Source organism: Massilia sp. Root335, assembly GCF_001425685.1.
GTDB lineage: Bacteria > Pseudomonadota > Gammaproteobacteria > Burkholderiales > Burkholderiaceae_D > Telluria > Telluria luteola.
The window spans coordinates 12339-68281 of the sequence record NZ_LMCY01000033.1 but is presented as its reverse complement, the minus strand read 5'-3'; the positions used below and the strand labels follow the sequence as shown (position 1 = coordinate 68281).

Below are 55943 nucleotides of genomic sequence, written 5' to 3'. Positions count from 1 at the left end.
ATCACCTGCAACGCGGTGGCGCCGGGACCCGTCGCCACCGAACTGTTCCTGGACGGGAAGTCCGACGAGCAGATCCGCCAGGCCGCCATGATGTCGCCGCTGGGACGCCTGGGCGAGCCGGACGACATCGCCGGCGTCGTGGCCTTCCTGGCCGGTCCGGACGGCGGCTGGGTCAACGGCCAGGTCCTGCGCGCCAACGGCGGCATCGCGTAAGGCGACCGGCCTGCGCGCGCACCGTATAATGCCGGCCGGGAGGTGGCACGCATGGCGACGCAGATGGACCGGTTCCAGGAGATGCAGATTTTCGTGCGCATCGTGGAGCGCCGCAGCTTCACGCAGGCTGCCGAGGATCTCCTGATCCCGCGCGCCACCGCCACCAACGCCATCAAGCGGCTGGAAAACCGGCTCGGCACGCGGCTGCTGGAACGCACCACGCGCGCCGTCGCGCCCACGCAGGACGGCGCCGCGTACTACGAACGCTGCGTGCGCCTGCTGGCCGACCTCGACGAGGCGGAGGATGCGTTCCGCGGCAGCGAGCCCGCCGGCCTGTTGCGCGTGAACCTGCAGCCGACGCTGGCGCGCTACTTCGTGTTTCCCGCGCTGCCCGCGTTCCTCGCCCGCTATCCGCGCATCCAGCTGCACGTGGGCGAGGACGACCGCCTCGTCGACCTCGTGCGCGAAGGCGTCGACTGCGTGCTGCGCGCGGGCCAGCTGCACGATTCGTCGATGGTGGCGCGGCGCGCGGCCGACCTGGAACAGGTGACGGTGGCCAGTCCCGCCTACCTGGACCGCCTGGGCGTGCCCGCGGCGCTGGCCGACCTCGCGCGCCACCAGGCGGTCCATTACGTGTCGACGGCGACGGGCCGGCCGTATCCGCTGGAATTCATGACGGACACGGGACTGAAACTGGCGACGCCGCCCGGCGTCGTCTCGGTCACGGGCACGGAAGCCTATACGGCGGCGGCCCTCGCGGGCCTGGGGCTCGTGCAGGTGCCGCGCTACCGCGTCGCCGAACAGCTGGCGGCGGGGCAGCTCGTCGAGGTGCTCGCGGACGTGCCGCCGCCGACGATCCCCGTCTCCGTGCTGTACCCGCAGGCGCGCCAGTTGTCGGCCCGCGTGCGCGTGTTCGCGGACTGGCTCGTGCAGCGGTTCAGGACGGCTTGACCTTCCCGGCGGCAACGCCGCGCCAAGCTCGTGCCTCCAGTTTGCCGACCGTGGCAGAATGTGTCTGAACCGACCCGAACAAGACATGCCATGCAGACCCCATCCATCCCGCTCGACGAAGCGCGCCGGCTGACGGCGCTGCACGCCACCCGCCTCCTCCACAGCGCGCCGGAAGACGCCTTCGACCGCATCACCCGCATGGCCAGCCGGCTCCTCGACATGCCGATCGCGCTCGTGTCGCTGGTCGACAAGGAAGACCAATGGTTCAAGTCGCGCTGCGGCATCGACATGACAGGCACGCGGCGCGAGATCTCGTTCTGCGGCCATGCGATCCTCGACCACGAACCGCTGATCGTCCCGGACGCGACGAAGGACGCGCGCTTCGCCGACAATCCGATGGTCGTGAACCCGCCGCACATCCGGTTTTACGCGGGCGTGCAACTGTACTCGATCGACCGGATGCCGCTGGGGACCCTGTGCGTCCTCGACCGCGTGCCGCGCACGCTCACCGAGGAACAACTCGACATCCTGCGCGACCTGGCGCGCATGACGGAACAGCTGATCCACTTCCGCCAGCTGGCCGCGGCCGCGCAGTCGCTGCGCTCGCACGTCTACGTCGACAACGCGAATCCCGAACTGGCGGCGGCCGCCGGCCAGGTCGAGTTCCTGCTCACGCACGACATGCTGACGGGCCTCGCGAACCGCCAGGTGCTCGTGAAGACCATCGCCGACAACCTCGATAAATGGAAGCACGACGGCGGCCACACGCTCATCGCGACGGTCAACGTCGACAAGTTCAAGCGCCTCAACGAGCTGCTGGGCCACCACGCGGGCGACAAGGCCCTCGTCGCAATCACGTGGAGCCTGCAGAACCTGCTGCGGCCGGGCGACCTGCTGGCGCGCGCGGGCAGCGACGAATTCGTCCTGCTGCTGCCCGGCCTGGGCGACGACAGCGTGGCGCGCGACCGCCTGCGCCAGTTGCTGCAGTCCGTCACGCGGGAATTCAAGACGGCCGGCGGCGCGATCCCGCTCACGTGCAGCATCGGCTACGCCATCTTCCCGGAAGACGGCGCCGACGGCGACGTCCTGCTCAACAACGCGACGATGGCCGTGCGCCGCGCCAAGGCGCTGGGCGGCGGCCAGATCCAGCGCTATTCGGAAGAACTGAGCCAGGCGCTGCAGCGCAAGCTCACGCTGGAAAACCAGCTGCGCCATGCCATCGAACGCAACGAGCTGTCGCTGAACTACCAGCCCAAGACCGACCTGCGCACGGGCGCCGTGGCCGGCCTCGAAGTGCTCGTGCGCTGGAAGCATCCGGAGCACGGCGCGATCTCGCCGGCCGAATTCATCCCGATCGCCGAGGAATCCGGCCTCGTCGTGCCGATCGGCGAATGGGTGCTGCGCGCGGCCGTGGCCCAGCGCCGCGCCTGGAGCGACGCCGGCGTGCCGGACGTGCCGGTGGCCGTCAACCTGTCGGGCAAACAGTTCCTCGGCACGGACGTCGTGGCGCTCGTCGGCACGGTCCTGCGCGAATCCGGCCTGCCCCCGCGCCTGCTCGAACTGGAACTCACGGAAAGCATCTCGATGGACGACCCGGGCCGCACCGCGGACCTGATGCGCCAGTTGCGCGAACTCGGCACCACACTCAGCATCGACGATTTCGGCACCGGCTATTCGAGCCTCAGCTACCTCAAGCGCCTGCCCGTCGACAAGCTCAAGGTCGACCGCTCCTTCGTCCTCGACGTGCACCAGAGCGCCGAATCGCTGGCGATGGTGAAGGCGATCATCGCCATGGCGCACACGCTGCACCTGGACGTCATCGCCGAGGGCGTCGAGACGGACGGCCAGCTGGCCGCGCTGCGCAGCGCGGGCTGCGACCAGATCCAAGGCGACTATTTCAGCAAGCCGCTCGACGCCGACGCCTGCGCCGCGTACCTGCGGCGGCACGGGGCGGCGGCCGCATCCCACGGTGCGGAAACGGCGCCGGCGGCCGCCGCGGCCAAATAAGCGCGGAACGCTATCGTTTTTATATCGTAAAATGGCTGTGCGGCCCGTAGATATGCCGGGACGCAACACCAATTCCGGCAAATTTCGTCAAAATCGATGGCCGGAATTGTGGAATCCCACGCAAAGCCTTACAATCGTGACACGGAACGTTGCCAAATTTCATGAGCACATCCGTTGCCAGCGGGTCCGTCGCTCCCGGCCGCACGGACCGCATTCGATTACTGCATACCGACCCATAAGCATGCGTTACACGAGTAACCATAAGGCCGAAACGCGCCAGCGCATCATCGGCGAAGCCGCGCGCCGCTTCCGCAAGGACGGCATCGAGGGCACCGGCCTGGTGCCGCTCATGAAGGCGCTCGGCCTGACCCACGGCGGCTTTTACGCCCACTTCGAATCCAAGGACGCGCTCGTGCAGGCCTCGCTGGAAGCCGCAGCCGAGCAGACGCTCGAACGCTGGCAGGCGCCGCCGGCCGCCGACCCGCCGGCGCGCGCCGTCATCGACCACTACCTGTCCGCACAACACCGCGACGAACCGGGCGAAGGCTGTCCGCTGCCCACGCTGGCCGCGGAACTGGGCCTGCGCGGCCAGCCCAGCGCCACCGCCGACGCGATGGTGGCGCGCATGACGGCATTGCTGGCCGACTGCAACCTCGCGGCCGCTCCCGGCGACGAAGGCCTCGTTGCGCTCGCCGCGATGGTCGGCGCCCTCACGCTGGCGCGCGCCGTGTCCGACCGCGCCGCCTCGGACAACATTCTCGCGGCCGTGCGCGCCGCGCTGCAACCCGCGCCGCGCGAGGACTGAGCCGCCGGCCGGCGTCAGCGATCCACCATCGCCAGCGCCTTCGCCGTGTAGCGCGCGCCGGCCACGCCGATCTGCGTCAGCGCCCCGTCCAGGCGGCGCAGGTCGTCCGCGTCGAGCCGGACGTCGGCCGCGGCCAGGTTCTGTTCGAGGTAGGTGCGGCGCTTCGTGCCGGGAATCGGGACGATGTCGTCGCCCTGCGCCAGCAGCCAGGCCAGCGCCACCTGCCCCGGCAGGGCGCCGTGCGCTGCGGCGATGTCCTTCACCAGGTCGGCGATGGCCTGGTTGCGGTCGAAATTCTCGCCCTGCAGGCGCGGATCGTTCTGGGCGCGGAAATCGTCCGCCGGATAGTCCTCGGCGCGCTTGGCCGTGCCGGTCAGGAAGCCGCGGCCGAGAGGGCTGAACGGCACGAAGCCGATGCCCAGTTCGCGCAGCACGGGCAGCACGTCGGCCTCGATGTTGCGTTCCCAGATCGAATACTCGCTCTGCAGCGCCGTCACCGGTTGCACGGCGTGGGCACGGCGGATCGTCGCGGCGCCCGCCTCGGACAGGCCGAAGTGCAGCACCTTGCCTTCCTGGATCAGGTCCTTGACGGTGCCCGCCACGTCCTCGATCGGCACGTTCGGATCGACGCGGTGCTGGTACAGCAGGTCGATGCGGTCCGTGCGCAGGCGCTTCAACGAGGCCTCGACCACGTCGCGGATGTGTTCCGGGCGGCTGTCGGCGCCGGCGAAATGGCCCTTGCCGATGACGAAGCCGAACTTGGTCGCGATCTGCACGTCGTCGCGGCGGCCTGCCAGCGCGCGGCCCAGCAATTCCTCGTTGGTGAACGGGCCGTACACTTCCGCGGTGTCGAAGAAGGTGCAGCCGAGGTCGAGGGCACGGTGGATCGTCGCGATCGATTCCGCGTCGTCGGGGGTGCCGTAGGCATGGCTCATGCCCATGCAGCCCAGGCCGATGGCGGAGACTTCCAGTCCCTGGGTTCCGAGTCGTCGTTTGGTCAGCATGTCGTTGTCCTTTCGTGGTGGGTGCCGCCGGCGGCGGCCTGTCGACAATGTAGGCCCTGCGCCTTGCAAAGAAAACACCAATAATCGCATAATCGTTTTCCAAAAATGGAAGACGAGAGCGAACGCGTGGACTGGAACGACCTGAAATACTTTCTCGAAGTAGCGCGCGGCGGCAGCCTGACGCGCGCGGCGGACGTGCTGCGCGTGAGCCAGTCGACCGTCAGCCGCCGCATCACCGAACTGGAAACGCGCCTCGCCACGCGGCTGTTCGCGCGCCACCAGACGGGCTACCACCTGACGGACGAGGGCCGCGAACTGCTCGGGCGCGCGCAGGCCGTCGAAGACAATATGCTGGCGTTCGAACGCGGCGCGTCCGGCCTGAGTCCCGCCGTGTCGGGGCTCGTGCGCCTGGCCACGACCGAGAACCTGGCGACCGACCTCGTGATCCCCGCCCTGCCCCGCCTCGTCGCGCGCCATCCGCAGCTGCGCCTGGAGATCGTCACGACGACGGCCACCGTGGAACTGGGCCGGCGCGACGCCGACCTCGCGCTGCGCGTCGTGCGCCCGACCCACGGCAACCTCAAGGCGCGCCGCCTGGGCGAGATGAGCCACGGCGTGTACGGCCACCGCGACTACCTCGCGCGCCACCCGGCGCAGGGGGGCGATCCGCTGGCCGGCCGCGCCGTCATCACGTGGGACGAAGCGCATGCGCACCTGCCGGCCGCGCAATGGCTGGCGCAGCGCGCGCCCGATGCGCACGTGGTGCTGACGGCGTCGACCCTGCGCGCGCAGATCGCGGCCGTGCGCGCGGGCCTCGGCCTCGCGGTGCTGCCCGACTTCCTCGCGACGGGAACGGATCTCGTGCGCGTGCTGGCGCCCGACCAGGTATTCAGCGACGGGGTGTGGCTCGTGATCCATGCGGACCTGGCCGCGTCGAGCCGCGTGCGCGCCGTCGCCGATTTTCTCGCCGAGGCGGTGGCCGGCGCGGACGCGGCGCTGTCCGGCCGGCGCGCCGGCCAGCCACGGGACGAGCGGGCTTCGTGTTAACATCGGGCGATGGAAAGACGAAGCGACTACAAGACCGCCTTGATGATCGAGGCCACGATCCACGAGGCCCAGGACCAGAACCGCTCGCCCGCGCGCGCGCTGGCCGCGCTGGGCGTGCCGTTCGAAATCGCGATGCGGGTGCTCACGCGGCCGGACGAGCGGCGCCATGCGGTGCCGCCGCCCCGCAGCGCCGACGCCCAGGGCTGAGCGCTGGGCTCAGTTCAGGGCTCGGTTCAGGGATAGCGCACCGGCCGTCCCGGCAGGTCGGGGAGCGGAATGAATTCGTTCTCGCCCGGCACGTGCGGGAAGCGCTGGGCTTTCCAGTCTTCCTTCGCCTGCTCGATGCGGTCGGCCGAACTGGACACGAAATTCCACGTCAGGTAGCGCGGGCCGTCCATCGGCTCTCCCCCCAGCAGCATCACGCGCGCGCCCCGGTTTGCCGTCGCCGCCAGCGTGACGACGGCGCCGGGCTTCAGCACGAGCAGCTGGCCCTGTTCGAAGCGGCCGTCGCGGCCCAGGTCGAGCGTGCCGTCGACCACGTACAGCGCCTGCTCCGGATATTCGGCCGGCAGCGTCAGCCGCGCGCCCGGCTGCAGCGCCAGGTCGACGTAGAACAGCGGCGATTGCACCGGCACCGGCGACGTCTTGCCGAAATAGCTGCCCGCGATGATGCGCGCGGTGGCGCCGTCGCCGTCGAGGATCGGCAGGTCGCCCGCGCCCGTGTGCGAAAAGGCCGGATCGCATTCTTCCTGCGCCTGCGGCAGCGCCACCCAGCACTGCAGGCCGAACAGGTTGGAGCCGGCGGCGCGCACGTCCGGACCGGTGCGCTCGGAGTGGACGATGCCCTTCCCGGCCGTCATCCAGTTCACTTCGCCCGGCTTGATGTCCTGCACGGTGCCGAGGCTGTCGCGGTGGCGGATCTGGCCGTCCAGCAGGTACGTGACGGTGGCCAGGCCGATGTGCGGATGCGGGCGCACGTCGATCCCTTCGCCGGCGTGGAACACGTGCGGTCCCATCTGGTCGAGGAAGACGAACGGGCCGACCATGCGCCGGTCCTTGTGCGGCAGCGCGCGCCGCACTTCGAAGCCGCCGCCCAGGTCGTGCGTGCGCGGGACGACGATGGTTTCCACGCCGCTCTCATTATTCCCTTGGTCGAACGTGCTCATGTCAGATGGCCTCCGTGGTGATCTGGATGGTGCCCGACAAGGTCTTGTGCACCGGGCATTTGTTGGCGATGTCGGTGAGCCGGGCCTTGGTGTCGTCGTCCAGCGCGCCGATGTATTCGATGGTGCGGTGCAGGCCGTAGGCCGCGCCTTCCTGGCCATGCCGGATCGAGACCTTGACCTCGTCCAGCGCATAGCCCTTGCGCTTCGCGTACAGGCTCACGGTGAGCGTCGTGCACGCCGCCAGCGCGGCCGCCAGGATGTCGTGCGGTTCCGGGCCGCTGTCCTCGCCGCCGAATTCCGGCTTCACGTCCGTCAGGATGCGGTGCGGTCCGATCTCGATCACCTGCTGCAGCGGTCCCGTACCGCGATGCGTCGTCACTTCCATGGCCTGTTCTCCTCGTCTCATGCGTTTGCGTGGATGTCCGCCGCCCGTATGCACAGGTTGCGGACTGATTGTACCGGGTTCACGCCGCGCCCCTGGCGGCACGGCGTGGCGCGGTCGTGTTTGACTTCGAAATACGTGCCGGGTTCAGGCCGGCAGGTCGAACAGCAGCACTTCGGCATCCTGCGCGTCCGCCAGCGCGACGACCGCTTCCCCGCCGATCTCGACGGCGTCGCCGGCGCCGAGCACGCAGCCGTTCACCGTCACGCTGCCCCGCGCCACCTGCACGTATGCCTGGCGGCCCGGCAGCAGCGCATGGTCGGCGCGGTCGCCGCCGTCCAGGATCGTCGCGAAGATGGCGGCGTCCTGGCGCAGCGAGACGGAGCCGTCGCGGCCGTCGTTCGACGCGATCAGGCGCAGCCGGCCGCGCTTCGAATCCGCATCGAAGTGCTTCTCTTCGTAGCCCGGCGCGCCGTCGGTCTCGGACGGGATCACCCAGATCTGCAGGAAGTGCACGGGCGCCGTCGCCGAGTGGTTGTACTCGCTGTGGGTGACGCCCGTGCCGGCGCTCATGCGCTGCACGTCGCCGTAGCGCAGGACGGAACCGTTGCCCATGCTGTCCTTGTGCTCCAGCGCGCCGTCCAGCACATAGGAGATGATCTCCATGTTCTTGTGGCTGTGCGGGTCGAAGCCGCGGCCGGGGGCCACGCGGTCCTCGTTGATCACCCGCAGCGGCCCGACGTTCATGTGCGCCGGGTCGTGGTAGTGGCCGAACGAGAAGGTGTGCTGCGAGCGCAGCCAGCCGAAACTGGCGACACCGCGATCCGCGCTTTTACGTACTTTCAGCATGATGTTCTCCCTGTGATTGTCAAGTCCTGCGTTCGAACGGTTCGAACACACTGCGCTTCGCGGGCTCTGCCGTCTCGCCGGCTTGCCGTCGAAAGCGCGTTTCCATGGAAAGCATTATGGTCGTTGCGGGGCGGGATGGAAAACGAGTTGTTTCATGGTCTATGATCGATTTTTTCGATAATAACGGACCGTGCGCGGACGCTACACTGTGTCGAAAGGTCAAAAACAGGAGACAGGCATGGAGCAGGCCAGCTACGTCCACGGAGCGCACCCGGTCCCCCTCATCGGCGACACGATCGGCGCGCACCTCGACCGCGTCGCCGCACGCTTCCCCGGGCGCGACGCCCTCGTCGTGCCGCACCAGGGCGTGCGCTGGGGCTGGCGCGAGCTGCGCGAGCGGGCCGACCGCCTCGCGGCCGGCCTGCTGGGCCTGGGCCTCGATCCCGGCGACCGCGTGGGCATCTGGTCGCAGAACCGCGCGGAATGGGTGCTCACGCAGTTCGCGACCGCGAAGGCCGGCCTCGTCATGGTCAACATCAACCCGGCCTACCGGCGCGCCGAACTGGAATACGCGCTGGCGAAGGTCGGCTGCCGCGCGCTGATCCTGGCGCCCGGCTTCAAGTCCAGCGACTACCTCGGCATGCTGCGCGACCTCGTGCCGGAACTGGACGCGCATGCGCCCCATCCTGCGCCCGGCGACCTGCGCGCCGCGCGCCTGCCCGAGCTGCGCCACGTGATCCGCCTGGGGCCAGGCTCGACCCCGGGCATGCTGGACTTCGACACGGTGGCGCAAGGCGCCGGCCCGGCCGACTTCGCGCGCCTGGCGGACGTCGCGCGCACGCTGCAGTTCGACGATCCCGTCAACATCCAGTTCACGTCCGGCACGACGGGCGCGCCGAAAGGGGCCACGCTCACGCACCACAACATCCTCAACAACGGCTTCTTCATCGGCGAGGCCATGCGCCTGACGGAGCGCGACCGCCTGTGCATCCCCGTCCCGCTGTACCACTGCTTCGGCATGGTGCTGGGGAACCTGGCGTGCATGACGCACGGCGCGGCGATGGTCTATCCGGGCGAAGGCTTCGACGCGGGCGCGGTGCTGGCCACCGTGCAGGCCGAGCGCTGCACGGCGCTGCACGGCGTGCCGACGATGTTCATCGCGCTGCTCGACCATCCGGAGTTCGCGTCGTTCGACCTGGCGAGCCTGCGCACGGGCATCATGGCCGGCTCGCCCTGCCCGGCGGAAGTGATGCAGCGCGTGATGCGCCAGATGCACATGGCCGAGATCACGATCGCCTACGGCATGACGGAGACGTCGCCCGTGAGCTTCCAGACCGCGGTCGACGATCCGCCCGCGTGCCGCGTGGGCACGGTCGGGCGCATCCATCCGCACCTGGAAGTCAAGATCGTCGACGCCGACGGGCGCATCGTGCCGCGCGGCGCAACGGGCGAGCTGCTCACGCGCGGCTATTCGGTCATGCTCGGCTACTGGGACGACGACGCGCACACGCGCGAAGCGATCGACCCGGCCGGCTGGATGCACACCGGCGACCTGGCGACGCTGGACGCCGACGGCTATTGCCGCATCGTGGGGCGCGCAAAGGACATGGTGATCCGCGGCGGCGAAAATATCTATCCGCGCGAGGTCGAGGAGTTCCTGTACCGCCATCCGAAGGTGCTGGACGTGCAGTGCGTCGGCGTGCCCGACCCGAAGTATGGCGAGGAGCTGTGCGCCTGCATCGTGCTGCGGCCGGGCGAGCAGGCGGACGCGGACGAGATCCGCGCCTTTTGCCAGGGGCAGATCGCGCACTACAAGATCCCGCGCTACGTGCGCTTCGTGGACGGGTTTCCGATGACGGTGACGGGGAAGATCCAGAAGTTCGTGCTGCGCCGGCAGGCAGCGGACGAACTCGGGCTGGGGGAGCGCGCATGAAGTGTCTCGTCGTCGTCGCCCACCCCGTCCATGACAGCTTGTGCCGCGCGCTGGCGCAGCACGCCATCTCCACGCTGACCGCCCACGGCCACGACGTGATCGTCGAAGACCTGTACGGCGCGGGCTTCGCGCCGGCGTTGACCGCGACGGAACGCGGGTCGTATTACGGGCCCGCGTTCGACGGCAGGGCCACGGCGCCGCACGTGGACAACCTGCTTGCCGCCGAGGCGCTCGTGCTGGTGTTCCCGACGTGGTGGTTCGGCTTCCCGGCGATGCTGAAGGGCTGGTTCGACCGCGTCTGGGCGCCCGGCATCGCGTACGACCACGCCAGCGACCTCGGTCCGATCAGGCCGCGCCTCGGCAAGCTGCGCCAGGCCGTGGCGATCACCTCGCTGGGCTCGCCGTGGTGGGTGGACCGGCTGGTGCTGCGGCAACCCGTGAAGCGCGTCCTGAAAACGGCGCTGCTGGGGACCTGCGCGCCGCAGTGCCGCTTCGGGATGCTGTCGCTGTACCGGGCCGAGTCCCTCGCGCCGCACCGGGTGCAGGCATTCCGCGCGCGCATCGGCCGGACCTTGTCGAAGTGGGCGTGACCGGCGCAATTTTGATACGATGCGCTCCCCGATCCTTCAAGCCCCCACATGCTCAGACTCAGCCTGGACGCCCTCCTCACCGTCGACACCATCGCCCGCCGCGGCAGCTTCTCGGCCGCCGCGAAGGAACTGTACCGCGTGCCGTCGACGATCTCGTACACCGTCTCCAAGCTGGAGGACGACCTGGGCGTGCAGCTGTTCGAGCGCTTCGGCCCGCGCGTCGTCCTCACGCCCGCGGGCGAGGAACTGCTGAAGGAAGGCCGCTACCTGCTCAAGGCGGCGGGCGACCTGGAAAGCCGGGTGCGCCGCGTCGCTTCGGGCTGGGAGACCGAATTCGCCATCGGCATGGATTCCGCGCTCGCGCCGCTCGGCCTGCAGGACGACATCCGGGCATTCTATGACGTGGCCGACCAGACCCGCCTGCGCATCGTGCGCGAGGCCCTGGCCGGCACCTGGGAAAGCCTGCTCGACCGCCGCGTCGACCTGCTCGTGGGCGCGGCCGGCGAAGGCCCGTCCGGCGGCGGCTACACGGCCGAGCCGCTCGGCACGATGTCGTTCGTGTTCGCCGTCGCGCCTTCGCACCCGCTGGCGCAGGTCCGCTACCGGCTCGGCAAGGCGGAGCTGACGGCGCACCGCGCGGTGTCCGTCGCGGATTCCGCCCGGGTGCTGCAGGCGCGCACCGTGGGCCTGCTGTTCGGCCAGGACACGCTGGCCGTCCCCGACATGCAGACGAAATACGAATTCCAGCTGGCGGGCCTCGGCTTCGGCTTCCTGCCCGAGGCCTGGGCCCGCGCCGACATCGCCGCCGGCCGCCTCGTCGAAAAAGAGGTCGAGGAACCCAAGCCGGACGAGACGCTGTACATGGCGTGGCGCACGGGCGAGGAAGGCGCCGCGCTCAAGTGGTGGCGCGAACGCCTGCGCACGTCGATGCCGCTGGCGCGCATGCTCGCCCTCAACTGCCCGATCGAGCGGGCAACGACCGATACCGGCAAGTAAATACCTATACGTTCGTATGACTAGACCGCCCGCGCATCCCTCCCGACAATGACCGGGCCCGGATGCGGCGGCCCGCGCCGTCCCTTCCGGCTTCCTGCCACCAACCGAAGGGACCCGCCATGACCATCACCCGTACCATCAACACCGTCACCACCCGCGACGGCACCATCATCCGCTTCACCGACTGGGGCCACGGTCCCGCCGTCGTGTTCAGCCACGGCTGGCCGCTGCAGGGCGACGCGTGGGAAGACCAGATGATGTTCCTGGCCGACCACGGCTACCGCGCGATCGCCCACGACCGCCGCGGCCACGGGCTGTCGAGCAAGCCCTGGCACGGCAACCACATGGACGACTACGCGGACGACCTGGCCCAGCTGATCGAGGCGCTGGACCTGCACAACGTCACCCTCGTCGGCCACTCGACCGGCGGCGGCGAAGTTGCGCGCTACATCGGCCGCCACGGCACCGACCGCGTCAAGCGCGCCGTGCTGGTGGGCGCCGTGACGCCGCAGATGGCGCAATCGGACGCGAACCCGAACGGCGTGCCGATGGCGGTCTTCGACGGCATCCGCCAGGGCGTGCAGGCCGACCGCGCGCAATTCTTCAAGGACCTGTCCGGCCCGTTCTACGGCGTCAACCGCGAAGGCGCCAAGGATTCGCAGGGCCTGCGCGATACGTTCTGGCTGCAGGGCATGCAGTGCAGCATCCGCGCCGCGTACGAGTGCATCAAGCAGTTCTCGGAAACCGACTTCACGGCAGACCTCAAGAAGATGACCATTCCGACGCTCGTGATCCACGGCGACGACGACCAGATCGTACCGATCGACACCACCGCGCGCCGTGCCGCCGAGCTGCTACCCCAAGGCCGCCTGCTCGTCTACGAAGGCGCCCCGCACGGCCTGCCGGCCACGCACAAGGACCGCCTGAACGCCGACCTGCTGGCCTTCCTGCGTTCCTGATCCCGCCCGGCGCGGCCGGTCATGCCGGCAGCGCCGCAGACAGGGCTTCCGCCCGCGCCGGCGCCCCTGGCGGCGCGCCGATGGCGCCGAACAGCCCCGGCATCGCAACGGTCGGTGCCGCCGGCCGCACGTCCAGCAACAGGCACAGGCCGCCCAGCAGGAGGCCCAGCATCACGAACGTCACGTAGTACCGCATCATCCTCCCCCATGCCGGGCCGGCCCCGCCCCATCAACGCACGAGGCGCCGCGCACGCCGACACGCCGCCCGCCCGGTCGCCGATACGTGCGGCGCTCATCCTTTCGTATGAGGGGATTCCCGGGCCATGCCGCGATACTGGTTCCGCTCCGGCCCAACTCCCGCCGGCGGCAATCCCGAGCGCAGATGACCCGACCGTTACCACCGACCCGACCCGCTCCCGCCCCGTACGTCCCGCCCGCCGGCGGCACGGCGGCGCCGGAGCCCTCCATTGCCGCCTGCCGGCGCGCCTGGCTGCTGCTGTGCGGCGCCGGCGTGACGACGCTGGCGGCCGCCCCGCTGCTCGGCACCGATCCGGCCTTGGCCGACGCGCTGCAGGACGCCTGCAACGCCGGCCGCCTGCCCGGCGCGCTGATCGAAGCGGAGATCGGCCGCGCGCTGCTGGACGGCCCGCGCGACGCCACCCTGCTGGCCGCCGTGCTGCTGGCCGCCGTCGCGCTCGACCGTTTCCGCGGCGGTCGCCGCGCCCTGCTGCTGGCCGAAGCCTGCGCGGCGCGCGCCCGCCGGCCCGACGCCGGCGCCGTCGGCGCTGCCGTGCTGCGCGCCCACGCGACCCTTGTCCTGGCCCGGCGCGCCCCGCTGCGCGACGCCGCCCTGGTGCAGGCCGAAGCCTGCCGCATCGAGGCCGGCCGGCCCGCCACGCTGGCCCGCAACGCCGTCCTGTGGACCGGCGTGCGCCTGCTGTGCGGCGCGCCGCTGACCGAACTGCTGCACTACGCGCAAGCCGTGCGCCAGGCCATCCCGGCAGATGGCGCGTCCGCCGCCGCGCGCCAGCTGGACGGCCGCCTCGCGCTGTTCCGCGCCCTCGCGGGCAGCAGCCACGAACCGGACTTGCCCGCGGTCGCGCCGGACGCCATGCAGTTCGGCTGCTGGCTCGACTGCCTGCAGGCCGCCTGGTTGCGCGGCCAGACGGGCGCCGCGCGGGCAGCACTGGCCGCGGCACGCCAGCTCGTCACGCCCCTCACGCCGCCGTGCGAACTGCTGCCCTATCACCTGTTCGGCGCGCTGACCCTGGCGCGCCTGCGCGGCATTCCCGGCCTGGGCGCGCAACTGCGCGACCATCGCCGCGCGCTGCAGGCCTGGGCCCGGCGCGCGCCGGACCTGGCCGGCGCCATGGCGCTGCTGGCGCGCGCCGCCGAACAGGATGCCGGCGGCGGCGCCCGCGCCCTGTGCGCCTACGAAGCCGCGGCCGCGCTGGCGCAGTCGGACGGCCAGGCGTGGATCGCCGCGCTGGCCTGGGAAGGCGCGGCCAGTCTGTGCGGCCGGCTCGGTCTCGCGGGCGCGCTGCCGGGTTACCGCCGGCTGGCGCTGGACACCTGGCGCGACTGGGGCGCGCACGGCCGCGTGCGCGCGCTGGTGCAGGCCTGGGACGCCGTGCCGGCCACGCTCGACCCCGACCAGCAGACGCGCGCCGCCCGCGCCGGCACGGTGGGAGAACTCGGCATCGCCATCGCGCACGAGGTCAACCAGCCGCTGGCCGCGATCCTGCTGCACGCCGCCGCCGCGCGGCGCTGGCTGCGCCGCGGCCAGCCCGACACGGCGCGCGCGCTGGAAGCGCTGGAACAGATCAGCGCCTGCGGACGCCAGGCCGGCGACATCGTGCGCAGCGTGCGCGGCCTGGCCAGGCGCGAAGGCGAGGCGGCCAGCACGTTCGCGCTCGACGGGGCCGTCGGCGAAGTCGCGCAACTGCTGCGCGCCCTGATGGTGCGGCAGAACGTGCAGCTGGAAACGCGCCTGCAGCTGGCGGAGCGCCAGGTCCACGCCAGCCGCGCCCAGGTCCAGCAGGTGCTCATCAACCTGCTGCTGAACGCGATCGAGGCGCTGGCGGCCGTCAGCGACCGGCCGCGCCGCATCGTGCTGGAATCGGCGTCCGCCGGCCCTGGCCTCGTCGAGCTGCGCGTGCGCGACAACGGGCCCGGCATCGCACCGGCCGACCGCGAACGCATCTTCGACGCCCTGTACTCCACCAAGCCGCACGGCACCGGTGTCGGCCTGTCGATCAGCCGCGCCATCGTCCGCGCCCACGGCGGCCGCATCGAATGCGTACCCGCCGAGCCGCACGGCGCCCTGTTCCGCGTCGTGCTGCCCGTGCGCAGCATGGCCGCCACGGCGCCCCCATCCGCGAGCCACGACCATGCCTGAAATCCCGTGTGCGGGCGGCCAGCGGGCCGCCGCAGTACCATGTCTACACTTCTGGAGAACCCCATGAACACACCCGCCATCGCCGACCTGATCCTCACCAACGGCCGCTTCCACACGCTGGACCGGTCCAATCCGCAGGCCAACGCGGTCGCCATCGGCGCCGGCCGCTTCATCGCCGTGGGCGCCGCCGCCGACGTGATGCGCCACCGCGGCGCCGCCACCCGCGTCGTCGACCTCGACGGCCATACGGTCATCCCGGGCCTGAACGATTCGCACCTGCACCTGATCCGCGGCGGCCTGAATTACAACCTCGAGCTGCGCTGGGAAGGCGTGCCGTCGCTGGCCGATGCGCTGCGCATGTTGAAGGCGCAGGCCGACCGCACGCCGAACCCGCAATGGGTGCGCGTGGTCGGCGGCTGGAACGAATTCCAGTTCGCCGAAAAGCGCATGCCGACCATCGAGGAACTCAACGCGGCCGCGCCGGACACGCCCGTGTTCGTGCTGCACCTGTACGACCGCGCCCTGCTCAACCGCGCCGCCCTGCGCGCCGTCGGCTACGACAAGACGACGCCGAACCCGCCGGGCGGCGAGATCGTGCGCGATGCCGCCGGCAACCCGACCGGCATGCTGATCGCCCGTCCCAACGCGATGATCCTGTACGCGACGCTGGCCAAGGGCCCGACGCTGCCGCTCGAACAGCAGATCAATTCGACGCGCCACTTCATGCGCGAACTGAACCGCCTCGGCCTCACGAGCGCGATCGACGCGGGCGGCGGTTTCCAGAATTATCCCGAGGACTACCAGGTCGTCGAACAGCTGGCCGCGCAAGACCAGCTGACGATCCGCATCGCCTACAACCTGTTCACCCAGAACAAGGGCCGCGAACTCGACGATTTCAGGAAGTGGACCGAGATGGTCACGCCGGGCCAGGGCACCGACTGGTATCGCCACAACGGCGCCGGCGAGATGCTCGTGTTTTCGGCCGCCGACTTCGAGGACTTCCTGGAACCGCGCCCCGACCTGCCGGCCGGGATGGAAGCGGAGCTGGAACAGGTCGTGCGCCACCTCGTCGCCAGCCGCTGGCCGTTCCGCCTGCACGCGACCTATGACGAATCGATCTCGCGCATGCTCGACGTGTTCGAGAAGGTCGACCGCGAGATCCCGTTCGCGGGCCTGCGCTGGATGTTCGACCACGCCGAGACCATCACCCCGCGCAACATCGAGCGCGTCAAGGCCCTCGGCGGCGGCATCGCGATCCAGCACCGCATGGCGTTCCAGGGCGAATACTTCGTCGAGCGCTACGGCGCGAAAGCGGCCGAAACGACGCCGCCGATCAAGCGCATGCTGGACGCCGGCGTGCCCGTCGGCGCCGGCACGGACGCGACCCGCGTGGCCAGCTACAACCCGTGGACGGCGCTGTACTGGCTCGTCTCGGGCCGCACCGTCGGCGGCCTGCGCCTGTACGACGCGGGCGCGCGCCTCGACCGCCACACGGCGCTGGAACTGTGGACGGCGGGCAGCGCCTGGTTCTCCAGCGAGCAGGGCCACAAGGGCCGCATCCAGGAAGGCATGCTGGCCGACCTGGCCGTGCTGTCGGCCGACTACTTCCGCGTGGACGAGGAATCGATCAAGGCGATCGAATCCGTGCTGACCGTCGTCGGCGGCCGGATCGTGTTCGGCCAGGGGCCGTTCGACAAGCTGGCGCCGCCGGCGCTGCCGGTACTGCCCGAATGGTCGCCCGTCGCGAAGGTGCCGGGCCACTATCGCCCCACGCAGCAGCCGGCCGCGCCGGCCATGGCCCACCAGTGCCGCGGCGCGTGTTCCGTGCACGCCCATGCGCACGACCGCGCGCGCAAGTCCGATGTGCCGGTGTCGGACTTCACGGCATTCTGGGGCGCGTTCGGCTGCAGCTGCTTCGCGTTCTGAGGAGGCCATCATGTCCATCAAACCGACCGACCTCACGCTCGGCGTCGGGCTCGGCCTGCTGGCCGGCTACATCGACACGTCCGCATTCGTCGCCCTGTTCGGGCTGTTCACGGCGCACGTGACGGGCAACTTCGTCCTCATCGGCAGCGAGCTCGCGCGGCCGTCGCACGCCGGGGTGCTGATGCTGAAATTCCTCGCGATCCCCGCGTTCGCCGCGGGCGTCGTCGTGGCGCGCCAGATGGACGTACGCTGCGCCCGCCTCGGCCACAACCCGGCGCGCCCGCTGCTGGGCATGCAGCTCGCGCTGCTGACGCTGTTCATGGCCGCGGGCGTCGCGGCGGCGCCGCTGTCCAATCCACAGGCGCCGCTGGTCCTCGCATGCGGCATGCTGGGCGCCGCGGCGATGGGCGTGCAGAACGCGGCCGGCAAGCTGCAGTTCGGCCGCATCGCGCCGACCACGGTCATGACGGGCAACGTGACGGAACTGCTGATCGACATGACGGACCTCGCCAGCGGCCGCGCCACGCCGGCCGTCAAGGCGCGCTTCGTGAAGTTCTTCTGGCCCGTGGTGGCGTTCGCGCTGGGCTGCGTCGCGGGCGGCGCCGCGTACATGACGTTCGGCTTCTGGTGCCTGCTGCCGGCGCTGGCGCTGCTGGCGTTCATGGTGCTGCTGGACTGGCAGGCGCTCGAGCCGGCGCCCGCCGCCGCGTGACCCTGGCATCGACGCGGCGTCACGCGGCGTAACGCGTGGGCGGAGGCCGCCCACCCTACCTCCGGCGCACCCGGCACGGCGCCGGCCGCCGCACGATCCCCGGTAGGGTGGGCACCCCGTGCCCACGCGTGACATGCGCATGCGGACGTTCTTGATCCCGTAGGGTGGGCACCCCGTGCCCACGCGTGACGCGCGCGTGCAGACGTGCGCGTCCAGGCAGCGTTACGCGTGGGCGGAGCCCGCCCACCCTACCTTCCGGCGAGTGGTTTTTGGCACGCGCATCAGGCATCGTAACGGTCGAACATCGGTTCACCACAACATCCAACAAGAAGGAACAACACCATGAACGACATCAACGGCAAACGCCGCAACATGCTGGGCGGCGCGGCCGCGCTGCCGCTCGCCGTGCTGGCCACCGGGCCGGCGCACGCCGCGACCGAACCGAAAGACGGCGCCGCGCGCATGACGACGGACACCGTCCGCACCAAGGACGGCGTCGACATCTTCTACAAGGACTGGGGCAGCGGCACGCCGATCGTGTTCTCGCACGGCTGGCCCCTGAGTTCGGACGACTGGGACTCGCAGATGATGTATTTCGTGCAGCGCGGTTTTCGCGTGATCGCGCACGACCGCCGCGGCCACGGCCGCTCCACCCAGGTGGGCTTCGGGCACGACATGGACCACTATGCCGACGACCTGGCGGCCGTCGTCCGGCACCTCGACCTCAAGGGCGCGATCCACGTCGGCCACTCGACGGGCGGCGGCGAAGTCGTGCGCTACCTGGCCCGCCACGGCCAGGCGCGCGCGGCGAAGGCCGTGCTGATCGCGGCCGTGCCGCCGCTGATGGTGAAGTCGGCCACGAACCCGGGCGGCCTGGCAAAGGACGTGTTCGACGGCATCCAGCAGCAGGTCGCCACGAACCGCGCGCAGTTCTACCGCGACCTGCCGGCCGGTCCGTTCTACGGCTTCAACCGGCCCGGCGTCAAGCCGCAGGAAGGCATCATCCAGAACTGGTGGCGCCAGGGCATGATGGGCGGCGCCAAGGCCCATTACGACGGCGTCGTCGCGTTCTCGCAGACCGACTTCACGGAAGACCTCAGGAAGATCACCCTGCCCGTCCTCGTGCAGCACGGCGACGACGACCAGATCGTGCCCTACGCCGACGCCGGCGTGCTGTCCGCCAAGCTGCTCCCGCACGGCACGCTGAAAACGTACAAAGACTTCCCGCACGGGATGCCGACGACGCACGCCGACGTCATCAACGCCGACATCCTCGCCTTCATCAAGGGCTGACACCCTCCCGCGATCCGGCCGCGCGCCGGATCACGATGGGCACCGACTTGTACGACGGCGTGCCGCTCTTCGCATCGCGGTTGGCGAGCGCGATCAGCCCGTTCGCCTCTGGATAATACGCGGCGGCGGCACCGCGCGCGATGTCGTGCGCCACGGCGACGAAGCCGCGCAGCACGCGCGGTTCCCTGCCCTCGTCGTGCGCCGCGACGGCCTCGATGTCGACGATGTCGCCATGTTCCAGCCCCCGCTCGGCCAGGTCGGCCGCGTTGACGAAGACGACGTCGCGCCGCCCCGTCACGCCGCGATAGCGGTCGTTCTTGCCGTAGATCGTCGTGTTGTACTGGTCGTGGCTGCGGACGGTCGCCAGCACGAGGACGCCCTGCGCACCGGGCCGTGCGAGCGGCCGCTGGTCGCGCGCGGCGACGATGAAGTTCGCGCGGCCCGACGCCGTGCGCCACTCGCGCCGGCTCGCCGGCACGTCGAGGCGGAAGCCGCGCGGCTTGCTCACGCGCTCGTTGTAGTCCTTAAAATCGGGGAACACGGCCTCGATCGCGGCGCGGATGCGGCCGTAGTCGGCCACGAATCCCTCCCAGTCGACCTTCGAATCGGGCAGCGTGGCGCGGGCGATGCCGGCGACGATGGCTGGTTCCGATTTCAGCCCGGGCGACGCGGGCGGCAGACTGCCGCGCGATGCGTGCACCATCGACATCGAATCCTCGACCGTGACCGATTGCGGCCCGCCGGCCTGCACGTCCAGCTCCGTGCGGCCCAGGCAGGGCAGCAGGTACGTGTGCTTGCCGACGAGGAGGTGCGAGCGATTCAGCTTGGTGGCGATGTGCACGGACAGGTCCAGCTTGCGCATCGCGTCGAAGCACGCCTGCGGATCGGGCATCGCCACGGGCAGGTTGCCGCCCAGGCAGACGAGCGCGCGCGAGCGCCCGTCGCGCATCGCTTCCATCGCTTCCACGGCCGCATGGCCCTTGGCGCGCGGCGGCGCGAAGCCGAACACGCGCTGCAGGCTGTCGAGGAATGCGGCGCTCGGGATTTCCGTGATGCCGACCGTGCGGTCGCCCTGCACGTTCGAGTGGCCGCGCAGCGGACAGATGCCGGCCCCTTCGCGCCCGATATTCCCGCGCAGCAGCAGCAGGTTCGCGAGCTGCTGCACGTTCGACGTGCCGTGGCGGTGCTGCGTGATGCCCATGCCGTAGCAGATGATGACGCGTTCGGCCCGCGCATACACGTCCGCCGCCGCCTCGATGTCGGCGCGCGACAGGCCCGCCACGCCCTCGATCTCGTCCCAGGACAGCGCGGCCAGGTCGGCCGCGAGGGCATCGAAGCCGGCCGTGTGGTCGCGGATGAAGTCGCGGTCGACGGCATCGCGCGCGAGCAGCGCCTTCATCATGCCCTGCACCACGGCCGCGTCGCCGCCGACCTTGACCTGGTAGTACGACGTCGCGATGGCGACAGCCTTCCCGACCGTCATCTCGACGGGACTCTGGGGCGACTTGAAGCGTTCCAGGCTCCGTTCCTTGAGGGGGTTGAACACGACGATGGGCACGTCGCGCAGGCGCGCCTCGCGCAACGTCGCCAGCATGCGCGGGTGGTTCGTGCCGGGGTTGTGGCCGAACGAGAAGATGGCGTCGCAGTGGTCGAAGTCTTCCAGCGTGACGGTGCCCTTGCCGACGCCGATCGATTCCGGCAGGCCGACGCTGGTCGCCTCGTGGCACATGTTCGAACAGTCTGGGAAGTTGTTCGTGCCGAACTCGCGCACGAACAGCTGGTACAGGAATGCCGCTTCGTTGGACGTGCGCCCGGACGCGTAGAACTCGGCCATGTCCGGATCGGGCAGGCGGCGCAGGTGCGCGCCGATCTCGGCGAACGCCTGGTCCCACGCGATGGGCAGGTAGCGGTCCGACGCCGCGTCGTACTTCATCGGGTGCGTGAGTCGTCCTTCCCATTCGAGGGCGAAGTCCTCCCGGCCGAACAATTCGGTCACCGTGTGCTGTGCGAAGAACGCGGGCGTGACGCGCTTGTGCGTCGCTTCCCACGACACGGCCTTGGCGCCGTTCTCGCAGAATTCGAACGACGAGCCCTGGCGCGGATCGGGCCAGGCGCAGCCTGGGCAATCGAAGCCCTCGGGCTGGTTCACCTGCAGCAGGATCGTCGTGTCCTTCGCGGTCATCTCGCCGCGGATCGCCTTCGCCACGGCCTGCAGCGCGCCCCAGCCGCCGGCCGGCCCCCCGTATTCGCCGACGCCCGGCACGTCCTTCTTTCCCATGCAATCCTCCGAACGTAAAACGTGGAAGCGCATTGTACGGGGTCTCAGCGGCTGCGCGAACTCTCGATGCCGAGCTTCTCGGCCATGCGCACCAGCTCGGCCAGGGTGCGCGTCTCCATCTTCTGCATCAGGTTGCGCTTGTGGACCTTGGCCATGATCTCGCTGATGCCCATCGCGTCGGCGATCTGCTTGTTGAGCAGGCCGCCGATGGCGAGCCCGAACACTTCGCGCTCGCGCGGCGTGAGCCGGGCATGGCGCCGGGCCAGCTCGTCGGCCTCGCGCCGCTGCGCGATACGGCCCGCGTCGCTGTCCAGCGCTTGTCCGACGGCGGCCAGCAGCGCGTCCGGATCGACGGGCTTGGTGAGGAATTCGTCGGCGCCGGCCTTCATGGCGGCGACGGAGAGCGGAATCGTGCCGTGGCCGGTCAGGAAGATCACCGGCAGCGCCAGGTGGCGTTCGGTCATGTGCTGCAGCACGCTCATGCCGTCCAGCCGCGGCATCTGCATGTCGAGGATCAGGCAGGATGGTGCCGATGGCGCGGGCTGCGCGAGGAAGTCGGCCGCGTCGGCGAACGCGCGCACGGCATAGCCTTCCGCTTCGAGCAGGTGTGCGAGACCCAGGCGCACGCCCGCGTCGTCGTCCACCACCATCACCATCCGCTCGCTCATGCCTGCCTCCGTGTCGTACGCAGACGCCAGCATAGCGGAAATCGCCGGCCCGTGTGGAACGCGGGCGTCAACGGATCGGGTCCGGCGGCGCCGGAATCGCATCGATCAGCGCCAGCAGGCAGTCGGCGTCGACGGGCTTGTGCAGCAGCGCCAGCGCGCCCGCGCCGGCCGCGCGCGCCGCGAGCGCGGGGTCGATGTCGCCGGTGATGAAGATGACGGGCAGGCGCGGCGCCAGCGCGCACAGGCAGTCGCGCAGCGCGAAGCCGTCCGGCTCGCCGATGTGGATGTCGAGGACGGCGCAACGGGCGTGCACGGCATCGAAGCCGTCCAGCACCGCGGCCGCGCCGGCAAAGCCGCGCGCCGCATAGCCGGCCGCATGCAGCAGCGCGACCATGCCGGCGCGGACGGTGGCGTCGTCGTCCACCACGAGCACGGTCTGGCCGGAGTCAAGCGGCACGGTCGTTCCCGGCCGTGCCCTCCGCCTGCGCCTGCGGGGCCGGCGGCTGGATGCCGCTGATCCGCGTCACGCACTCGGCGCGGAACCAGGACACGGTCACGGGCTCGCCGGACATCAGGCGCTTGGCGATGGGTACGGCCTGCTCGCCGACGAGCATGCCGAACAGGCCGATCAGGGCGATGGCCGGCGGCGCCGGCGAACGCACCTGCAGCAATGCGTAGATGCAGCCGACCAGCAGGCCGGCGCCCAGGGATACCAGGTAGAACTTCATGCTTTCCCCTGTCGATGGAAGGGAGCGGCCCCGCGCGGATCTGGCGGGGCCGCGGATGCGCGCACGGGGGATCGCCCCGGCGCGCGTGATCAGCGTGCCGGTACCGGCGCGAGCGTCTCGTGGCTGGACGTGCCGCGCTGCGGCGCCTTGTGCACCATCGTGTAGGCGTAGTCGATGCCCATGCCGTACGCGCCCGAGTGCTCCTTGGCGATGCCGACGACGGCGTCGTAGGTGTCCTTGTGCGCCCAGTCGCGCTGCCACTCGAGCAGCACCTGCTGCCACGTCACCGGCACGACGCCGGCCTGGATCATGCGCTGCATGGCGTAGTCGTGGGCTTCCTTCGACGTGCCGCCCGACGCGTCGGCCACCATGTAGATCTCGTAGCCGCCTTCCAGCATCGCGCACAGGGCGAAGGTGGTGTTGCAGACTTCCGTCCACAGGCCGGCGACGACGACCTTCTTGCGGCCGTTGGCGGCCAGCGCGTCGCGCACTTTCTGGTCGTCCCACGAGTTCATCGACGTGCGCTCGAGGATGGGCTGGTTCGGGAAGACGTCCAGCAGTTCCGGGTAGGTATAGCCCGAGAAGCCTTGTGTCTCGACGGTGGTGATGGTCGCCGGGATGTTGAACGCGGCGGCGGCCTTGGCCAGCCCCACGGTGTTGTTCTTCAGGACCTGGCGGTCGATCGACTGCACGCCGAAGGCCATCTGCGGCTGGTGGTCGATGAAGATGATCTGGCTGTTCTGCGGCGTCAGCACTTCGAGTTTTGGATTGCTCATGGGATGATCCTCTGCGGGGAATGGTGGGTGGACGGTGATGCACCGGCAAGCCATGGTAGTCCCGTGCCCCTCGTGTCGCCAGTATCCGTTCGTATAGGCGCGGGGCAGCGCCTGCAGCGCGGGGCGTCCTGCTTTACAATCCAACCAATGTTCCGCTTCCCGTTCCTTTTTTCGTTCCGCCCTGCGTCCCGTTGTGCGCTCGCCCTCGCCGGCGTCCTCGGCTGCGGCGGCGCGCAGGCCCTCGATCCGGCGCTGTCCATCGCCCAGCTGCACCACGACGCCTGGACGAGCAAGGACGGCATGCCGGGCGACGTGTGGGAAATGACGCAGGACACGGGCGGCTTCATCTGGTTCGCCACGCCGTCCGGGCTGTACCGCTTCGACGGCGTGCGCTTCGAGCGCATCCACGCGCTGGGCGGCACGCCCCTGCTGTCGAACGCGGTGGCGACGGTGCGCGCGTTCCCCGACGGTGCGCTGTGGATCGGCTACCGCTTCGCGGGCATTTCCGTGTACCGCGCCGGCCGCTTGCGCCATTACACCGCGGCGGACGGCATCGATCCGGAGGGCGTCGGTTCCATCGTGGCGGACGAGCGCGGGCGCACGTGGGCGTCGACGACCAAGGGATTGTTCGTGCTGGACGGCGCGCGCTGGCACAGGATCGGTGCGGACCAGGGCCTGCCCGGCATGCCGGAAGGACTGCGGCGCGATCCGGCCGGACGCCTGTGGGTGCACACGGAGACCGCGCTGTACTATCGCGATCCCGGCACCGACCGCTTCGTGCAGGCCGGCCTCAGCGGCCAGCGCTTCGACGTCATGGCAGCGCCCGACGGCCGTCTGTGGCTGTGGTATATGGACCATGTCGAGCGCCTGCCGGCGCGGCTGGCCACGCCGCCGCGGCCGCGCGACTGGTGGACGACGTCGTATTCGCTGGACGCCATCTTCGACCGCGACGGCAACCTGTGGTCCGCCGACTGCGACCAGATATGCCGCCTGGCGCCGCGGACGCTCGCCCACCTCGACGCCTGGCACCACGCCACCGATCCGGCCGACCGACCGCCGCCCGGTGCCACGACCGGCAAACCGATCTCGGTGTTCGAAGACCGTGAAGGCAATATCTGGGTCGGCACGCAGCGCGGCGTCGACCGGTTCCGCCGGAACCGCGTCGTGTCCATGGGGCTCCCGGTCGGCAGCTACAGCGTCTCGTTCGCGCTGGACGACACGGGCCGCCTGTGGACGCGCGCGCAGAACCCGCGCGGGATGGGCCTGTGGACCCAGGGCCCGGACGGCCCGGAGGCACAGCCCGAGACCGACGTCAATTCGCTCGCGACCGCGGCCGACGGCGCCCTGCTGCTCGGCCGCGCCGGCTACATCGAGCGGCGCAAGGACGGCGCCCGCACCCGCATCCCGTTTCCGGACGACGTGCCGCAGGCCGCCATGAATCCCGGCGTGCGCACGATGCTGGACGACGGCACCGGCCTGTGGACCGGCTTCGCCTACAGCCGGCTGTACCGCTGGACCGGCGGCCGCTGGCATCCCGCGCACGAGTACGGCCTGCCCGACACGCCGCCCGTCTGCATGGCGCGCGGCGCGGACGGCACGGCGTGGTTCGGCTACCGCGACAGCACGGTACTGGCCCTGTGCGACGGGAAGGTCAGCCGCTACGGCCTCGCGCAGGGCCTCGACGCCGGCGTCGTTGGCAACGTGGTCGACGCCGGCGGCGTGGTGCTGGCCGGCGGCGACAAAGGGCTGTTCATGCTGGCCGGCGGCCGGTTCCGGCCCGTGCGCCTGGCCGACCCGCAAGCCGCCGCCGGCATCACCGGCATGCTGCTGGATGCAAGCGGCGACCTGTGGCTGAACGGGAACCTGGGCCTCGTGCGCATTCCCGCCGCGCGCTGGCGCGCCTTCCTCGCCGCCCCGGACGGCACGATCGGCGGCTACGACCTGTTCGACGCCCTCGACGGCTATCCCGGCGTCGTCCAGCTGCGCCCCGGCCAATCGAGCCTGCTGGTCACGCCCGACGGCCGCCTGTGGCTGCACGGCAGCGACGGTGCCGCCTGGATCGATCCGGCCCGGCTGCCGCGCAACCGGCTGGCGCCGCCCGTGCACATCGTGAGCCTTGGCGCGAACGGCCGCAGCCTGGGTGCAGGCAAGGCCGTCGAACTCCCGGCCGGCACGCAGGACCTGCAGATCGCCTACACGGCGCCCAGCTTCACGATGCCGGAGCGGGTCCGCTTCCGCTACCGCCTGGAGGGCGTGGACGACGGCTGGCGCGACGCCGGCACGCGCCGCACCGCGTATTACACGCGCCTGGGCCCGGGCCGCTACCGCTTTCTCGTGAGCGCCGCCAACGAGGACGGCGTGTGGAATCCGGCGGGGGCGGCGCTCGACGTCGCGATCGCGCCGACCTTCGTGCAGAGCGCGCCGTTCAAGGCGCTGTGCGGCGTGGCGTTCGTGCTGGCGGCCTGGCTGCTGTACCGCCTGCGCCTGCGCCGCGCCACCCTGCAGCTGCGCCGCCTGCTGCAGGAGCGCGCGGGCGAGCGCGAACGGATCGCGCGCACCCTGCACGACACGCTGATGCAATCGGTGCAGGCGCTGCTGATGCTGTTCGAGCACGCGCGCGGCCGCCTGCCGCGGGACTGTCCCGACCTGCCGCTGATCGACCGCACGCTGGACCAGGCGCGGCACGCATTGCGCGAAGGCCGCGACGAACTGACGGCGCTGCGCGGCGCGGCGGCGCCGGCGCAGGACCTGGTCGGCGCGCTCGTCCCGCTGGGCCACATCCTCGGCGAGCAGTTCGGCGTCACCTTTTCCGTGCGCGTGGACGGCCAGCGCCGCACCCTGTGCCGCGACGTCGCCCAGGAAGCCTGTTTCATCGCGCGCGAAGCGCTGCAGAACGCCTTCCGCCATGCGCGCGCCGCGCAGGTGACGCTGGCGGTGACGTTCGGCGAACAGGCGTTCGAGCTCACGGTGCGCGACGACGGCCGCGGCATCGGCGAGGCCGCGCGTCCCGGCCACTGGGGCCTCGCGGGCATGCGCGAGCGCGCGGCGGCCATCGGCGCGCGGCTTGACATCGGTTCCGCGCCAGGTGGCGGCACGCTCGTCGCGCTCGCGGTGCCGGCCGGCCAGGCGTACGAACGCACGGTGCGGCAACCGTGGTGGCGCCGCGGCGCGCGCGGCGTCCCGGCGGGCCAGCCATAGCCCATACATATGTGTCTTTGGCGGCGGCGATCATGTTACGATCGTCGTTGCGCGAAGACGCACGCCTCACTACCAGCGAACGACATCATGATGACTCTCCACGACCTCCGCCACCTCGCCATGCGCCACGCCGGCACGGGCCCGGACTGCGCCGTGCCCGGCCTGCGGGTGCGCGCCGTCACGGCGCCGACCGCCCCGATGAGCGGCATCGAGGAGCCGATGTTCGCCCTGATCCTGCAGGGCCGCAAGCGCTCGACGATAGCCGGCCGCACCTACGAATACGGCCCGGGCGACTGCGTGATCGTGTCGCTGTCGATGCCGTCGACGGGCCAGGTGATCCACGCCAGCGAGGACGAACCGTACCTGGGCGTCGCGCTCACGTTGCGCCCGGCCGAGATCGCGGGCCTGATCGTCGAGGCGGAAGCCGACGCGGCGCCGGACGCCGTGCCGATGGCCGTGCACGCGGCGTCAATCCAGCTGCTGGACGCCGTCGGGCGCCTCGTCACCCTGCTCGACCACCCGGACGACGTGCGCATCCTGCGTCCGCTGCTGGAAAAGGAAATCCTGTGGCGCCTGCTCTCCGGCCCGCACGGCCCGATGCTGCGCGAAGTCGGCCTGGCCGACAGTCGCGCGTCGCGCATCGGCCGCGCGATCCGCTGGCTGCAGCAGCACTACGCGGAACCCGTGTCGACCCAGCAGCTGGAAGCCGTGAGCGGCATGAGCGCGTCGACGCTGTTCCGCCACTTCAAGGAATTCACGTCGCTCAGCCCCCTTCAATACCAGAAGCAGATCCGCCTGCACGAGGCGCGTGCGCGGCTGGCCGCGAGCAGCCGCGACGTGGCGGCCGTGGCGTACCAGGTCGGGTACGAGAGCCCGTCGCAGTTTACGCGCGAGTACAGCCGCATGTTCGGAAGGCCGCCCAGGGATGATCTGAGGCGGGTCAGGGAGCCGGTGGTGTGATCAATTCGGGCAGTAGCGCAGGCGATGCTTCGCCGAAGTCGGCGCCGTACTACGCTTTGCAAAACACTTAGTATTGTTGATATATCTTATCCACCAAGCCATTTAACGGTGCGACTTTCTTCTATCTTAGCAATAGCGTTTAATTTGTGGTGAATGCTCTCGCTACCTAACTCATTGACTAGCCATCTGTACGTCTTTTTTTCATCCTCGGTAGTTTCGGGGATTTTTATCGCGTCCAGAAGATGCATACTTGCGCGGACCGCCGAGTCACGATTAACGCCCGCCAAAACAATTTGCTTAAAAAAAAGAAACTGCAGTTGCGTTCGCAGGAGTCCGACTGATCGCATCGACGACTAGCAACATCACGCGCTCGTCGTAATTAGGATAATCCTCGATCATGTGTTCTTGGCAAATTAAATTCCCTGAATATTTAGTCATTTGCTCTGGCAGCATGTAAGCGTCTCCATATCTGCGACCACGCAACCTGACCTCTTTTTCTTTTGCCACCACTAACGCCTTCTCTGAATCGAAAAAGAATAACCACTCGGTCACCCATGGCAGTTCGGATTCCAGCAATCCAAATACCATTGGGGATGGCTGCATACGTTTTTCGAGGCCGACGCGTTACCACCATCCAGTTCGCGCGCGCCAAAATGAAACAAGTCGCAAACGCATTATTATTTGTAGCAATGAATTTCTTGATGACTCATCGTTAATTCAAACCTTCAAATCTCGTCAGCAGCAGCAAGTCTACAGATTTTAATTCAATCAAAATTCAAACAATTACGGCTACAAATAATCCGGTTTCCAAATCATTTCCAATCGCTTCATTGCTGAAAGCTTTTCCTCACTTCCTCCTGATCTCAACGACATATAAATAGAATTATACACAGGATCATCGATCTCATAATCCATCCCGTGAATAGCCATAAATTTTGTTATCGCCGCAGCGAGTGGAATGCGCTCAACCTCAGTGAAAATCATTTTCTTTAGAGCATCTACCGCGCAGGGCGCAATCTTCCGCAATGGCAAAACTTGTGCGAACTTTGCGCGAATTTTTGGAAATTCACTATCAGAATATTTTGTCATTTCCACAATATTTTTCGTACTTGGATCTGCATTGTTTACGTATCCGAGCAGCGTTAACCGCTGGTACTCAAAAAATTGGCGCTGAGCAGAATATGGCGAATCTTTGATAGGCGAAGCAAGAATTTCCTTAAATAAATCAACAGCCCTGACGTCATTCAAAAGGTAAAGCCCGTTTATACGCTCCTCAGACAATGACTCACCCTGCAAAAGGAAGTTCCAAGCCTCTTCTTTATCAAATTCGTTTAGCCCGACGAAATAGCTTTCGTCCAATCCATTAAGCCGCTCAGCTCCATAGGTTTCAAAGAATCGATAGAACCGCGCAAGTCTCGGATTTGAGTTTAACATCATTTCGGCGCTCTCCCTTTCAGTTGCAGCAAAGATTTAATATAGTTTTCGCTCAAAGGCACGTATTCACCAGAATTATTTATCGCGTACATCGGCAACCCATCTACCGGCAGAGTGCGTCTGCCGGAAACGCCGTGGAACCGTGTCATGCTGGATTCCCATTCCTCCACCCGGATACGCGACTTCTTGTTTCCTTGTTCTTGTCTCGGATACGTGTAGGCACCCGTGTATTCATAGACCTCCAACTGGCTCGGCAAATTGCCGTGCTCCGGAAGGACGCTGGTATTGCTCTGTTTCCGGTAGTTGGGCGCCTTGTAATCGTTGGTTCTGATCGTGAATTGGCTTGGGGTCAGGTTGCGATTCAGGCTCCAGTGCACGATTTTGTCCAACTCATCCTCGGTGCTTCCACGGTGGAAGTAAATCTGCCGTGGCTCAACAGGCCTCAGGTGATGTGTTGCGTCGGTAATGACGAGCGAGTGGCCGTTGCCATCCGTGTGCTGCTCGTGGTAGCTGTACCAGCCTTCCTCTTCCATCAACCGCTGGACAAAATGCCAGTCAGTTTCATACTGCGTACAGTAAGAACGTGACGAAACCGGCCCGGTCAGATCAAAGCGAAATTTTCCGCGCGCCTGGGGATGTACAGAAAATACATCGGCAAGAATGTCGTCTGTCTTCTTGTCTTGCCATATTCGCGCATCTTTGCGGAATTTCAAAAAATGCAACCAAGGCGCGAATGAAAGCTGGCAGAACGTCAGATCGCCATCGCTGGCTAACCGTTTTGCACTGTATACATAACCGTTGATCGGCAAATAGGTCCGGTCCGCTTGTTTTACCCAGAGCGTAATGGTTTGGGCAATAAGCTTTTTGAGGTCGATATCTGAACGTACCGATACGACGTCAAGCGTATAATCGTAGCTCCTGCCCAGCCGATCGTGGCCGACAGCACGCTGAGGCAGAAGAACATTGTCGCCTAACGGCGTATCCAATTTCAGAAGGCGGTCTTGTTGACCGAGCAGCGCTTGATTAGCCATTGGAAGGGTTGCCTTATCTCTATTCAATCGTCAAGAGAAGACCGCAAACAACGGAATAAAACAGAGCCAGCGCACGCCGCCGCAATGCAAACCCGATCGTTTCGTGCCCGTCGGCGGGGCGGCTCCTGAAACGTCGTCGCCTGGCTTGCATGGGAAAGTGGCAGGGAAGCAGCAAACAGCTCGTTATCGTGACAGAACGGTTGTGATTACCATTGAGAAACAACAGGAAACGGCAGCGGCCTCGCGAGAGCGCTGGCTTGCGAACCACCGAGTGGCGATTCGCGGTCGTGGCAATGAACGGCCGGCCTGCGCCGCCCGCCAGTCCGAGCGTGTTTATGACAGGACTTTATCCAAAATGCATTTCGGTAACATTGCGCGCCCCGAAAACCCGTTCTCTGTCACAATCTCGTCATAATCGGCTTCTACACTCTGTTGCCACGAGTGAAATTTTTCCGAAAAATGGATATGAAGTTGAAGACGGACGAGGCCCTTGCCGCGCTTCCGGCCGATAGCCCGCAGCTGTTCCTCAACCGGGAACTGTCCCTGCTCGAGTTCAACCGCCGCGTGCTCGAACAGGCCGAGGATGCGTCCGTCCCCCTGCTCGAACGCCTGCGCTTCCTCACCATCGTCTCGAGCAACCTCGACGAATTCTTCGAGGTGCGCGTCGCGAGCCTGCTGGCGCAGCACCAGGCCCATGGCGGGCCCGATCCCGGGCAGGCCGACCTGGAAGGCGCCAGCGAGGAATGCCGCCAGATCATCGGGCGCCAGTATGCGCTGCTCAACGCCCAGATCCTGCCGCAGCTGTCCGCCAATGGCATCCACCTGCTGCGCCGCTCGGACCGCAACGCGGCGCAGAAGGCCTGGGTCAAGCAGTACTTCGACAAGGAGGTGCGGCCCCTGCTCACGCCGGTCGGCCTCGATCCGGCGCATCCGTTCCCGCGCGTGATCAACAAGAGCCTGAATTTCATCATCGAGCTGGCCGGGAAGGATGCGTTCGGGCGCGGCTCGGGCATCGCGATCATGAAGGCGCCGCGCGTGCTGCCGCGGCTCATCCGCCTGCCGGACGAGCTGTCGGACAAGCCGGGGGCGTCGTACTGCCTGCTGACGTCCGTCATCCAGGCGCATATGGCGGACCTGTTCACGGGACGCGAGATCGTGTCGTACTCGCAGTTCCGCGTCACCCGCAACAGCGACCTGTGGGTGGACGAGGAAGAGGTCAAGAACCTGCGCCAGGCGCTGCAGAGCGAACTCCATAGCCGCAACTACGGCTTCGCCGTGCGGCTGGAAGTGGCACGCGGCTGTCCCAAGCACCTCGCCGACTTCCTGCTCGACCAGTTCTCGATCGACCGCTCGCGCCTGTTCACCGTCGACGGGCCCGTCAACATGGGGCGCCTGCTGGAGATCGTCAACAGCAATGCGCGTCCGGACCTGAAATTCGCGCCCTATCTGCCGGGCTTCCCGGCCAAGCTCGTGAACGCGCACGACACGTTCGCCGTGCTGCGCAAGCAGGACGTGCTGCTGCACCATCCGTACCAGTCGTTCCAGCCCGTGATCGACTTCGTGCGCTGCGCCGCGACCGATCCGAACGTCGTCGCGATCAAGCAGACGATCTACCGCGCGGGTTCGAATTCGGAGCTGATGGATTCCCTGATCAACGCGGCCCTGCGCGGCAAGGAAGTCACCGTCATCGTCGAACTGATGGCGCGCTTCGACGAAGAGGCGAACATCAACTGGGCCGAGCGGCTGGAGGAAGCCGGCGCCCAGGTCGTGTACGGCGTCGTGGGCCTCAAGACGCACGCGAAGATGGCGCTCGTGCTGCGCCGCGAGCCGGACGGCCTGCGCCGCTACGCCCACCTCGGCACCGGCAACTACAACCCGACGACGGCCCGCTTCTACACGGACTTCGGCCTGCTCACGGCGGACGAGGAGATCACGGCCGACGTCAACGAAGTGTTCATCCACCTCACGAGCCTGACGCGGCCGACGCAGCTGGCGGCCATGTGGCTGGCGCCGTTCACGCTGCAGAAGGAGATCGTGAAGGCGATCCGCCAGGAAGCCGCGATCGCGCGCGAAGGCAAGCCGGCGCGCATCATCGCCAAGATGAATTCACTGACCGACGAATCCGTGATCCGCGCGCTGTACGAAGCGTCCGGCGACGGCGTGCGCATCGACCTGATCGTGCGCGGCGCGTGCTCGCTGCGGCCCGGCGTGCCGGGGCTGTCGGACAACATCCGCGTGCGGTCCATCGTCGGCCGCTTCCTCGAGCACACGCGCATCTACTACTTCCGCAACAATCTCAAGAACGATGTCTACCTCGGCAGCGCCGACTGGATGAACCGCAACCTGTTCCGCCGCGTCGAAGTCGCGTTCCCCATCCGCTCGCCCGCGCTGAAAAAACGCGTGTTGCGCGAGGGCCTGCAGGTCTATTTGAAGGACAACGTCAACGCCTGGGAACTGGGCAGCGACGGCCGTTCGCGGCGCCGCAAGGCGCGCGGGAGCCAGTCGGCCTTCGGCGCCCAGCAGTTCCTGATGGACACGCTGGGCGCGCAGAGCAGCGCCCACGCGCACAACAAGGAGAACGACCATGGAACTGATCCTGTGGCGCCACGCCGAGGCTGAGCCGCACGCGGCGGACCGCGCAGGCGACCAGTTGCGCGAGCTGACGGCAAAGGGCGCGCGCCACGCCTCGCGCATGGGCGCGTGGCTCGACCGCCAGCTGCCCTCGCACTGCCGCATCCTCTCCAGCCCGGCCGCGCGCTGCGTGCAGACGGCGCAGGCGCTGGGCCGCAAATTCACGACCGCGGAAGCGCTGAATACGGATTCGACGGCGGAACGCATCCTGGAAGCGGCCGGCTGGCCGGCCAACCGCCATACCGTCGTCGTCGTCGGGCACCAGCCGGTGCTCGGCCACGTGGCGTCGCTGATCTTTTCCGGGACGGCGCAGGACTGGAAGATCCGCAAGGCCAGCGTGTTCTGGATCGCCAGCAAGGGCGACGACGACCCGGCGCCGTTCGTGCGCCTGGCGGTCGGCCCGGACATCGTGGGCAAGCTGCGCTGACGCCCGGCGGCCCGTTACAGCGTCCCGATGCGCATATTGATGGGCCAGCGAACGGTGCGCCTGATGTTCGGGTCGCCCCACGCATCCGCGATGTCGTTGGCGAAGTCGATCAGCAACCCTTCCTTGCCGGCCTCGCGCGCGCTGCGCACGGCGGACCAGGTCAGCAGATAACCGATGAATTCGTTCAGGTGCCAGTCGAGGCGGATGTCGAGCGCCGGCGCGGCGCTCTCCGCGAACGGAAAATCGATGGTCGCGTACCCCGTGTCGACCAGCTTGCGCTCCGGCGGCCAGTACGGGCCGATCTCGTCGCGGTAGAACGTCTGGAAGCGCGCGTCGAAGCGCGCCTCGAGCGTCAGCACGCCGTAGCTGATGAGCGCGACGACCGCGCCCGGCGTGCCGACCCGGCGCACCTCGCGATAGAACGCCGGCAGGTCGAACCAGTGCGCCGCCTGGGCCGCCGTGATCAGACTCGCGCTCGCATCCGCCAGCGGCAGCCGTTCGGCCGGCGCGCAGCGATACTCGATGCGCGCGTCCGGCGTGGCGTTCGCGATCTGGTCGGCGCTCGGGTCGAGGCCGACCACCTTGTCGAAATGCGCCGCCAGCAACCGGGTCAGCTGGCCGTTGCCGCAGCCGACGTCGACGGCGAGCCGGCGCTCGGGCGCCTTCGAGGCGAGGAAGTCCGCGAGCCGCGGCGGATACTCGGGACGGAAGCGGGCGTACGCGCGGCCGCCCTCGTCGAACCAGTTGCGTGACTGCGAATGGTCAGTCGGCATGCACATGCTCCTTTTTCAGTCGGGTCTTGGCGGCCGTGACGCGGGCCGCGAATCCGTCGCGCTCCAGCGCCGCGGCCGCGGCTTCGAGCGCGCGCCGCAACGGATGGCCGATTTCATCCTCGAGGGCGGCGATCGCGGCGAACGTCGCGGTCCAGTGGCGTTCGAGCCGGGCGACCAGCGCGCGCCCGGCCGCGGTGAGGCGGATGCCGCTCTTGCGCGCATCGTCGACGGCGTGGCGCGCGATCAGGCCGTCGTCCTCCAGCAGCGCCACGGTCTGGCTGATCGCACCCTGCGTCAGATGCGTGCGCGCCGTGATGTCGGTGACGGTGCGCGCGCCGGCGTGCAGGGCGCGCAGCACGGGCGTGTAGCGGGCGCGGTAGCCGGGGCTCAGCGCGCGGTAATGCTCCTCGGCCCCGTGTTCCACGAGCTCGCCCACGTAGCGGAGCAGTTCCCCGAGGCCGGGATTCGATCTGGTGTCCATGTCCGCATAATACATTAGCGCTAATGTAAATTCAATGCCTGCGCATGAGGCGGCATATCACCGCGCCGGCATGTCGGTTAGTTGCAGGATTTCGAACCGACCGGGCATCGGCCGCTCATGGTGCGCATCCCCGATCGGTGCCTTGCCCAAGGAGGACGGCCAGTATGTCGCCGCCTTTGCCGGCAGCGGTGGAATGGCGGCGTTATCGCGATAATCGTATGTCGACGCCAATTGTTTTCGGACTGAGACCATTATAAAAAATTTTCTATCGGAATTTTTCGATGGTCCTTGTATCTTTTATCGCACACAAAAAAATATTCTGCGATCGGCGGATTGATTAGGCAATAGACTGACGCTGAACGAATTTAAAAATCTCGATACATAAAATTATTTAGACTGCGCAATAGTTACTCTTCAATAAAATGAGGAGCCGTTTATGCATCGCGCTTATGCGCTCGCCGTTTCGGAAATTTCTCTCACGAAGCATGGAGCGAAAATGAAATCGCATATCGAGACATGGCTGCTGTGCGTTATCGCAAGCGTATTTTTGTTCGGCTGCGCATCGGATCGTCCATATCGAACGCGGCTGGTAGATGTTGGCGACGTCGAATGCCCGCTCCATTCTGCCGGAACGCTTGAAAGGTGCTCGAATGTCACGCCCGAGACGGGGCAAGGTTATGAACTTCATTTCGTGGAATTCGACGATCAGGGCTGGATGCCAACGCTCGACAACGAATCGCCGACTGCGGGAAATACATCACAAAACCAGATCGATCATTTGATGAATCGCCTGGACAAATTACTGGATGAAAATAGCAGCTACCTGAACATCATTGTGTACGTCCACGGGTGGAAACATGACGCCCGCAGCGACGATAGCGACGTGGAACGTTTCAGGCAAGTGCTGGCCTCGGCACGAACGCTGGAGAGAGGCGGCAAGGACAATCCGAGAAAAGTGGTCGGCATCTATGTCGGTTGGCGCGGAAAATCGTGGAACCTGCCAGGACCGCTGATCAATCTCAGTTTTTGGTCGCGGAAAGCGGCCGCCCTGCGGGTTTCCCACGGAACGGTACAGGAACTCTTTGCCCGCCTGCGGACCGTTCAGCAATATTACAATAGCCGTACCGCCAGCCCCGACTGCGCGACACCCCGGGAAGGGAGGTTGACGACCGGCGGCTGCAGGGTGCGGACATTGATGATCGGGCACAGCTTCGGCGCCTGGATCCTGTATTCGGCAATGTCCGGGCAGATCATGGCGACGCTGAACGCGGAACGGGACCTGGACGCGCAACTGGATCAGCACGGAAAGGACGATACCACCGGGCGGGAACATGCAGCGAAAGGCGTCGCCAACCGGCGTCCGGCAGAAATGATCGTCCTCATCAACCCAGCGTTCGAAGCGGTACGATATCAGCCCGTCCATCAGGCCGCGATCAATTACAAGAACCGGGTCGCGCAACCGCCGATACTCGTCACGATCACGTCGACCGCCGATCTCGCAACGAAAGATGCGTTCCCGGCCGGTCGTTTTCTCAACAGCATCTTTGAACGCCCGGTCACTTCCGAAGAACAGAATGAAGCCATGACACACACGCATGGCCATATCGAGCTGTATCAAACCCATGAATTAATCAGGATCGCTTCCGAACCGTGCCCGGGCTGGCAAAAACCGGGGCCGTTGAGTTCCAGCGACAAGGACCAAATCCTGAAGAACAAGGCAATCGAAGTCGAAAATTCCGCGCGGTTTTTCAACCAATACACGCAGGACAACGGTTTGCTGAGGCCGTGGGTCCGGGATTTTTGCGGCGGCGTGCGACTCGTCCAGCTGAAGCAATCGGACCCAAGGCAAAATCGCGACCCTAATTCGCTGGTATGGAATATACGAACCGATGCCAGCCTGATCCCCGGACACTCTGAAATCATGGGGGACGAGTTTCTGGAATTCGTCCGGCAGTTGTATGACGATACCGAGCTCCAACACTGACGGGGTCGCGCGCCAGCGCGCGACGACCTCGCGGATGCCGAACACCAGTCAGGCGTTCTGCAGGCGCGCGCCGCGCGTTCCGCCGCCGACGCCGACCGCCGTCGCGATCGCCAGTGCCTGGAACAGCGCGATCCCGGCGAACACCCAGCCGGGATGCCCCGCGTCCATCACGAGCCCGAACATGGCCGGCCCCACGGACAGGCCGCTGTCGAGACCCGAATAGACGACGCCGTACACGCGCCCGGTGGCGTTCTTCGGCGCGGCCGCGCGGATCATCAGGTCGCGCGACGGTCCCGCCACGCCCGAGAAGAAGCCGATGAGCGCCATCAGCGGCAGCGCCAGCCAGTCCGGCACGACGGCCGCGCCCAGCAGCAGCGCCAGCGCGGCGGCCACGGCGAAGGCGATGGCGACCGTGCGGTCGTGGTCCTGGCGGCCCGCGCCGGTCGCACGCACGCCCACGAAGCCGCCCAGCAGCATGCCGACGGCGGACGCCAGCATGTATGCGGTGTACGCGCCGGTCGCCAGCGCGCGCGAGATGCCGTACAACTGCATCAGGCCGATCGACGCGAACGCCTGGATGCCGCCCAGCGACACCGCCGTCAGGAAGAAGAACGCGAAGCACATCCACACGGCGCGCAGGCGCAGGAAGGACAACGTGCCGGCGCCCTCCCCGGCAGCGTCGATGGACGCCGCGGCCGGCTTCGGTTCCGGACGCAGGTGCGCGCGGTTCAGGAACAGGATGCCCAGCACGCAGAACGGCAGGATCGCGGCGTACGCGAGCGCCATGCGCCAGCTGGACAGCGCGGCGACCGTCGTCATGAACAGCGGCGCCGCTGCCCAGCCGATATTGCCGCTGATGCCGTGCACGGAAAAGCCGTGCGCCAGGCGGGCGCGCGAGACGCGCTGGTTCAGCAGCGTGTAGTCGGCCGGGTGGAAGATGCTGTTGCCGACGCCGGCCAGCAGCGCGCCGGCCATCAGCGCCGCGTAGCTGCCGGCCGCCGACAGCACGAGCGCCGACAGGCCCAGCATCGCCATGCCGAAGAACAGCACACGGCGCGCGCCCACGCGGTCGACGACGAAGCCGGCCAGCGCCTGGCCGACGCCGGACACGACGAAGAACGCCGTCAGCAGCAACCCCAGCTCCGCATAGCTGAGACCGAACGCGGGCTTCAGCCAGGGAAACAGCGCGGCCAGGATCAGGTGATAAAAGTGCGACGTGCCGTGGGCCAGGCCGACCAGGCCGATCACGCGCGCGTCGCTGCGCAGGGTGCTGTCTTGGGACATATTGACTCCAGAAGAAAAGACCAGTGTAGGCAAACCGACCACGTCTGAATTACGATAGCAGGACAAAATTTGTCGAGAACCGGACATCCATGAGCATCCCCGTCGTGCACCATACGCAGCCCTTGCCGGACTGCTTCGATCCGACGCCCGAGCGCCCCGTCACGCTGACGGCGCGCGACCTGGAAGCCGCCGACAACGTGGCGCCCCATACGCATCCGTTCGGCCAGCTCACGTATGCGCGCGAGGGCGTGATCCGCCTGACGGCGGCCGGCAGCAGCTGGATCGTGCCGCCGTCGCGCGCCATCTGGACCGCGCCCGGCGTCGTGCACGAGGTCACGGTGCTCGAACCCGTGCGGCTGCGGCCGGTACGCATCCACGCCGCGCGCACGCCGTTCCCCGGCGAGGATTGCCGCGTGCTGGACGTGTCGACCCTGCTGCGCGAGCTGATCCTCGCGCTGGAACAGCTGCCGCCTTTGGCACCGTCGGCGCGCGCGAGCCTGCTGTCGGAACTGATGCTGGACGAGCTGGCGCGCGCGCCCGCGCTGCCGATCCGCGTGCCGCTGCCGCGCGACAAGCGCCTGCAGAGCCTGTGCGAGCGCCTGCTCGACGAGCCCGGCGCCGCGCACACGCTGGCGGACTGGGCGCGCCAGGTCGGCGCGTCCGAACGCACGCTGGCGCGGTTGTTCGAAAAAGAGCTGGGGATGCCGTTCAGCCAGTGGCGCCAGCAGGTGCGCCTGGCGCACGCGGCGCCGCTGATCGCGCGCGGCATGCCGCTCGCGCGCGTGGCGGAACAACTGGGCTATACGAGCCAGTCGGCCTTTTCGCACATGTTCCGCAAGACGTTCGGCTGTTCGCCGTCGGCGTTTTTCGCGCAGCGCTGATTCAGGCCGGCCCGGCCGCGCCCAGCCGCCGCTCCAGGCGCGCCCGGACGTCGGGCCAGTCGAGGTCCGTCACGGCGAACAGCACGCTGTCGCGCACGTGTCCGGTCCACGTCACGCGCTCGCGGCGCAGCACGCCTTCGCGCACGGCGCCCAGCCTGGCGATGGCGGCCTGGCTGCGCACGTTGCGGGCGTCCGTCAGCAGCTCGACGCGGCGCATGCCGGCGGCGAAGGCGTGGGCCAGCATCAGGTATTTCGCTTCCGCGTTGACGAGCGTGGCGCGCGCGTCCGGGTGCACGAAGGTGCCGCCGATCTCGACGGTCTGGCGCGTGGGCTTGATGTTCAGGAAGCTGGTGGTGCCCACGATGGCGCCCGTCGCGGCATGGCGGATGGCATACGCGATCCAGCCGCCCTGCGCGACCTGGCCGTTGAGAGCGCGCCAGAAGGCGTCGAAGTCAGCGCCCTGCCCGTTGATCGCGAACAGGCGCCACGCGTCGGGATCGCAATCGAGCGCGGCCCGGACCGGTTCGCGCAGCGTTTCGTCGAACGGTTCCAGCCGCACGTGCCGGCCCGCGAGGGCGATGTTGTTCAGGGTAAGCGGATCGGCCGTCATGGGCATGCGAACGAAGTCGAAGTGCCGCATGATAACAGAATGACAAAACGAAACGGCCGCGCCCGGGGGCGCGGCCGCGTGCCTGGAAGAATGGCGGTCAATGGATGGCCGGACGCGCAGCGCCCTTGCCGGCAGCCGCGCCGGCGCCGGCGCCCTGCGGCCGGTAGGCCTGCGCGGCCCTGTAGGTATCGTCGTATTCCTTGAAGCTGGCGATCTTGCCGCCGGCGACACGGAAGACGTGACACCAGTCGCTGCTGAACTCGGCACCCGTGGCCTTGACGGTGAACGTGCCGTGCCCGAGCACGATGACCTGGTCACCCTGGCCGATGAACTGGTCCGGCCTGAATTCGCGCGGCTCCTGGCATTCGGCCATGACGCGGAAGAAGTCGGCGACCTGGTCCACGCCGCGGCGTTTGCCGGTGAACGGGATGCCCTCCACTTCGGGCAGCTCCCACTCGATGTCCTGCGCGAGCAGGCCGATGAGGCGCTGGATGTCCCCTTTGTCGTAAGCGTCGTACGCCTGTTTGAGCAGGCCGATGTTTGCTTGCTCGTTCATGATCCTCTCCATGAATATCCGATGATCGGACTTCCAGTATCGCCTCCGGCCAGCGGAATGCAATGGTGGGCGGGCAAGCGCGCAAATTAGGCGCGGATCATGAACGCTTGACGGCTGTGTGCACAACGCCCTCCCGCTGTTGCGCGAGGGCGGCAATGGTCGAGCTCGGCATCGATTGTATTTGATATATAATAAACAAACTATACTTTTGCCAAACCCCTTTCCCCACCCGATCCCTGGAGCGACGATGAGATTTCGCTTGTACGCCTGCCGGCTTTTGTTCCCACTGCTGGCCTTTGCCGGTCACGCGGCCGCCGCGTCGCTCGAGCAGATACGCACGCGTCCCGACGGCGTCGAGGCCACCCTCGACGGCACCCGCTTGCGCGTGCTGTTCGTGACGGACCGCATCGTGCGCGTCAGCGCCACGCCCAATCCGCAGTGGTCCAACCGCACGAGCATGATGCGCGTGCCGGTGCGGGAGAAGCCGGGGCCCATCGACGTGACCCGGGACGCCTCTGCGCTGACCTTGCGCTCGGCCGCGCTGTCGGTCACGCTGGACCGCGCCAGCGGCGCCCTGACCCTGCGCGACCGCGCCGGGCGGGTGTTCCTGCGCGAAGACCCGACGGCGCCGCGCAGTTTCACGCGCACCGACGTGATCAAGTCGGTGCCGGATCCGGCCACCGTGCGGTCGGTGCAGACCGTGGACGGCGAGCGCCAGCAGGTGGGCGCCTACCGCCAGGCGAAGGACCGCGAAGCGTGGCGCGCGCAGGTGCGCTTCAGGTTGAGCGACGACGAAGGGCTGTATGGCCTGGGCCTCGACGAAACCGCCGACCTGAACCTGCGCGGCACGAGCAAGCGCCTGTACCAGCACAACCTGCGCGTGGTCGTGCCCTTCCTGGTCTCCACCCGCGGCTACGGACTGCTGTTCGACAGCTACAGCGCCATGACGTTCGCCGATGGCCCGACGGGCACGTCGATCGGCAGCGACGTCGTCGACGACCTCGATTACTACATCGTGCTCGGACCGTCGATGGACGGGGCGATCGCCGGCTTCCGCCAGTTGACCGGCGCCGCCGCGATGCTGCCGCGCTGGGCCTACGGCTACATCCAGTCGAAGGAGCGCTACACGACGCAGCAGGAAGTGGTGGACACGGTGCGCCAGTTCCGGGAGCGCAAGATTCCCCTGGACCTCATCGTGCAGGACTGGAACTACTGGCAGCCCGGCCGCTGGGGCAGCCCGGTGCCGGACCCGGAGCGCTACCCGGACATCCAGGCCATGACGTCCGCCGTGCACGCGCTGAACGCCAAGGTCATGATTTCGATCTGGCCCAACCCCAGTCCGCTCGATCCGCCGGGCCGGGCCATGCAGGACCGCGGCTTCTTCAGCAGCGGCAGCGGCTACGTGGACTTCCTGCGGCCCGACGCGGCCGACTTCTACTTCGACCAGGTGTGGGACGTGCTGGGACGCCATGGCATCGATGCCTGGTGGACCGATTCGACCGAACCCGAAGTGGCCGACTGGAACGGTGCGGCGCGCGCCGCCGGCGCCGACCAGCAGAACATCGATGGCCTGGCCAGGGTGATCGATCCCGAATGGTTGAACGCGTATGGGCTGGCCAACTCCCAGGGGCTGGCGCGCTTCTGGCGCCGCCGCGCGCCGGACAAGCGCACCGTCGACCTGACCCGCTCCGGCTATCCGGGCAGCCAGGCCGTCGGCGCCGTCATCTGGAGCGGCGACATCTCGGCCAACTGGCGCACGCTGGCCCGGCAGGTCGCGACCATGCAGCGCTTCAGCGCGTCGGGCCTGCCCAACGTCACCTTCGACATCGGCGGCTTCTTCGTGAAAGGCGGCGGGCAATGGTTCCGTCAAGGCGACTACCCGCAAGGCGTGGACGACCTCGGCTACCGCGAACTGTACACGCGCTGGATGCAAGCCGGCGCCTTCATGCCGATGTTCCGCAGCCATGGCACGGACACGCCGCGCGAGCCCTGGCAGTTCGGCGCGCCGGGCACGCCTTTCTACGACGCGATCCTGGCCGCGATCCGGCTGCGCTACCGCATGCTGCCCTACCTGTACTCCGAGGCTGGCCATGCCTACCTGGACGGCGGTTCGCTGATCCGTCCGGTCGCCTTCGGCTATCCGCAAGACCCGCGCACGCATGACCTGAAGGGCGAAATGCTGTTCGGGCAGGGCATCCTGGTCAGCCCGGTCGTGGCGCCCATGTACTACGGGGCCAATTCCACGCCGGTCGACGGGCCCAGGACGGCCCGGGTCTATCTGCCGCGAGGAACCTGGTTCGACTTCTGGACCGGCGAGCCCCACCGGGGCGGACGGACGATTACCGTCGATGCGCCGATCGACCGCATGCCGATCCACGTGCGGGCCGGCACCGTGCTGCCGTTGGGCCCGGTCAAGCAGTTCGCCGACGAGACCGTCGATGCGCCGATCGAGGTGCGTGTGTATCCGGGCGCAGACGGCACGTACACGCTGTACGACGACGCCGGTGAAGGCCATGCGTACCAGGACGGCGAATACGCCGAGATTCCCCTGCGCTGGAACGACGCGGCCCGCACCCTGACCATCGGCGCGCGCCGGGGCCATTATGCCGGCATGCAACGCGAGCTCAAGTTCAAGCTGGTCGTCGTCGGCCCGCATGCGGGACATGGCCTGGACGATGCGCCGGACGCCACGGCCACGGTGACGTACGGCGGCGCTGCCGTCCGGATTCCGCTGGCGTCTACGTCGTCACGCTGAACGGCACCCCGACGTCATCCCAGGCCGACGCTTCCTTTTCGAACCACGCGGCCACGGTCGGATGCTGGCGCAGCCAGCCGCGCGGCGTCTCGATGTCGATGCGGCCCTTCATGCGCAGGCGGACGGCGTCGACGTCGTCGTCCACGCGCGCATGCATGAACACGGCCGCCAGGCGCAGCGCCAGCACGGCCTTGGCCAGGTCGGGCACACCCAGCACCTCGCGCACCTTGCGCAGGTTGCCCTTCTGGCCCAGCACGATCAGGCTCATGAGGCGCTGTTCGCGCGCCGTGAAGCCCGGCAGGTCGGCGTGCTCGACGATGTACGCGGCGTGCTTGTGCGCGCCCGTGTGCGACACGGATTGCCCCACCTCGTGCAGCAGCGCGCTGCGCAGCAGGTGGTGGACGACGCCCTCGTCCTGCGGCGACAGCTTGTCGAACAGCTTCTTCGCGATGGCGGCCGTGCGCGCGGCGCGCTCGATGTCGACGCCGAAGCGGCGCATGCAGTCCTGGATGGCCAGGTCACGGCGGTCGTGGCGGTTGGCGCGCAGTTCCAGGTCGGACAGCACCCCGAGGCGCAGGCCGGCGTTAATCGCCGTCATGGCGGGCACGCCCAGTTCCTGCATCACGCCGATCAGGATGGAGAGACCGCCCGTCATCACGATCACGCGCTCGCGTTTCACGCCCGGCAGGTCGAATGCGTCGACGTGGCCGAGTTCGATCAGCCGGTCGCGCAACGCCAGCAGGCTCGCCAGCGACATCGTACCGTCGCCGAGCCGGTTGCGCGAAATCACTTCGTGTATCGCGCGCATGGTGCCCGAGGAGCCGTAGACGGCGTCCCAGCCGTGCTTGCGGTACTGGTCGGCCGCGTCTTCGAACTGGGCACGGGCCGCGTTGACGGCCGTCTCGAACGCGTCCGCGCTGATGTGGCCGCCGTGGAAATACGCCGCGCTCTGCGGATGCGTGCCGATGCTGAACGATTCGACGAGGTGAATGTCGTCGCCGTGCGCCGCGATGACTTCGGTGGAGCCGCCGCCGATGTCGATCACGAGCCGCCGCTCGGCGCGCCGGCCCAGCGCGCGCGCGACCCCCATGTAGATCAGGCGCCCTTCTTCCTCGCCGGAAATGATCTCGATGGGATGGCCGATCGCCTCTTCCATGCGCGGCAGCACGTCGGCGGCATTGCTGGCCACGCGCATCGTGTTGGTCGCGACGACGCGCACCGCATCGAGGCGGAACTGGCGCAGGATGCCGCTGAAGTCGCGCAAGGTGCGCAGGGCCGTCTCCACGGCGGCGTCGCCCAGTGCGTTGTCCGGACCGAGGCCGGCCGCGAGGCGGATCGGGTCGCGCGCCGTGCGCACGATGTGGATCTGGCCCGCGATCGGCTCGCCGATGTGGAGGCGGAAGGAATTGGAGCCGAGGTCGACTGCTGCGTACATGGATGGGCCCGGAGTAAGTGGCGTTGACCGCAGTATAGCGGCCAGCGGGTCCGCCGCGTCGCCCGGCGCCGCCGTCAACGCAGCGCCTCGGTCAGCGCGCGCCCTTCCGCGCCCGCCGGACGACGCACGTGCAGGATCTGCGCCAGCGTCGGCGCGATGTCCACGACCTCGGCATACCCGGCCTGCTCGCCCGGACGGATCCAGCGCTTGCCCATGATCAGCAGCGGCACCGACGTGTCGTACTGCCAGGGCGTGCCGTGGCTGGCGCCCGACGTGCCGCTGCTGAAGATCGTGTACGGCGTCGTCACGACGAGCAGGTCGCCGGACAGCGCGCGGTTCCAGGCCCGCTGCATCAGCGTGCCCAGGCGCGACTTCGAGGCGACGCCCTGCTCCAGCTGCGTGCGCGTGAAGACCTCCGCAATGCCCGGCTGCGCGAGCAGGAAGCGGGCGGCGGCGTTTTCCACGTCGGCACGGGCGAGGCCGCGGCGCTCGATGGCGGCATAGTCCAGGTGGATCTCCGGCAACAGCGACGTCTTGACCAGCCTGGCGACGCCGAAACGCTCGGCCAGCTGGGCGTCCAGCGTGTCCAGCAGCGCCTTCGGGTTCACGCGCAGCGCGTCCGCGTGCTGCGTGCGGGCGAACTCGGCCGTGTTGGCGAAGCCGTGGTCGGCCGTCAGCACGACGAGCACATTGTCCATGCCGACGCGCTTGTCGAGGAACGTGAAGAACCGCGCGATCTGGCGGTCGACCTGTTGCAGGTGGTCGTGCGACATGCGGCTTTCCGGGCCGTAGGCATGGTTCACGTAATCGTGGCCGGACAGGCTCACGCCCAGCAGGTCCGTCGCACCGGTCGGATTGCTGCCCAGCCGTTCGCCGTCCACGGCGGCCTCGGCGAATTCCAGCGTCAGCGCGTCGACGGCCGGACTCTTCTTCAAGCGGACGTAATAATCGGACGCCGGCTTGCCGCTCTCGCTGTAGAACGTGAACGGGAAGCGGTTCGGACTGGACGTTGTCGCGGCCGGGTACGGCGCGTCGTCGGCATAGGCCTTGTCGTCCAGCAGCGGCGTCCACGACTTGGCGTAGTAGCGGTCCTGCGGCTTCGCGGCGCGGAAGCGCTCGGCCCAGGCGGGATACTGGTCCATGTAGTATGTGCTGGTGGCGAAATCGCCCGTCTTGTCCATGTACATGTACGCCGTGCCGGTCTTGCCGGCGAGCAGGATGGCGCCGCGGTCCTTGCCGGACACGGTCACGACCTTGCTGCGGTTGCCGCTCGCGTAGCGCAGCTGGTCGCCGAGGGTGTCCACGCGCAGGTTCGCGGGCGACGTGCCGTCGTGCGCGTCCGTGTCTTCGTCGATGTAGTGGTAGCGGGTGTCCTCGGTGCAGTAGACCTGCCGGCCATCCGGCGCGATCCAGTTGTTCCCGATGATGCCGTGGCGGTAAGGATAGGCGCCCGTCAGCACGGCCGAGTGGCCAACGGCCGTCACCGTGATGCCGTGGGCCTGGTGCGCGTCCGTGAACGACGCGCCCTGCTCCAGCAGGCGGCGCAGGCCGCCGGGGCCGAACTGGTCGCGGTAGCGCTGCACCTGCTCGGACGGCAGGCCGTCGATGACCATCACGACCACCAGCTTCGGCGGTTTCACCTGCGTCGCGACAGTCGCCGGCCTGGGGGGCTGCGCGGCGGATGCGGGCCCGGGCAGCCACAGCGTGGCGCACGTGATCAGGGTGAGCGAAGTCTTCAGCCAGGAGGGTCGCATGCGGTCGGTCTTTCGGTCGGGTTGCGGGTTATTGGCAATCGTACATTGTATGAAGGCTAAATGTCAGTGGCGTGACAGTGCGTGAGCTTTGCGCCGGATGCGCTTGCTAGAATCGCCGGATGCTCATCACCACTGTCCGTCCGGGCCGGCGCGGCCCCGCGCTCGGCTGGGGCATCAGCCTGCTCGTCCACGCGCTGCTGGCCGCGTGGCTGCTGCACGCGCCGCCGCCGCGTCGAGACGACGGGCCGGCGACGACGCGCATCGACTTCGTGCTCGTGCCGGCGCGCGCCGTCCCGCCCACGTCCGCACCCGCGCTGGCCCCGGCGACACCGACGCCAGCCGCTCCGCGGCGGCGGCGCAAAATGGAACCGGCGATGCCGCGCGCCGCCGTCGCGTCCACGACACGTGCGGCGCCCGCAGCCGTCGCTGCGCCCGTGACCGCTGCCGCGCCCGCAGCCATCGTCGTGCCCGCGACCGCTGCCGCGCCAACGGCCGTCGTCGTGCCCGCGACCAGTACCGCGTCCGACGCCCTCGCCGGCACGGCGGCCGCCGCCGCACCGGCACCACCGGACGACGCGTCCGTCTTCGACATGGCCGCCGCCCGCGGCATCGCCCGCGCGGCCGCGCGCGAGGACGGCCGCGGTCTCGTCGCGCTGCCGAAACGGCCGCCGCCCACGCTCGATCCGGGCCGCGAGGCGCGCGAGGACCAGCTGGCGCGCGGCATCGCGCGCAGCAGCCGCAACGATTGCCGCACGGCCTACGCGGGCCTGGGCCTGCTGGCCGTCCTGCCCTTGTTGAAAGATGCCGTGACGGGCAGCGGCTGCAAGTGGTAGCGCGGCCGCGCGGCCGGCGTCAGCCGGTGAAGTGCGCGGCCAGCCCCAGTTCGCGGAAGCGCTCGACGACGAAGTCGACGAACACCCGCGTCTTGGCCGGCAGCAGGCGCCGGCTCGAATAGTAGAGGAACAGCGGCCCCGTCTCCGCATACCAGTCCGGCAGGATGCGCACCAGCCGTCCATCGGCCAGCAGCGGCCCCGCGTGCGGCGCCGGCAGCAGCGCGATGCCGAGTCCCGCCGCAGCCGCGTGCGCCATCGCTTCCGGATCGTCCAGTACGGCCACGGGCCGGCATTCGTACGGCGCCACGCCGCCGGCGTCGTCGCGCAGGGTGAGCGCCTGCAGCCGGCCGGAGCGGATCGAACGGCGCGCGATGCCGTCGTGCGCGGGCAGGTCGTCGGGATGCCGCGGCGTGCCGCACCGCGCCAGGTAGTCGGGCGACGCCGCGAGCACGATGCGCACGCGCGCCAGCTCGCGCGCGACGACGCCCTGCGGCAGCTCGACGCCGCCGCCGATGGCCACGTCGAAGCCTTCCGCGATCAGGTCGACCTGGCGGTTATCGAAATGCAGGTCGGGCAGCACCTCGGGATAGCGGCGGCGGAATTCCGCCAGCATCGGCACGAAGTGCATGCGCCCGACGGCCGGCGCCATCGCCACCTTCAACGGTCCGGCCGCGTGGTTGGCGCCCTGGCGCACGACGGCCATCGCGTCCTGGATGCGGTGCCACGGCTCGGCCACCTCGCGCAGCAGTTGCTCACCCTCTTCCGTCAGGCTCAGCTTGCGGGTGCTGCGCCGGAACAGGCGCACGCCGAGGCTCGCCTCCAGCCGGCCGACGTTCTTGCTGACGCCCGCCGGCGTGAGGCCGAGGCGGCGCGCGGCGGCGGAAAAGCCGCCGTCCTCGGCGCTGTAGATGAAGGAATCAAGGTGGACGAAAGCGTCGCTCATGGGGACCTTTAACCTGTAGTTGAAAGTCTTATGCGTTCTGGCCGGCTAGTTTGAACCGGGAGTTGGAATGATACTGCATCCATCAACCACCCCAACCGAATGGAGAACAGCATGGCAACCACGCATTTCGAACACAAAGTCGCTTTCGTCACCGGCGGTTCGCGCGGCATCGGCGCCGCCATCGTCGAGCGCCTGGCGCGGGACGGCGCGGCCGTCGCGTTCACGTATCAATCGTCGGACGCCGCCGCGCAAGAGCTCGCCGGACGCATCGAGGCCGCCGGCGGCCGCGCCCTGGCCCTGCGCGCCGACGTGGCCGACGCGCAGGCGCTGACGGCCGCCATCGACGCGGCCGTCGCCAAATTCGGCCGGCTGGACATCCTCGTCAACAATGCGGGCGTGTTCCTCGGCGGCCACGTGACGGAATTTTCGCTCGCGGATTTCGACAAGACGGTCGCCGTCAACCTGCGCGCCGTGTTCGCCGCCACGCAGGCGGCCGTGCGCCACCTGGGCGAGGGCGGGCGCGTCATCAACATCGGCAGCACGAACGCGCTGCGCGTGCCGTTCGCCGGCGCCGCCGTCTATGCGATGAGCAAATCGGCGCTGACGGGCCTCGTGAAAGGCCTCGCGCGCGACCTCGGCCCGCGCGGCATCACCGTCAACAACGTGCTGCCGGGCCCCGTCGACACGGACATGAACCCGGCCGACACGGACTTCGGCAAGTCGCTGCACGCCTTCATGGCATTGCCGCGCCACGGCCGGCCGCAGGAGATCGCGTCGATGGTGGCGTGGCTGGCCAGCCCCGAAGCGGGATTCGTGACGGGTGCGGACCTGGCGGTGGACGGCGGCTTCGCTGCCTGAAACCGGAGCCAACGAACCGGGATCAGCAATGAACCGGGGTCAGAGCCCGATTTTGGGTAATTTCCAAAAACCGGGCTCTGACCCCGAATTGTCGACCCCGAATTGTCGACCCCGGATTGTCGATCAGTCGATCTGCTTGACGGACTCGCGCACGACGAGGTTCAGCTGCGGCACCTCGATGTCGAGCGTCTCGTGCCCGATCATCTTGACGATGGCGCGACCCAGGCACTTGCCGACGTCGAACAGCGGCTGGCGCACGGTGGTCAGCGGCGGCGTCGTGTACATGGAGCTGTGCAGGTCGTCGAAGCCGATCACGGAGATGTCTTCCGGGACGCGGATGCCGCGCCGGTACAGCGCCAGGCGCGCGCCGTACGCCGTCAGGTCGTTGGCGCAGAAGATCGCGGAAAAGCGCTGCTTCGATTCGAGCAGGCGCTCGACCGCCAGCAGGCCGCCCGATTCCTGGAAGTCGCCGCCCACGATCAGCTGCTGCTGTTCCTTGATGCCGTGCTTGGCCAGCGTGTCGCGGTAGCCGGCCAGGCGGGCCAGCGCATCCTGGTGGTCGGACGGACCCGTGATGAACGCGATGTTGCGGTGGCCCTGCGCGATCAGGTGGCCCACCGCCTCGCAGGCGCCCCAGTAGTTATCGAGGCAGAAGCCGTACGCGCGCGGCGCGCTCAGGTCGCGGCCGAAGGCGACGATGGGCACGCGCTGCGACAGTTTCAGGATCTGCGCATCCTTCAGCTTGCCGCTCAGGATCACGAGGCCGTCCACGCGGCGCGCGATCAGCAGTTCGATGCGCTCGGCCTCCTCGTCCGCATGCCAGTGGCCCGAGACGATCAGCGGCGCGTAGCCCGTCCCCTGCAGCGCTTCGTCGATGCCCGCCATCGCGTCGGCGAAATAGCCCGACACGAGCGACTGCGTCAACACGCCGATGGTGCGCGAACTGCCCGTCTTGAGGTTCTGCGCCAGCACGTTCGGCTTGTAATTGAGCTTTTCGATGACGCTTTCGATGGCCTGGCGCTTTTCCTCCGACACCTTGGCGGTGCCGTTCAGGAAGCGCGACACCGTCGCCGCCGACACGCCCGCCACACGGGCGACCTCGTGGACGGTGACCATCTGCGGGCTGCTGGAATCCTTTTTCATGCGTTTCGGCCTGGTTCTTCTACACGGCAATTGCCGCGAAGCTCGTGAATATACACCAGGACATGCCGGTTTGACATGTGGCGGGCGGCTTGCAGGGAAAAAATCTATTTGACACCCGGGCAATGGCGCATGTACGATGAAATCGATTTCAGAAGTTTCAACCCACAACGACCAACCGAAGCATCATGACCGACTCCATCCGCTTTCCTTCCAACTTCACGTGGGGCGTCGCCACCAGCGCCTTCCAGATCGAAGGCGCCTTTGACGCCGACGGCAAGGGCCCTTCGATCTGGGATACGTTCTCGCACGACGCCGCCAACATCATCGACGGCAGCAATGGCGACGTGGCCTGCGACCACTACCACCGCTATCGCGAAGACGTCGCCCTGATGGCGTCGCTGGGCGTGGGCGCCTACCGCTTCTCGATGGCGTGGAGCCGCGTGCAGCCGACCGGCAAGGGCGCGTGGAACGAGGCGGGTTTCGATTTCTACACGCGCCTGCTGGACGCGCTGGACGAAAAAGGCATCGCCGCGCACATCACGCTGTACCACTGGGACCTGCCGCAGGGCCTGCAGGATGACGGCGGCTGGATGGCGCGCGACACGGCGCACCGCTTCGCCGACTACGCGGCCGAGGTGGCGCGCCGCTACGGCAACCGCGTGGCCAGCATCGCCACGCACAACGAGCCGTGGTGCACGGCGAACCTCGGCTACGGCAACGGCCAGTTCGCGCCCGGCGTCGCGGACAAGAAACAGGCGATCCAGGTGTCGCACCACCTGCTACTTTCGCACGGCCTGGCCATGCAGGCGATGCGCGCCGTGAATCCGAGCGCGCAACTGGGCATCGTGCTGAACCAGTGGACCGCCGAACCGGCCACCGACACCGAAGCGGACCGCCGCCTCGCCGCGCTCGAATGGGCCAATTCCATCGAGTGGTTCATGGACCCGATCTTCAAGCGCCGCTATCCGGCCCTGTCGCTGGAAGCGCACGGCGCCGACGCGCCCACCGTGCACGCGGGCGACTTCGACGTCATCGCCCAGCCGCTCGACTTCCTCGGCGTGAACTACTACCGCCGCGAAGTGATGAGCGCGGACGTCCCGCCGAAGAAGCCCGAAGGCGGCATGGGCTTCACCGACATGGGATGGGAAATCTATCCGCAGGGCCTGACGGACCTGCTCGTGCAGCTGAAACAGGAGTACCCCGACCTGCCGCCGGTGTACATTACGGAAAACGGCATGGCCTCGGTCGACGCGATCGAGGGCGGCCAGGTCAACGACACCCAGCGCCTGGACTACGTCCGCACCCACCTCGAGGCCCTCAAGGCCGCGATGGACCAGGGCGTCGACGTGCGCGGTTACTTCCTGTGGAGCCTGATGGATAATTTTGAATGGAATTCCGGCTATGCCAAGCGCTTCGGCATCGTCTACGTCGACTACGCCACGCAGCAGCGCACGCCCAAGGCGAGCGCGCTCTGGTACCGCGATTTCATCGCCGGCCAGCGCGATGCGCTACGCGCGGCCTGACCTGCCGCGGACAAGAACAACAGGAGACCGAGCAAGACATGAGGGACACCATGGATGATGTGCTTTTCGGCGGCGCCCGCCTGCTGGCCGACATCGGCGGCACCAACGCCCGCTTCGCATTGCAGCGCGGCCCCGGCCGCATCGAGGAAATCGCGACGCTGGCCTGCGCCGCCCACCCGACGTTCACCGACGCCGTGCGCGCCTACCTGGCGCGCCACCCCGGCGCCGCGCGCGAAGTGCGCCACGCCGTGATCGCGATCGCGAATCCGGTCGAAGGCGATTTCGTCAAGATGACCAACCACCACTGGCAGTTCTCGATCGACGCCGCGCGCCGCGACCTCGGCCTCGACACGCTGCTCGTCGTGAACGACTTCGCCGCGCTGTCGATGTCGGTGCCCGGCCTCGCGGACGCGGACCTCGAACAGGTCGGCGGCACCCGCGTCAGCCCCGACGCCGTGATCGGCCTCGTGGGCGCGGGCACCGGTCTCGGCGTCGGCGGCGTGATCCCGGCCGGCGGCCGCTGGACCGTACTGCCCAGCGAAGGCGGCCACGTCGCCTTTTCGCCGTCCAACGCGCGCGAACAGGCGGTGCTCGCGTACTGCTGGACCAAGTGGAACCACGTGTCGGCCGAACGCCTGATCTCGGGTCCGGGCCTGGCGACGATCCACGAGGCGCTGTGCGCCATCGACGGCATCGAAGGCGATGCCCTCGAACCGGCGCAGGTCGTCGAGCGCGGCCTGGCGGGCGACGCGCTGTGCGCCGAAGTGCTGGACATCTTCTGCGGCGCGCTCGGCACGATGGCCGCGAACGTGGCCGTGACCTTGTGCGCGCGCGGCGGCATCTACATCGGCGGCGGCGTCGTGCCGCGCCTGGGCGGGTTCTTCGCCAAGTCGTCGTTCCGCGCCCGCTTCGAGAACAAGGGCCGCTTCACCGACTTCTGCAAGCAGATCCCCGTATACGTGATCCACGCGCCCTACCCTGCCCTGGCCGGCGCCGCCGCGATGCTGGACCAGCAGCTCGTCGACGCCCGCGCCGCGGCCCAGCGCGCACCGATCGACTCCGTCACGGCGGCCCATCATGCGCACGCCTGAGCGCATCCGCCACCCGCTGCTGTGGGTGCCCACCGGGTACTTCACGATGGCGATGGGCTACGTCATGCTGACCAGCGTGACCGCCATCATGTTCAAGAACATCGGCATGGACAATGCGCGCGCCGCCGCGTATTCGAGCTTCCTGATCTTCGCCTACACCGCGAAACCGCTGTTCGCGCCGTTCGTCGAGATGTACCGCACGAAGAAGTTCTTCGTGCTGCTGATGCAGGTGCTGATCGCGCTGGGCTTCGCCGGCGTCGGGCTGGCGATGAGCATGCCGAACTGGATGGTGCTGATGCTGTCCATGTTCGTCCTGATGTCGTTCATCGGCGCGACGCAGGACATCGCCAGCGACGGCGTCTACGTCACATCGCTCGACCCGCGCACGCAGGCCCTGTACTGCGGCGTGCAGAGCCTGTCGTGGAACGTCGGGCCGATCGTGGCGTCCGGCTTCCTCGTCTACCTGAGCGGGCGCCTGCACACGGACGTGTTCCACCATGACCCGAAGGTATTCGGGCCGGACTGGATGGACGCGTGGCGCGTGATCTTCTTCATCGTCGCCGGCCTCATCCTCCTGATGGCCGCCTGGCACGCGCGCGTGATGCCCGAGGGCGCGCGCGCGGAAAACACGCCGGCCAGCGTGCGCGGCGCCGCCGGCATCCTGTGGGATTCGTTCGTCACCTTCTTCCAGAAGCCCGACGTGTGGAAGATGGTCGCCTTCGCGTTCCTGTTCCGCTTCAGCATCGGCATGCTGGAAAAGATCGGGCCCTTCTTCATGGTCGATTCACCCGCGAAGGGAGGACTCGGCCTGTCCAACGAGAGCCTGGGCATCATCTACGGCACCTGGGGCCTGATCGCGGTGCTCGTCGGCTCCCTGCTGGGCGGGATGTTCGTCGCGAAGCGCGGCCTGAAACGCACGCTGTTCATCCTGTGCTGCGCCGTCAACATTCCCAACCTGACGTTCCTGGCGATGAGCATCGCCCTGCCCTCCAACGCGTGGACGATCGCGGCCGGCGTCATCGTCGAGAAGTTCTTCTTCGGCTTCGGCTCCGTCGGCTACATGATCTACCTGATGCAGCAGCTCGCGCCGGGCAAGTACACGACGACGCACTACGCCTTCGGCACGGGCCTGATGGGCTTGTGCATGCTGGTCACGGGCACGATCAGCGGCGTGCTGCAGGAATACCTGGGCTACGTCAGCTACTTCGTCGCCGTCATGATCGCGACGATCCCGTCGTTCCTCGCGACGTGGTTCGCGCCGTTCCACCACGACGACGGCATGGACGCGGGCAGCGGCAGCGTCAAGGGCGCGCCGGCTGCGAACGACGCGAGCGCCAGTCACCACGCGGCCTGAGACCCAGGCCGTCATTTCCTGGCCGGGCCGATGCCCGGCCTTTTTTTTCAGGCCGCCAGCCTGACGACAGGCGCCGGCCGCCGGAGCGCCGCGCCCTGGCCTTGCACCTCCGGATCGTCGCCGGTATGGAAAACGCTCACGGTACGGGCCAGGTTGCGCGCCTGCTCATCCAGACTCGCGGCCGCCGCCGCCGCTTGCTCCACCAGAGCGGCGTTCTGCTGGGTGGTGTCGTCCAGGTTCGTAATGGCGTCGTTGACCTGGTGGATGGCCGCCGCCTGCTCACGCGACGCGACGACGATCTCCGACACGATGCCGGACACGCGCTGCACGCTGGACAGGATATCGTCCATCGACGCGCCGGCCTGGATCACCAGGCGGTTGCCCGTCTCGACGCGCTCGACGCTTTCGTCGATGAGCTGCTTGATCTCCTTGGCCGCCGCCGCGCTGCGCTGGGCCAGGCTGCGCACTTCGCCCGCCACCACCGCGAAGCCGCGGCCCTGCTCTCCCGCGCGCGCCGCCTCGACGGCGGCATTCAGCGCAAGAATATTGGTCTGGAAGGCGATACCGTCGATGACGCCGATGATGTCGACGATCCTGCGCGCGCTGGCGTTGATCGCTGCCATCGTCGCCACCACGTCGGTCACCACCTGACCGCCGCGCTCGGCCACGGCCGAGGCCTGGCGCGCTACCTGGTTGGCCTGGGCGGCATTCTCGGCGTTCTGCCGGACGGTGGCCGTGATCTCTTCCATCGACGCCGCCGTCTCTTCCAGGCTCGATGCCTGCGATTCGGTGCGCGCCGACAGGTCCGCGTTGCCATTTGCGATGTCGCCGGTCGTGGCGCCGATGGTGTCGACGCTGACCCGGACCTCGCGCACGATCTTGCGCAGGTTGTCGTTCATGCGCCCGAGGGAAGCCAGCAGCCGCGCGGTTTCATTGCGCCCCTCGGTGGCGAAGGCCGCCGTCAGATCGCCGGCGGCGACCCGTTCCGCGATCTCGACGGCATTGTTCAGCGGCTGCGTCACGGAGCGCGCGATCACGTAGAGCATCAGGCCGCCGAACGCGAACAGGGCGGCGACGGCGGCCAGCATGCCCAGACGGGTGCGGCGGAGGGCGGAAATCCTGGCGTCGAGCAGGCCGTTGAACTGCTCCGTGGCCTTGTCCGCGAACGCGTACTGGGCATCGATGGCGGCCGTGGTCAGCCTGACGTACTCCGGCCCGGAGAAAGTGAGCTGGTCCGCCTTCACGATCTGCCCCATGGCCAGTTGCATGGTCTGCTGCGCCTGCTCGCGCACGTGCCGCATCGGACCTTCCAGCGGCGCGGCCAGGGCCGGATTGGCGCGCGCGGCCTTGTCGAACTGGCGGCTGGTCTGGTGCAGCCGGTCGGCGACCCGCGCGACGATCGCGGACAGGGCCAACCGGTCTTCCGCGCTGGCGCTCTTCGTGGCCAGCATGCCGGCGCCCTTGGCCCGCATCTTGCCGAGTTCCTCCGACAGGTAAGGCAGCTGGTAATAAATCGCCTGGATCAGCTGGTAGGAATCGACGTCCGGGTCCAGGTCCAGGCCGTAGTGGTCGGCCACCTGGTCCTCGACCTCGAGCAGCTTGGGCACCAGGGCCGTGTGCCCCTCATAGCTCTCGGGCACCGAGATCGTGCGCGCGACCACGCGCCCGCGCAACGCTTCCCAGTCCCGGTTCGCGTCCGTCCACGCCTGGTCGAGGCGCGGATCGTGGAGGCCGGCGACGATCGCCGCCATGGCCGCGTAGTTGCCGTCCACCTCGCGCTGCTTCGCTTCGCGCTTCGGGACCGATTCCGCGACGCCGCCGACCACCAGTGCCGCCAGGCCGCGATGCTGCTGGGTCGTCTGGATCGCGGCGAGGATCGTGGCCACCGGCCTGCGCGCCTGGGCTTCGAGCTGCAGCGCGTCCAGCGCCTTGCCGGTCTCTTCCAGGTAGAGCGTGGCCGGGATGGCGGCGACGACGATGCCGACCACGCTCAGGATCGCGAATTTATGCCAGAGCAGCAGATGCTCGAGGCGTTGTTGTAAGCCCATGATGTTCTCTGTTGTAAGTAAGGTAACACGGCCGCGAAGGCGGCATGTATTTATTGTATCCTCAAGGAAACAATAAATACATGGCATCCGATGATGCTGTGTCGTGGCCTTTAAAATTTCCATTTAGTAAAAAAAATGGCTGTGTTCGCGATATTTCGGTAACCGAGCGCAGCCGCCCTTAGCCGAACCGGACCGCAGCGCACAGCAAATGCGCGGGCGTCGTCAGCCGCCGCGCATCCAGCAGTCGTTGCCACCCCGAATAATTGATCAAATAG

The 55943-nt window shown here is 68.1% G+C and carries 49 protein-coding genes (1 of these 49 only partly in view); 26 read left to right on the top strand and 23 right to left on the bottom strand.

Features of this window, described 5'->3' with window-relative positions:
- From ASC93_RS18305 to ASC93_RS18290, 4 genes are all read left to right on the top strand, one after another.
- Positions 1-213, top strand: the 3' portion of a protein-coding gene (locus ASC93_RS18305) for an SDR family oxidoreductase (RefSeq protein WP_082548144.1). 537 nt of this gene lie to the left of the window's left edge; 213 of the gene's 750 nt are visible here — the last part of the coding sequence; its start codon lies beyond the left edge, outside the window; it ends in the stop codon at positions 211-213.
- A 63-nt stretch (positions 214-276) separates the two neighbouring features.
- On the top strand, positions 277-1164 hold the full coding sequence (locus ASC93_RS18300) for a LysR family transcriptional regulator (RefSeq protein ID WP_056445993.1): 888 nt from the start codon (positions 277-279) through the stop codon (positions 1162-1164).
- Positions 1165-1254: 90 nt separating this feature from the next.
- The gene (locus ASC93_RS18295; protein WP_056445430.1) at positions 1255-3171 is read left to right on the top strand and encodes a bifunctional diguanylate cyclase/phosphodiesterase; all 1917 of its coding nucleotides are present in this window, start codon (positions 1255-1257) and stop codon (positions 3169-3171) included.
- A 241-nt stretch (positions 3172-3412) separates the two neighbouring features.
- A complete protein-coding gene (locus ASC93_RS18290; RefSeq protein ID WP_056445426.1) occupies positions 3413-3976 on the top strand; it encodes a TetR/AcrR family transcriptional regulator in 564 nt (187 codons plus the stop codon).
- Positions 3977-3990: 14 nt separating this feature from the next.
- On the opposite strand, the gene ASC93_RS18285 is transcribed toward ASC93_RS18290, so the two are convergent.
- Positions 3991-4980: an aldo/keto reductase gene (locus ASC93_RS18285; RefSeq protein ID WP_056445421.1), complete on the bottom strand. Its 990-nt coding sequence runs from the start codon at positions 4978-4980 to the stop codon at positions 3991-3993.
- A 105-nt stretch (positions 4981-5085) separates the two neighbouring features.
- On the opposite strand from ASC93_RS18285, the gene ASC93_RS18280 reads away from it, so the two are divergent.
- Both ASC93_RS18280 and ASC93_RS18275 read left to right on the top strand, forming a co-directional pair.
- Complete coding sequence (locus ASC93_RS18280; RefSeq protein WP_056445418.1) at positions 5086-6027, top strand: LysR family transcriptional regulator; 942 nt, start codon at positions 5086-5088, stop codon at positions 6025-6027.
- A 9-nt stretch (positions 6028-6036) separates the two neighbouring features.
- Positions 6037-6234, top strand: coding sequence for a hypothetical protein (locus tag ASC93_RS18275; RefSeq protein WP_056445415.1), 198 nt, complete (start codon positions 6037-6039; stop codon positions 6232-6234).
- Positions 6235-6260: 26 nt separating this feature from the next.
- On the opposite strand, the gene ASC93_RS18270 is transcribed toward ASC93_RS18275, so the two are convergent.
- The 3 genes from ASC93_RS18270 to ASC93_RS18260 form a co-directional block, all read right to left on the bottom strand.
- Complete coding sequence (locus ASC93_RS18270) at positions 6261-7193, bottom strand: pirin family protein (RefSeq protein WP_056445413.1); 933 nt, start codon at positions 7191-7193, stop codon at positions 6261-6263.
- A 1-nt stretch (position 7194) separates the two neighbouring features.
- Positions 7195-7578: an OsmC family protein gene (locus ASC93_RS18265; protein WP_056445410.1), complete on the bottom strand. Its 384-nt coding sequence runs from the start codon at positions 7576-7578 to the stop codon at positions 7195-7197.
- 144 nt (positions 7579-7722) lie between these two features.
- Entirely contained in the window at positions 7723-8424 is a 702-nt protein-coding gene (locus tag ASC93_RS18260) for a pirin family protein (protein WP_056445406.1), read from the bottom strand.
- 238 nt (positions 8425-8662) lie between these two features.
- On the opposite strand from ASC93_RS18260, the gene ASC93_RS18255 reads away from it, so the two are divergent.
- The 4 genes from ASC93_RS18255 (at position 8663) to ASC93_RS18240 (ending at position 12902) form a co-directional block, all read left to right on the top strand.
- Positions 8663-10357, top strand: a complete 1695-nt coding sequence (locus ASC93_RS18255) for an AMP-binding protein (protein WP_056445403.1) — start codon at positions 8663-8665, stop codon at positions 10355-10357.
- A complete protein-coding gene (locus tag ASC93_RS18250) occupies positions 10354-10947 on the top strand; it encodes an NAD(P)H-dependent oxidoreductase (RefSeq protein ID WP_056445401.1) in 594 nt (197 codons plus the stop codon). Before ASC93_RS18255 ends, ASC93_RS18250 begins: the two co-directional genes overlap by 4 nt.
- Positions 10948-10995: 48 nt before the next feature.
- Positions 10996-11943: a LysR substrate-binding domain-containing protein gene (locus ASC93_RS18245; RefSeq protein WP_056445398.1), complete on the top strand. Its 948-nt coding sequence runs from the start codon at positions 10996-10998 to the stop codon at positions 11941-11943.
- A gap of 119 nt (positions 11944-12062) precedes the next feature.
- Positions 12063-12902 (top strand): alpha/beta fold hydrolase, encoded by an 840-nt coding sequence (locus ASC93_RS18240; RefSeq protein WP_056445395.1) that lies wholly within the window; start codon positions 12063-12065, stop codon positions 12900-12902.
- A gap of 19 nt (positions 12903-12921) precedes the next feature.
- Here the strand turns inward: ASC93_RS18240 and ASC93_RS18235 are convergent, their stop codons facing one another.
- A complete protein-coding gene (locus tag ASC93_RS18235) occupies positions 12922-13101 on the bottom strand; it encodes a hypothetical protein (RefSeq protein ID WP_056445392.1) in 180 nt (59 codons plus the stop codon).
- A gap of 183 nt (positions 13102-13284) precedes the next feature.
- Here ASC93_RS18235 and ASC93_RS18230 point away from each other — a divergent pair, with 183 nt between their 5' ends.
- The 4 genes from ASC93_RS18230 to ASC93_RS18215 all read left to right on the top strand — a co-directional run bounded on the left by ASC93_RS18230 (position 13285) and on the right by ASC93_RS18215 (position 19231).
- On the top strand, positions 13285-15300 hold the full coding sequence (locus ASC93_RS18230; protein ID WP_157201996.1) for a sensor histidine kinase: 2016 nt from the start codon (positions 13285-13287) through the stop codon (positions 15298-15300).
- Positions 15301-15363: 63 nt separating this feature from the next.
- On the top strand, positions 15364-17226 hold the full coding sequence (locus ASC93_RS18225) for an amidohydrolase (RefSeq protein ID WP_056445386.1): 1863 nt from the start codon (positions 15364-15366) through the stop codon (positions 17224-17226).
- A gap of 10 nt (positions 17227-17236) precedes the next feature.
- Positions 17237-17938 (top strand): YoaK family protein, encoded by a 702-nt coding sequence (locus ASC93_RS18220; protein ID WP_056445383.1) that lies wholly within the window; start codon positions 17237-17239, stop codon positions 17936-17938.
- A gap of 462 nt (positions 17939-18400) precedes the next feature.
- Positions 18401-19231 carry an alpha/beta fold hydrolase gene (locus tag ASC93_RS18215; RefSeq protein ID WP_056445991.1) on the top strand — a complete coding sequence of 277 codons (831 nt, stop codon included), beginning with the start codon at positions 18401-18403 and terminating at the stop codon, positions 19229-19231.
- Here the strand turns inward: ASC93_RS18215 and ASC93_RS18210 are convergent.
- From ASC93_RS18210 to ASC93_RS18190, 5 genes are all read right to left on the bottom strand, one after another.
- A complete protein-coding gene (locus ASC93_RS18210; protein WP_056445380.1) occupies positions 19221-21509 on the bottom strand; it encodes an FdhF/YdeP family oxidoreductase in 2289 nt (762 codons plus the stop codon). The genes ASC93_RS18215 and ASC93_RS18210 overlap by 11 nt on opposite strands.
- A gap of 44 nt (positions 21510-21553) precedes the next feature.
- Positions 21554-22177: a response regulator transcription factor gene (locus tag ASC93_RS18205; RefSeq protein ID WP_056445377.1), complete on the bottom strand. Its 624-nt coding sequence runs from the start codon at positions 22175-22177 to the stop codon at positions 21554-21556.
- 67 nt (positions 22178-22244) lie between these two features.
- Positions 22245-22634: a response regulator gene (locus ASC93_RS18200; protein ID WP_056445374.1), complete on the bottom strand. Its 390-nt coding sequence runs from the start codon at positions 22632-22634 to the stop codon at positions 22245-22247.
- Positions 22624-22905: a XapX domain-containing protein gene (locus tag ASC93_RS18195; RefSeq protein ID WP_056445371.1), complete on the bottom strand. Its 282-nt coding sequence runs from the start codon at positions 22903-22905 to the stop codon at positions 22624-22626. Before ASC93_RS18195 ends, ASC93_RS18200 begins: the two co-directional genes overlap by 11 nt.
- An 89-nt stretch (positions 22906-22994) precedes the next feature.
- Positions 22995-23681 carry a hydrolase gene (locus tag ASC93_RS18190; protein ID WP_056445370.1) on the bottom strand — a complete coding sequence of 229 codons (687 nt, stop codon included), beginning with the start codon at positions 23679-23681 and terminating at the stop codon, positions 22995-22997.
- Between the two features lie 147 nt (positions 23682-23828).
- On the opposite strand from ASC93_RS18190, the gene ASC93_RS18185 reads away from it, so the two are divergent.
- Both ASC93_RS18185 and ASC93_RS18180 read left to right on the top strand, forming a co-directional pair.
- Positions 23829-26879: a sensor histidine kinase gene (locus ASC93_RS18185; protein ID WP_056445366.1), complete on the top strand. Its 3051-nt coding sequence runs from the start codon at positions 23829-23831 to the stop codon at positions 26877-26879.
- Positions 26880-26966: 87 nt separating this feature from the next.
- Positions 26967-27839, top strand: coding sequence for an AraC family transcriptional regulator (locus tag ASC93_RS18180; protein ID WP_056445362.1), 873 nt, complete (start codon positions 26967-26969; stop codon positions 27837-27839).
- 297 nt (positions 27840-28136) lie between these two features.
- Here ASC93_RS18180 and ASC93_RS18175 read toward each other — a convergent pair whose 3' ends face one another.
- From ASC93_RS18175 to ASC93_RS18170, 3 genes are all read right to left on the bottom strand, one after another.
- Positions 28137-28442 (bottom strand): hypothetical protein, encoded by a 306-nt coding sequence (locus ASC93_RS18175; RefSeq protein WP_056445361.1) that lies wholly within the window; start codon positions 28440-28442, stop codon positions 28137-28139.
- A gap of 186 nt (positions 28443-28628) precedes the next feature.
- Entirely contained in the window at positions 28629-29276 is a 648-nt protein-coding gene (locus ASC93_RS30905) for a hypothetical protein (protein ID WP_157201994.1), read from the bottom strand.
- Positions 29273-30304, bottom strand: a complete 1032-nt coding sequence (locus ASC93_RS18170; RefSeq protein WP_056445359.1) for a type VI secretion system Vgr family protein — start codon at positions 30302-30304, stop codon at positions 29273-29275. Before ASC93_RS18170 ends, ASC93_RS30905 begins: the two co-directional genes overlap by 4 nt.
- A gap of 459 nt (positions 30305-30763) precedes the next feature.
- Here ASC93_RS18170 and ppk1 point away from each other — a divergent pair, with 459 nt between their 5' ends.
- Both ppk1 and ASC93_RS18160 read left to right on the top strand, forming a co-directional pair.
- Complete coding sequence (gene ppk1 / locus ASC93_RS18165; protein WP_056445356.1) at positions 30764-32923, top strand: polyphosphate kinase 1; 2160 nt, start codon at positions 30764-30766, stop codon at positions 32921-32923.
- Positions 32889-33362 carry a histidine phosphatase family protein gene (locus tag ASC93_RS18160; RefSeq protein WP_056445353.1) on the top strand — a complete coding sequence of 158 codons (474 nt, stop codon included), beginning with the start codon at positions 32889-32891 and terminating at the stop codon, positions 33360-33362. The genes ppk1 and ASC93_RS18160 overlap by 35 nt, the downstream gene beginning before the upstream one ends.
- A gap of 14 nt (positions 33363-33376) precedes the next feature.
- On the opposite strand, the gene ASC93_RS18155 is transcribed toward ASC93_RS18160, so the two are convergent.
- Together ASC93_RS18155 and ASC93_RS18150 are read right to left on the bottom strand one after the other, a co-directional pair.
- Positions 33377-34135, bottom strand: a complete 759-nt coding sequence (locus ASC93_RS18155; protein WP_056445344.1) for a class I SAM-dependent methyltransferase — start codon at positions 34133-34135, stop codon at positions 33377-33379.
- Complete coding sequence (locus tag ASC93_RS18150; RefSeq protein WP_056445988.1) at positions 34125-34616, bottom strand: MarR family winged helix-turn-helix transcriptional regulator; 492 nt, start codon at positions 34614-34616, stop codon at positions 34125-34127. Before ASC93_RS18150 ends, ASC93_RS18155 begins: the two co-directional genes overlap by 11 nt.
- A gap of 436 nt (positions 34617-35052) precedes the next feature.
- On the opposite strand from ASC93_RS18150, the gene ASC93_RS18145 reads away from it, so the two are divergent.
- Positions 35053-36600, top strand: coding sequence for a hypothetical protein (locus ASC93_RS18145; protein WP_157201993.1), 1548 nt, complete (start codon positions 35053-35055; stop codon positions 36598-36600).
- A gap of 48 nt (positions 36601-36648) precedes the next feature.
- On the opposite strand, the gene ASC93_RS18140 is transcribed toward ASC93_RS18145, so the two are convergent.
- Positions 36649-37884, bottom strand: coding sequence for an MFS transporter (locus ASC93_RS18140; protein ID WP_056445337.1), 1236 nt, complete (start codon positions 37882-37884; stop codon positions 36649-36651).
- An 89-nt stretch (positions 37885-37973) separates the two neighbouring features.
- On the opposite strand from ASC93_RS18140, the gene ASC93_RS18135 reads away from it, so the two are divergent.
- Positions 37974-38765, top strand: a complete 792-nt coding sequence (locus tag ASC93_RS18135) for a helix-turn-helix domain-containing protein (RefSeq protein WP_056445334.1) — start codon at positions 37974-37976, stop codon at positions 38763-38765.
- Between the two features lies 1 nt (position 38766).
- Here the strand turns inward: ASC93_RS18135 and ASC93_RS18130 are convergent, their stop codons facing one another.
- Together ASC93_RS18130 and ASC93_RS18125 are read right to left on the bottom strand one after the other, a co-directional pair.
- Positions 38767-39375, bottom strand: a complete 609-nt coding sequence (locus tag ASC93_RS18130) for a GNAT family N-acetyltransferase (protein WP_200958358.1) — start codon at positions 39373-39375, stop codon at positions 38767-38769.
- 97 nt (positions 39376-39472) lie between these two features.
- The gene (locus ASC93_RS18125) at positions 39473-39931 is read right to left on the bottom strand and encodes a nuclear transport factor 2 family protein (protein WP_056445329.1); all 459 of its coding nucleotides are present in this window, start codon (positions 39929-39931) and stop codon (positions 39473-39475) included.
- Between the two features lie 247 nt (positions 39932-40178).
- On the opposite strand from ASC93_RS18125, the gene ASC93_RS18120 reads away from it, so the two are divergent.
- Positions 40179-42686 (top strand): TIM-barrel domain-containing protein, encoded by a 2508-nt coding sequence (locus ASC93_RS18120; protein WP_082548140.1) that lies wholly within the window; start codon positions 40179-40181, stop codon positions 42684-42686.
- On the opposite strand, the gene ASC93_RS18115 is transcribed toward ASC93_RS18120, so the two are convergent.
- Together ASC93_RS18115 and ASC93_RS18110 are read right to left on the bottom strand one after the other, a co-directional pair.
- Complete coding sequence (locus ASC93_RS18115) at positions 42670-44121, bottom strand: Ppx/GppA phosphatase family protein (RefSeq protein WP_056445323.1); 1452 nt, start codon at positions 44119-44121, stop codon at positions 42670-42672. The two genes, ASC93_RS18120 and ASC93_RS18115, sit on opposite strands and share 17 nt — an antisense overlap.
- A gap of 74 nt (positions 44122-44195) precedes the next feature.
- Positions 44196-45875 (bottom strand): alkaline phosphatase family protein, encoded by a 1680-nt coding sequence (locus ASC93_RS18110; protein WP_056445320.1) that lies wholly within the window; start codon positions 45873-45875, stop codon positions 44196-44198.
- A 119-nt stretch (positions 45876-45994) separates the two neighbouring features.
- Here ASC93_RS18110 and ASC93_RS18105 point away from each other — a divergent pair, with 119 nt between their 5' ends.
- Positions 45995-46708 (top strand): hypothetical protein, encoded by a 714-nt coding sequence (locus ASC93_RS18105; RefSeq protein ID WP_056445317.1) that lies wholly within the window; start codon positions 45995-45997, stop codon positions 46706-46708.
- Positions 46709-46727: 19 nt separating this feature from the next.
- On the opposite strand, the gene ASC93_RS18100 is transcribed toward ASC93_RS18105, so the two are convergent.
- Positions 46728-47651 carry a LysR family transcriptional regulator gene (locus ASC93_RS18100; RefSeq protein WP_056445314.1) on the bottom strand — a complete coding sequence of 308 codons (924 nt, stop codon included), beginning with the start codon at positions 47649-47651 and terminating at the stop codon, positions 46728-46730.
- A 111-nt stretch (positions 47652-47762) separates the two neighbouring features.
- Here ASC93_RS18100 and ASC93_RS18095 point away from each other — a divergent pair, with 111 nt between their 5' ends.
- Entirely contained in the window at positions 47763-48509 is a 747-nt protein-coding gene (locus tag ASC93_RS18095; protein WP_157201992.1) for an SDR family oxidoreductase, read from the top strand.
- A gap of 123 nt (positions 48510-48632) precedes the next feature.
- Here the strand turns inward: ASC93_RS18095 and ASC93_RS18090 are convergent, their stop codons facing one another.
- On the bottom strand, positions 48633-49652 hold the full coding sequence (locus tag ASC93_RS18090; protein WP_056445308.1) for a LacI family DNA-binding transcriptional regulator: 1020 nt from the start codon (positions 49650-49652) through the stop codon (positions 48633-48635).
- 185 nt (positions 49653-49837) lie between these two features.
- Here ASC93_RS18090 and ASC93_RS18085 point away from each other — a divergent pair, with 185 nt between their 5' ends.
- The 3 genes from ASC93_RS18085 to ASC93_RS18075 are packed head-to-tail and all read left to right on the top strand — an operon-like array spanning position 49838 to position 53620.
- Entirely contained in the window at positions 49838-51175 is a 1338-nt protein-coding gene (locus ASC93_RS18085) for a GH1 family beta-glucosidase (protein WP_056445306.1), read from the top strand.
- Between the two features lie 50 nt (positions 51176-51225).
- Entirely contained in the window at positions 51226-52266 is a 1041-nt protein-coding gene (locus ASC93_RS18080; protein ID WP_082548139.1) for a glucokinase, read from the top strand.
- The gene (locus ASC93_RS18075; RefSeq protein WP_082548138.1) at positions 52253-53620 is read left to right on the top strand and encodes an MFS transporter; all 1368 of its coding nucleotides are present in this window, start codon (positions 52253-52255) and stop codon (positions 53618-53620) included. The genes ASC93_RS18080 and ASC93_RS18075 overlap by 14 nt, the downstream gene beginning before the upstream one ends.
- 47 nt (positions 53621-53667) lie before the next feature.
- Here the strand turns inward: ASC93_RS18075 and ASC93_RS32620 are convergent, their stop codons facing one another.
- Positions 53668-55668 carry a methyl-accepting chemotaxis protein gene (locus ASC93_RS32620; protein WP_056445298.1) on the bottom strand — a complete coding sequence of 667 codons (2001 nt, stop codon included), beginning with the start codon at positions 55666-55668 and terminating at the stop codon, positions 53668-53670.
- Positions 55669-55943 lie beyond the last annotated feature (275 nt).

What these genes read in the sequence shown, in the direction of transcription:
- ASC93_RS18300 (WP_056445993.1), top strand. Translation starts at nt 277, where the DNA reads ATGGACCGGTTCCAGGAGATGCAGATTTTCGTGCGCATCGTGGAGCGC.
- ASC93_RS18295 (WP_056445430.1), top strand. Translation starts at nt 1,255, where the DNA reads ATGCAGACCCCATCCATCCCGCTCGACGAAGCGCGCCGGCTGACGGCG.
- ASC93_RS18290 (WP_056445426.1), top strand. Translation starts at nt 3,413, where the DNA reads ATGCGTTACACGAGTAACCATAAGGCCGAAACGCGCCAGCGCATCATC.
- ASC93_RS18285 (WP_056445421.1), bottom strand. Translation starts at nt 4,980, where the DNA reads ATGCTGACCAAACGACGACTCGGAACCCAGGGACTGGAAGTCTCCGCC.
- ASC93_RS18280 (WP_056445418.1), top strand. Translation starts at nt 5,086, where the DNA reads ATGGAAGACGAGAGCGAACGCGTGGACTGGAACGACCTGAAATACTTT.
- ASC93_RS18275 (WP_056445415.1), top strand. Translation starts at nt 6,037, where the DNA reads ATGGAAAGACGAAGCGACTACAAGACCGCCTTGATGATCGAGGCCACG.
- ASC93_RS18270 (WP_056445413.1), bottom strand. Translation starts at nt 7,193, where the DNA reads ATGAGCACGTTCGACCAAGGGAATAATGAGAGCGGCGTGGAAACCATC.
- ASC93_RS18265 (WP_056445410.1), bottom strand. Translation starts at nt 7,578, where the DNA reads ATGGAAGTGACGACGCATCGCGGTACGGGACCGCTGCAGCAGGTGATC.
- ASC93_RS18260 (WP_056445406.1), bottom strand. Translation starts at nt 8,424, where the DNA reads ATGCTGAAAGTACGTAAAAGCGCGGATCGCGGTGTCGCCAGTTTCGGC.
- ASC93_RS18255 (WP_056445403.1), top strand. Translation starts at nt 8,663, where the DNA reads ATGGAGCAGGCCAGCTACGTCCACGGAGCGCACCCGGTCCCCCTCATC.
- ASC93_RS18250 (WP_056445401.1), top strand. Translation starts at nt 10,354, where the DNA reads ATGAAGTGTCTCGTCGTCGTCGCCCACCCCGTCCATGACAGCTTGTGC.
- ASC93_RS18245 (WP_056445398.1), top strand. Translation starts at nt 10,996, where the DNA reads ATGCTCAGACTCAGCCTGGACGCCCTCCTCACCGTCGACACCATCGCC.
- ASC93_RS18240 (WP_056445395.1), top strand. Translation starts at nt 12,063, where the DNA reads ATGACCATCACCCGTACCATCAACACCGTCACCACCCGCGACGGCACC.
- ASC93_RS18235 (WP_056445392.1), bottom strand. Translation starts at nt 13,101, where the DNA reads ATGATGCGGTACTACGTGACGTTCGTGATGCTGGGCCTCCTGCTGGGC.
- ASC93_RS18230 (WP_157201996.1), top strand. Translation starts at nt 13,285, where the DNA reads ATGACCCGACCGTTACCACCGACCCGACCCGCTCCCGCCCCGTACGTC.
- ASC93_RS18225 (WP_056445386.1), top strand. Translation starts at nt 15,364, where the DNA reads ATGAACACACCCGCCATCGCCGACCTGATCCTCACCAACGGCCGCTTC.
- ASC93_RS18220 (WP_056445383.1), top strand. Translation starts at nt 17,237, where the DNA reads ATGTCCATCAAACCGACCGACCTCACGCTCGGCGTCGGGCTCGGCCTG.
- ASC93_RS18215 (WP_056445991.1), top strand. Translation starts at nt 18,401, where the DNA reads ATGACGACGGACACCGTCCGCACCAAGGACGGCGTCGACATCTTCTAC.
- ASC93_RS18210 (WP_056445380.1), bottom strand. Translation starts at nt 21,509, where the DNA reads ATGGGAAAGAAGGACGTGCCGGGCGTCGGCGAATACGGGGGGCCGGCC.
- ASC93_RS18205 (WP_056445377.1), bottom strand. Translation starts at nt 22,177, where the DNA reads ATGAGCGAGCGGATGGTGATGGTGGTGGACGACGACGCGGGCGTGCGC.
- ASC93_RS18195 (WP_056445371.1), bottom strand. Translation starts at nt 22,905, where the DNA reads ATGAAGTTCTACCTGGTATCCCTGGGCGCCGGCCTGCTGGTCGGCTGC.
- ASC93_RS18190 (WP_056445370.1), bottom strand. Translation starts at nt 23,681, where the DNA reads ATGAGCAATCCAAAACTCGAAGTGCTGACGCCGCAGAACAGCCAGATC.
- ASC93_RS18185 (WP_056445366.1), top strand. Translation starts at nt 23,829, where the DNA reads ATGTTCCGCTTCCCGTTCCTTTTTTCGTTCCGCCCTGCGTCCCGTTGT.
- ASC93_RS18180 (WP_056445362.1), top strand. Translation starts at nt 26,967, where the DNA reads ATGATGACTCTCCACGACCTCCGCCACCTCGCCATGCGCCACGCCGGC.
- ASC93_RS18175 (WP_056445361.1), bottom strand. Translation starts at nt 28,442, where the DNA reads ATGCAGCCATCCCCAATGGTATTTGGATTGCTGGAATCCGAACTGCCA.
- ASC93_RS30905 (WP_157201994.1), bottom strand. Translation starts at nt 29,276, where the DNA reads ATGATGTTAAACTCAAATCCGAGACTTGCGCGGTTCTATCGATTCTTT.
- ASC93_RS18170 (WP_056445359.1), bottom strand. Translation starts at nt 30,304, where the DNA reads ATGGCTAATCAAGCGCTGCTCGGTCAACAAGACCGCCTTCTGAAATTG.
- ppk1 (WP_056445356.1), top strand. Translation starts at nt 30,764, where the DNA reads ATGGATATGAAGTTGAAGACGGACGAGGCCCTTGCCGCGCTTCCGGCC.
- ASC93_RS18160 (WP_056445353.1), top strand. Translation starts at nt 32,889, where the DNA reads ATGGAACTGATCCTGTGGCGCCACGCCGAGGCTGAGCCGCACGCGGCG.
- ASC93_RS18155 (WP_056445344.1), bottom strand. Translation starts at nt 34,135, where the DNA reads ATGCCGACTGACCATTCGCAGTCACGCAACTGGTTCGACGAGGGCGGC.
- ASC93_RS18150 (WP_056445988.1), bottom strand. Translation starts at nt 34,616, where the DNA reads ATGGACACCAGATCGAATCCCGGCCTCGGGGAACTGCTCCGCTACGTG.
- ASC93_RS18145 (WP_157201993.1), top strand. Translation starts at nt 35,053, where the DNA reads ATGCATCGCGCTTATGCGCTCGCCGTTTCGGAAATTTCTCTCACGAAG.
- ASC93_RS18140 (WP_056445337.1), bottom strand. Translation starts at nt 37,884, where the DNA reads ATGTCCCAAGACAGCACCCTGCGCAGCGACGCGCGCGTGATCGGCCTG.
- ASC93_RS18135 (WP_056445334.1), top strand. Translation starts at nt 37,974, where the DNA reads ATGAGCATCCCCGTCGTGCACCATACGCAGCCCTTGCCGGACTGCTTC.
- ASC93_RS18130 (WP_200958358.1), bottom strand. Translation starts at nt 39,375, where the DNA reads ATGACGGCCGATCCGCTTACCCTGAACAACATCGCCCTCGCGGGCCGG.
- ASC93_RS18125 (WP_056445329.1), bottom strand. Translation starts at nt 39,931, where the DNA reads ATGAACGAGCAAGCAAACATCGGCCTGCTCAAACAGGCGTACGACGCT.
- ASC93_RS18120 (WP_082548140.1), top strand. Translation starts at nt 40,179, where the DNA reads ATGAGATTTCGCTTGTACGCCTGCCGGCTTTTGTTCCCACTGCTGGCC.
- ASC93_RS18115 (WP_056445323.1), bottom strand. Translation starts at nt 44,121, where the DNA reads ATGTACGCAGCAGTCGACCTCGGCTCCAATTCCTTCCGCCTCCACATC.
- ASC93_RS18110 (WP_056445320.1), bottom strand. Translation starts at nt 45,875, where the DNA reads ATGCGACCCTCCTGGCTGAAGACTTCGCTCACCCTGATCACGTGCGCC.
- ASC93_RS18105 (WP_056445317.1), top strand. Translation starts at nt 45,995, where the DNA reads ATGCTCATCACCACTGTCCGTCCGGGCCGGCGCGGCCCCGCGCTCGGC.
- ASC93_RS18100 (WP_056445314.1), bottom strand. Translation starts at nt 47,651, where the DNA reads ATGAGCGACGCTTTCGTCCACCTTGATTCCTTCATCTACAGCGCCGAG.
- ASC93_RS18095 (WP_157201992.1), top strand. Translation starts at nt 47,763, where the DNA reads ATGGCAACCACGCATTTCGAACACAAAGTCGCTTTCGTCACCGGCGGT.
- ASC93_RS18090 (WP_056445308.1), bottom strand. Translation starts at nt 49,652, where the DNA reads ATGAAAAAGGATTCCAGCAGCCCGCAGATGGTCACCGTCCACGAGGTC.
- ASC93_RS18085 (WP_056445306.1), top strand. Translation starts at nt 49,838, where the DNA reads ATGACCGACTCCATCCGCTTTCCTTCCAACTTCACGTGGGGCGTCGCC.
- ASC93_RS18080 (WP_082548139.1), top strand. Translation starts at nt 51,226, where the DNA reads ATGGATGATGTGCTTTTCGGCGGCGCCCGCCTGCTGGCCGACATCGGC.
- ASC93_RS18075 (WP_082548138.1), top strand. Translation starts at nt 52,253, where the DNA reads ATGCGCACGCCTGAGCGCATCCGCCACCCGCTGCTGTGGGTGCCCACC.
- ASC93_RS32620 (WP_056445298.1), bottom strand. Translation starts at nt 55,668, where the DNA reads ATGGGCTTACAACAACGCCTCGAGCATCTGCTGCTCTGGCATAAATTC.